Source organism: Pseudonocardia sp. D17, from assembly GCF_036984265.1.
Taxonomy (GTDB): domain Bacteria; phylum Actinomycetota; class Actinomycetes; order Mycobacteriales; family Pseudonocardiaceae; genus Pseudonocardia; species Pseudonocardia benzenivorans.
Map to the genome: position 1 here is coordinate 114,957 of NZ_BPRG01000136.1, position 52,827 is coordinate 167,783.

The following is a 52,827-nucleotide window of genomic DNA, read 5'->3' on the forward strand; positions in this document are numbered from 1 at the left end:
GGGCGAACTCCCGGCTGTGGAACGGGTTGAGCGGCGTGTCGCGGCCGGGGGAGAACGTGAGCCGGTTGGGCGTCGAGACGAGCAGCTCACCGCCGGGCCGCAGCACCCGGGCGCACTCGCGGACGAACCGCTCCTGCTCCCACAGGTGCTCGATCACCTGCAACGACACGACCACGTCGATCACGCCCGTCGCCACGGGCAGCGCGACGAGGTTGCCCCGCGCCGGTGCGACCCGCGGGTAGCGGCGGGCGACGTGCTGCACGGTCGGGACGTCGTGGTCGAGGGCGAGGACCCGATCGGCGTGTCCGGCGACCAGATCGGCGCCGTACCCTTCCCCGCAGCCTGCCTCCAGGACCATGCCCGTGCAGCGCGGCAGCAGAGCGAGGTAGACGGCCTCATGACGGCGGAACCAGTAATTCTCGGCGGCGACATCCGGCACGGTGCGCTCGCCGGTCAGTGGCAGGCCGGGCGCGGTCATCGATCGACCGTATCCCGCGCGCATCTCGGCGGCTGGGGCGCGGTCCGACCCGTGGTGTGGCACCGCGCGCAACCTCACTGCTGCTGCTGAACCCGGGAGCCGCCGGACGACCGTGGGGTTGCGCGCGATCGGCCGATCCACGCCGCTGCCGCAACGGTTGGCCGCACAGCAGGCTCGGCGAGCACGACCAACTCGGCGGGCTCGACGTTTCCGCGACATGTGCCGCCGTGTCGCGGCGAACACGTCATCCGTGACCAGTACCCGTCGACCGCCCGGAGAGCCGCACCCGACCGCGCGGCTCCGACGCGATCCCCGCCGTCCCGAGCGAGCTTCGCACTCGGCACCGGCCGACCCGAACCGGCCGACGGAACGACGCAACGCCGATACCGTCGGCCCCCGATGTCGCAGAAACGTCGATCCGTCGCAGCTGAGCCGCATCTCGTCGTCCGGTCGGCCGTCGGCGACCACCTCGACGGCCAGGAGATCGCCGAGCACCGCCACGACTGGCACCAGCTCGTGTACGTCCGCTCCGGGTTGATGACCGTCCGCACCCCGGCGGGAGCATGGTTCGCCCCGCCGACGTGGGCGGTGTGGGTGCCGGCACGGGCCCGGCACTCGATCCGGTTCGCCGGCCGCAGCGCTCTGCGCACCCTCTACCTGCGACCCGGCATCGGCGGCTATGGCGAGTGCCGCGCCCTCGCGGTCTCGCCGCTGCTGCGCGAGCTGATCGTCCGGGCCGCCGACATGGGGATGCTCGACGAACGTGTCCCCGTCGAGGCCGCGATGGCCGCGGTGATCCTCGCGGAGCTGCCGGTGGACACGCGCGGCGTCGACGTCCCGGGTGCCGAACCTGCCGACGCCCGCACCTCGGCGCAGGCCGCGCGTCACGGAGACGGCCCGTCGGCGTTCACCCTCCCGGAACCCGAGAGCCCGCTGATGGTGAAGGTAGCGGCGATGCTCGACGCCGGCGCGACCCTCGCGGCGATCGCGCGCCGCTTGGAGATCGGCGTCCGCACCCTCGAACGCCGTTTCCACGACGAGACCGGCATGACCCCCGGCCGCTGGCGCCGACAACGGATGTTGCTGCGCGGTCTGGAACGCATCGCCGAGGGGGCGACGGTCGCAGCGGCGTCGGAGATCGCAGGCTACGAGACCCCCAGCGCCTACGTCGCGGCCTTCCGCGCGACCTTCGGCACCACCCCGGGCACCTGTTTCCCGTGAACCCACAAGCTTGTGAACGCTGACCCGCGGCTATGCCTGCGGGACGAAGGAGCCGTGCAGCCGCAGGCGGGCCATGCCGCCGTCGGGGAAGACGTCCATCCGGACCTGGGTCACCGGGCCTGCGCCGGGGAGGACGAAGCGGTGCCGGGTGTCGGGCTCCAGGGGCGTGCGCGGCAGCAGCGGCTCCCAGGGTGAGGCGTCCGACAGGCGACCCTGCAGGGACGCCGACCCGGGGGCGTTGTGCAGGAACCAGCTCGTGTCCAGCTCGGCGACCCGCACGACGGCCGGCCCGGCGAGGGCCAGCTCGACCCAGTCGTTGCCGTCGTCGCGCCGCCGCGCGGTCTCCCAGCCCTCGCCCATGCTGCGTGCGGGTCCGGGGAGCAGCAGGTTCTGCGGCGAGCTGTAGAAGAGGTTCGAGCAGGCCGTCACGCGGCCGCCGTTCTCGATCGCGGCGAGGTCCACCGACCCGAGCGCCGCCAGTAGCGCAGGGTCGGGCTTCGCCACGCCGTGGACGCGCAGCCGCGCCACGCCGCCGTCGGGGAAGATCCGCAGGCGGACGTGGGTGATGCGGTCGTCGCACTGCACGTCGAAGGCGTTCTCGGTGTCGCCCTTGATCGGCGAGCGGGCGACGAGCGGGACCCAGGTGTCGCCGGCGAGCCCGTCGACGGCGGCCTCGGGCGGGTAGTTGCCGGTGAACCACGCGGTGTCGACGACGATCCCGCGCACGACGCCGGGCGCCCCGAGGCGGACGACGGCCTCGTCGTGGCCGGGCTCGCGACGGCGGCGGGTCTCCCAGCCGTCGTAGACCTTGCCCTTGGGTCCGAACGTCGACGGGTCGAAGACGGCGGGGCCGGGGGTGATCAGGTTCTCGCGGGTCGCGAAGGCCTCGTCGTTGGCGGAGACGACGGCGCCGCCGACGTCGCGGCGGGCCAGGTCGGGCAGGAGCCGGAAGTCAGACACGGGCGTCCTCTCTGCTCAGCAGCCGGCCGCGCGGAGCCTCACCGTCGGTGATCACGGTGCCGCGCAGCCAGGTCGCGCGGACGACGCCGTGCAGCGTGCGGCCCGCGTAGGGGGTGACGGGGTTGCGGTGGTGCAGTGCCCCGACGGCGAAGGTGGCGTCGGGGGCGAAGACCGTGAGGTCGGCGTCCGCGCCGGGCTCGATCCGGCCCTTGCTCGTCAGTCCGACGAGATCCGCGGGGCGCCGGGACATCCAGGTCACGACGTCGGCGAGGTCGATCCCGCGCGCCCGCGCCTCGGTCCACACGATGGGCAGCCCGATCTGCAGGGAGGCGATACCGCCCCAGGCAGCGCCGAAATCGCCGCACAAGGAGTCGACAGAGTCGAGGCGCTTCAGGTCCGGGGTGCAGGGGGAGTGGTCGGACACGACCATGTCGATCGTGCCGTCGACGAGCCCCTGCCACAGCGCGTCACGGTTGTCGGCCTCGCGCACCGGCGGGCAGCACTTGAAGCGGGTGTCGCCGTCGGGCACCTCCTCGGCGGTGAGCGCGAGGTAGTGCGGACAGGTCTCGACGGTGACGCGCACCCCGTCCGCGCGCGCCGCGGCGAGCAGCGGGAGCGCGTCGGCGGACGAGAGGTGCACGACGTGCACCCGGGCACCGGTCTCGCGGGCGGCGGCCAGCAGCCCGGCGATCGCGGAGTCCTCCGAGGCGCGGGGCCGCGAGGCGACGAAGTCGGCGTAGCGCCGCCCCCCGGCGGGTGTGATGAGCGCGCCGTCCTCGGCGTGGGCGATGAGCAGGCCGTCGAACTCGGCGAGTTCCCGGAGGGCGGGTCGTGGGTCGGGCAGGGGCGGGAACTCGGGTACCCCGGAGTCGACGAGGAACGCCTTGAACCCGACGACGCCGGCGTCGTGGAGCGGGCGCAGCTCGGACCCGTTGCCGGGGATCGCCCCGCCCCAGAAGGCGACGTCGACGAGACACTGCCCGGCCGCCGCGGCTCGCTTCGTCGCCAGGAAGGGAACGGACACCGTGGGCGGCAACGAGTTCAGCGGCATGTCGACGATCGTCGTCACCCCGCCCGCCGCGGCCGCCCGGGTCGCCGACGCGAAGCCCTCCCACTCGGTGCGGCCGGGCTCGTTGACGTGCACGTGGGTGTCGACGAGCCCGGGCAGCAGCACCTCGTCGTCGGCAAGCGTGATCTCCTGCGCGGCCACGGCGTCGGAGAACGGGAGGACCGCCGCGATCCGCGAACCGTCGACCACGACGGCGGCCGGACGCAGCGATCCCTCGACGAGCGCCCGGCGGGCCCGCAGCACGATCACGGCTGCTGCTCCCGGTACGCCCGCCAGCTCGCGAGGTCGGAGATGTCGGTCAGCGCGGGCCCGCCGTCCCACGGACGCCGCAGGATCATCGCGAGCGACCCGCTGCCGTCGGCCAGCTCGATGACACCGAGCTCCAGGCCGGCCGGCTCGCCGGGCAGGAGCACCTGGCGCAGCTGCTCGTAGGAGAGCTCGTAGACCTCGCCCTGTACGGCGGCGCCCTGGTCCGGGCCGACGTCCTCCAGCGCCGGGTACGCACCGTCGACGGCGTGGAACCGGTAGCGCTTCGCCGTCGTCGTCGCGGTCACGAGCGGGGCGCCGCCGACCAGGTGGTGATCGGCGCCGCCGGCCATCGCCGTGCCGTTCAGGAACATGCGGGGCACACGAGCCTCCAACGAGTAGGGGGGTCGTGAGTGGCGATGGTCGCGAGAGCGACCATCGCCACTCACAGGGTGATGTGCTCCGGGCGGACGGGGACGCGGCGCAGGGCCTTGCCCGTCGCGGCGCGGATCGCCGCCGCCACCGCCGGGCCCGACGAGATCGTCGGCGGCTCGCCGACGCCGCGGACGCCGTAGGGCGCGTGCGGGTCGGCGTACTCCAGGACCTTCACCTGCATCGGCGGCATGTCGAGGATGGTCGGGATCAGGTAGTCGGTGAACGACGGGTTGCGCACCTTGCCGTCGGTCACGACGATCTCCTCCATCAGCGCCAGCCCCATGCCCTGGGCGCTGCCGCCCTGGATCTGGCCGACGACGGCGTCGGGGTTGATCGCCCTGCCGACGTCCTGCGCGGTGTCCAGCGCGACGACCTTGACCAGGCCGAGCTCGACGTCGACGTCCACGACCGCCCGGTGCGCCGAGAACGCGTACTGCACGTGGGCGTCGCCCTGGCCGGTCTCCGGGTCGATCGGATACGTCGGCCGGTGGTGCCATTGGACGGTCTCCTCGACGGCCTCGTCGGCCAGTACCTCGGCCAGCACGGCGAGCACCTCGCCCGACGCGGAGACGATCTTGTCGCCGTCGAGACGGAGGCCGCTCACGCCGAGCCGCCGTGCGGACAGGGCGAGCACCGACTCCCGGACCGCCTCGCAGGCCGCCTTGACCGCGCCGCCGGTCACGTAGGTCTGGCGGGACGCGGACGTGGAGCCCCCGGAGCCGACCATCGTGTTCTTGGGGTGCACCACGACCCGGTCGACGCCCAGCTCGGTGCGGCAGATCTGCTGCTCGACGGTGATCAGGCCCTGCCCGACCTCGGCGGCGGCGGTGTGCACCGTCGCGACGGGCTCGCCGCCGACGATCTCCAGCCGGACCCGGGCGGTCGAGTAGTCGTCGAAGCCCTCGGAGAACCCGACGTTCTTGTACGTGACGGCGTACCCGATCCCGCGGACGACGCCCTCACCGTGCGTGGTGTTGGACGCGCCGCCGGGCAGGTCGCGGATGTCGGGCCGGTCGTCCGGAGGCGGGGGCAGCGGCAGGTCGCGCACGGTGCGGATCAGCTCCGCGACGGGGGCGGCCGAGTCGATGAGCTGGCCGGTGATGTTGCGGTCGCCCTCGCGCATGCCGTTGAGCGCCCGGATCTCCACGGGGTCGACGCCGACCCGGTCGGCGAGCTCGTCCATCAGCGCCTCATGGGCGAAGGCGGCCTGCACGCACCCGAAGCCGCGCATGGCCCCGCAGGGCGGGTTGTTCGTGTAGACGCCGCGCGCGTCGACGTGCACCGACGGGATGTCGTACGGGCCCAGGCCCAGCGTTCCGCCGTTGCCGACGACCGCCGTCGTCGACGAGGCATAGGCGCCGCCGTCGAACAGGATGTCGGCCTTGGCGTAGATCAGCCGGCCCTCCTCCGTGGCGCCGAACTCGTAGCGCAGCCACGCGGGGTGGCGGTGCACGTGACCGAAGAACGACTCCTCGCGCGAGTAGCTCATCTTCACGGGCTTGCCGGTGTGCATCGCGAGCAGGCAGGCGTGGACGTGCATCGACAGGTCCTCGCGACCGCCGAACGCGCCGCCGACGCCGGCCAGGTGCAGCCGCGCCCGGTCGGGCGGCAGGTCGAGCACCCGGCACACCTGCTGCTGGTCGACGTGCAGCCACTGCGTCGCGACGTAGAGGTCGAGGCCGCCCTCGCCGTCGGGCACCGCGAGCCCGGACTCCGGACCCAGGAAGGCCTGGTCCTGCATGCCGACCTCGAAGTCCAGTGCGACGACGACCGGTGCCGTCGGGGCGGGGTCGCCGCGGCGGATCGCCAGCTCGCGCACCAGGTTCCCGCCGGGCTGGACGAGCGGGGCGTCGTCGTCCAGCGCCCGGCGCGGGTCGGTCAGCGCGGGCAGCTCCTCGTAGTCGACGACGATCCGCTTGGCGGCGCGCCGGGCCGTCTCGGGATGGTCGGCGGCGACGAGGGCGACGGGTTCGCCCTGGTAGCGGACGACGTCCTCGGCGAGCGCGGGCTGGTCGAGGTGCTCGAGCCCGACGCGGTTCAGACCCGGGACGTCCGCATGGGTGAGCACCGCGTAGACGCCGGGGGTCGCCAGGGCGGCGCTGACGTCGATGGAGTGGATGCGGGCGTGCGGGTGCGGGCTGCGCAGCGTGACGCCCCAGCACATGTCGTCGTGCCACAGGTCGGACGAGTACGCGAACTCGCCGGTGACCTTGAGCGTGCCGTCGGGACGCAGCGGGGAGTCGCCGATCTTCCCGACGTCGCGGGTCTCGGTCGAGGTCATGACGCCTTCTCCAACAGGGTCTCGTGTACGGCGGCGCACTCGCGCGCGACGGCGGAGGTGTCGACGGTGACGACGCGGTCGCGCTCGACGACCGGCCGCCCGTCGACGAGCAGCAGCTCCAGCGGCGGCGGCGCACCGAGGACCAGCGCCGCGACGGGGTCGGCGACGTCGGCGTGGCCGAGGCCGTCGATGCGCCAGAGTGCGAGGTCGGCGAGCTTGCCGGGCTCGACGGAGCCGATCTCCCGCTGTCGGCCGAGCACGGAGGCGCCGCCGATCGTCGCCAGCTCCAGCGCGTCGCGGACCGTCAGTGCGGTCGGACCGCCCACCGCGCGGGCGAACAGCAGCGCGTGCCGGACCTCTTCCAGCAGGCTGCCGGCCTCGTTCGAGGCGGCGCCGTCGACCCCGAGGCCGACGCGGGCCCCGGCGTCGCGCAGGTCGCGGGTGCGGCAGATGCCGGCGCCGAGCCGGGCGTTGGACGAGGGGCAGTGCGCCACCCCGCTCCCGGTGGCGCCGACCTTCTTGACCTCGGCGTCGTCGAAGTGGATGCCGTGGGCGAACCAGACGTCCTCGCCGGTCCAGCCGAGGCTCTCCACGTACTCCAGCGGCGAGCAGCCGAACCGCTCGCGGCAGAACTCCTCCTCGTCGACGGTCTCGGCCAGGTGGGTGTGCAGCAGCACCCCGAGCCGCCGCGCCAGTTCCGCTGATTCGCGCATCAGCGAACCGGTCACCGAGAACGGCGAGCACGGCGCGAGCGCGATCCGCAGCATGGCGTCGGGCGACGGGTCGTGCCAACGGCGCACCGCCTCCTCCGAGGCGGCGAGGATCGCGTCGCGGTCCTCGACGACGTGGTCGGGTGGCAGGCCGCCGTCCTTGCGGCCCAGGTCCATCGAGCCACGGGTGGCGTGGAAGCGCAGCCCGACGTCGGCCGCGGCGCGGATCTCGGCGCCGAGCACGTCGCCGCCCTCGCGGGGGAAGACGTAGTGGTGGTCGGCAGCGGTCGTGCAGCCGGTCAGCGCGAGCTGCGACAGCGCGCCGGTGGCGCCGGTGTGCACGGCGTGCTCGTCGATGCCGGCCCACACCGGGTAGAGCGTGGTGAGCCACTCGAACAGCGTCGCGTCGACGGCCAGGCCGCGGGTGACCCACTGGTAGAGGTGGTTGTGGGTGTTGACGAACCCGGGGGTGAGCAGGCAGCCGCGGGCGTCGATCCGTTCTCCGGGAACCGGCGCCGGGCCGGGGCCGACGGCGGTGATCCGGTTGCCGTCGATCACGACGTGGCCGTCGGCGAACTCGGCACCGGTCACGGTGACGACATGAGCACCCTCAATGATCATGACTGCGCTCCCGCGGAAGCCGCCGCTCGCACCGCGTCCAGGATCTTCTCGTAGCCGGTGCAGCGGCAGAGGTTCCCCGCGAGCGCCTCCCGGATTTCGGGGTCGCTCGGGGAGGGGTTGCGCGCCAGCAGGTCGTGGGTGGAGACGAGGAAGCCCGGCGTGCAGAACCCGCACTGCACGGCGCCGCACTCGACGAACGCCTGCTGCACCGGGTCGAGCCCGTCGTCGCCGGCGAGCCCCTCGACCGTCGTGACCTCGCGGCCCTGCGCCTGCCCCGCCGCGACGAGGCACGAGCACACCGGTGCCCCGTCCATGTAGACGGTGCACGACCCGCATTCGCCCTGCTCGCAGGCGTTCTTGGACCCGGGCAGGCCCAGCCGCTCGCGCAGCGCGTACAGCAGGCTCTCGCCCTCCCACACGTCGTCGGCCTCGCGGCGCTCGCCGTTGACCGTCAGTTCGATCCGCATCAGGCGGCCCTCCGGTGCTCGTCCCAGGCCCAGGTGGCGGCGCGGCGCGCCATCACCGAGAGCGTGTGCAGGCGGTACGCGGCGGTGCCGCGCACGTCGTCGATCGGGGCGGCCGCGTCGCGCACCCTGCGGCCGAACTCGGCCGCCAGACCGTCGGGCAGCGCGGCGCGCGACTCCCACAGCCCGGCGGCCTCCAGCTCGCCGGCGAGGAACGCGGCGGCGGCGTCGGCCCGGCGCGGGGTCGGGGCGGCCGAGCCCACCCCGGTGCCGACCTCCTTGCGGTCCGGGTGCAGCGCGAACCCGAACGCGGACACCGCGATCACCATCGCGTTGCGGGTCCCGATCTTGCAGAACTGCTGCGGTCCCGCGGGCGGGGCGACGAGCACGGCGGCGATCAGCTCGTCGGGCGCGAGTGCGTTGCGCTTGACGCCGGTGAAGAACTCCGCGACCGGCACCTCCCGGGTGCCGCGCGCCGCCGAGGCGATCTCGACGACGGCGTCGGCGGCCAGCAGCGCCGGGTGCGAGTCACCGGCGGGGGACGCGGCGCCGAGGTTGCCGCCGACGGTGCCCCGGTTGCGGATCTGCGGCGAGCCGACGGTGCGGGCGGCCATCGCCAGCCCCGGCAGCCGGTCGCCCAGCTCGGCGATGACCCGCGCGTAGGTGACGCCCGCGCCGAGCCGGATGCGGCCGTCGTCCCACGCCCACTCGCGCAGCTCCGGTACCCGGGTCAGGTCCAGCAGCGCGTCCGGACGACGATGGTCGAAGTTCAGCTCCACCATGACGTCGGTGCCACCGGCGACCGGCAGCGCGTCGGGCCGCTCCGCCTTCGCCGCGAGCGCCTCTGCCCACGTGCTCGGTGCCAGGAAGTCCATGCCGACGAGTACACCGGCACGCGGCCGTGCGGATAAGTCGCCGCCGCCACGAATCGGTGGCCCGCGTCACGCCGAGGTCTTGTACGTTCCTCCAATGCTCCTGCGTGACCTGCTCGCGCACCCCGGGCTGCACCTGCGGCTGCTCCACGGGTCGGACGTGGACCTCGACCGCGGCGTCCGGTGGGTCTACACGACCGACCTCATCGATCCCGGCCGCTACCTGTCCGGGGGCGAGCTCGTCATCAGCGGGCTCGTGTGGCGCAACGACCCCGCCGACAGCGAGCGGTTCGTCGCCGCCGTCGCCGCGTCCGGGGCGGCCGCGCTCGCCGCCGGCGAGGCGGTCTTCCACACCGTCCCCGACGACCTCGTGCAGGCCTGCCGGCGCCACGGCGTGCCGCTGATCGCGGTGCCGGAGGAGACGTCGTTCGGGACGGTGACCGAGGTCGTCGTCGGCGCCGTCACCGCGGCCAGGGGCGACCGGCTCGCGCACACCCTGGGCCGCCAGCGCGAGCTGCTGAGCGCCGTCGCGAGCGGGGCGGGGCTCGACGAGCTGGTCGCGCAGGTCTCGGCGGCGACGGGCGTCGGCTGCCGGGTGCTCGCGGCGAGCGGACGGCGGATCGCCGGACCGCCCTTGTCCGACGACCTGCGCGACCGCCTGGTCGCCACCTTCCTGACCGCGCAGCGGCTGCCCGCCCGGGTCGGGGCGGGGTGCTCGGTCCTGCTGGTAGGGCCGGGGGCCGGGGCGCGGGTGACCTCGTGGTTCGTGGTCGCAGACGGGCGGTTCGACGAGTGGGAGTCCGAGGTCGCCGACGCCGTCGGTGAGCTGGTGGCGATCGCGGCGCTCGACCGGGCGCGGCGCGGGGAGGGACAGCGCGTCGCGTCGGCGATCGCCGACGACGCCGTCGCGCTGCTGGCGGGAGGCGCGCACGACCGGCCCGAGACGGCGGTCCGGCTGCGGCAGGCCGGGCTGCGGGCCACGGGCGCGCTGAGCGTCGTCGTCGCCGGGTTCGCCGGCCGGCCGGACCTGGCCGAGACCGCGCGGACGATCCTGCTCGACGTCGGGACCGCCGAGGCCGGCGACGCGCCCGTGGTCGGGGTGAGCGACGGGACCGCCGTCGCGCTGCTCCCCGGTCCGGTCGACGCCGTCGACGCCGCGCTGCAGCGGCTCGGTCCCGGGCTGCCCGGCACGCTGCTCGTCGGGACGAGCCGTCCCGCCGACCCCGGCACGCTGGCCGGCGCCCTGCGCGAGGCCCAGCACGCCCGCGAGCTCGCGCACGGCAGGCCGGGGACGCTGCACGTCGTCGCCGCGGCCGAGGTGACCTCGCACGTCGCGCTGCTCGCGGCCGTCCCGGACGAGGTGCGCCGGGCCTTCGCCGCGAGCGTCCTCGACCCGGTCCTGGCCTACGACGAGCGCACCGGTGCCGGGCTCGTCGGGACGCTCGAGGCGTTCCTGGAGTGCTCGGGATCGTGGAGCCGCACCGCCGAGCGGCTGCACCTGCACGTCAACACCGTGCGCTACCGCATCGGGCGGGTCGAGGAGCTGACGGCGCGCGACCTCTCGACCCTGGCCGACCGCGTCGACGTCTGGCTCGCGCTGCGCGCGCGCTGACCCGAGGGGCGCGGCGCCCGCGCGGTGTGCTGCCGGCGGGACGGACCCCGGGCCGCGGTCAGACGCCGCGGCGGCGGGCCGGGCGGATGCGGCCCGCCTCGTCGACGGTCGCGACGACCCGGTCGGCATGGTCGCGGAAGGTCGCCGAGGCGTCGTCGTAGACGCCCACCTGGTGCCCGGCCCGGTCCCGGACGGTGCCGTCGAGCTCGACGAGCGCCCGCGGGTGCCCGGCGGCGTCGCAGACCAGGCCCGTCGTCAGGTCGATGCGGCGGGAGTGGTCGAGCAGCGCGCCCAGCTGCGGAACGCGCCGGCGGGTGCGGGCGGCGCCGACCGACCGCCCCACGACGAGCCCGGCGACCGCCGCCGCCGCGAACGCCGCGGACACGACCCGGCCGGGTCTGCCGGTGGCAGGCGGACGTCCCCCCACGACCGATCCCCTTTCCGCCCACGGCGCGTCGTCGCGCCGGAGGGCTGATGTGGGGGTCGGCGCGCGATATGCGCACGTTACGGCGGACGGCGGCGTGTCGCGAACTCACCGCTCGTGGCCGAACGGTCCTGCTCCGTCCGTGGCGTCGGGCTCCGCCGGACAGGTGAGCACGGCGGCGTCCGGCCGGCTGGGTTCGGGCAGGGCGTCAGGAACGCGTGACCGTGGCCTCGATCAAGCCGTACGGCCGGTCGGCCGCGTAGAAGACCTCGTTGGGGTTGTCCAGGCCGAACGGCGACAGGTCCACGACGAAGTGGTGCTTGTTCGGTGCCGACAGCGAGATCTCGGCGACCTCGGGGTGGGCCTCCAGCGCGGCGCGGCCCATCTCCCACAACGTCTGCTGCAGCGCCTTGGAGTGCACGACGGCGAACTGCTCGAGAAGGATGCGCCGCACGTCCGACCACGTCTTGTCCCAGTCGAGCTCGGTCGTCGCGTAGCGCCACGTCGCGACGAGCGAGGTGGACATGATCCGGTCGTGGGTCTCGGCCAGCGTGGTGTACCCGTCGGTGAGGAAGCCGGCGAACTCCGAGCCGGTCGACTTGAGCAGCACCAGGTCCCGGAGCCCGGAGACGACCTGCTCGCCGCTCCCGTCGACGGTCACGACCGTCGTGCGCACCTCGGGGCCGCGCCGGACCCAGGTGTGGTCGTGGCCCTGGCCGCCGACCTCCACGCGGTCCCAGAACAGCTCGTCCACCGCCACCCTGGCCCCGGTCACCGGCTCGACGTCGGCGACGAAGTGCCGGGCCAGGTCGAGGCCGTAGGTCTCGATCTCGCGCAGGCCCTTCTCCTTGGCGTAGGCGTAGCAGGTGTTCTTCTGGGTGTCGGTCGGCAGCACCTGCGCCTGGTCGCCCTCGAGGTGGGCGGCGGTGAAGTCGCCGCGCAGCGCCGTCGACACCGTGACGTCACGGATCTCGTGCCGGGGGCTGTCGCGGTAGATGCGCACGACGCGGTTCTCGGCCTTGCCGTACTGGTTGGCGCCCAGCGTGATCGTCGACGTGGTGGTCATCGGGTTCAGCTCCCGCGGTAGGTGGAATAGGCGAAGGGGGACAACAGGAGCGGCACGTGCAGGTGTGCCGCGGGATCGGTCACCGTGAACGTCACGACCACCTCGGGGTGGAAGTGGGGCCGGTCGCCGAACCAGGCACCGGTGTCGAAGACCAGCCGCCAGGTGCCGGGGGCCGGCGGGTCGGCGAATCGGGCCCGGCCGTCGTCGTCGGTGACGGCGGAGCCCACGCCCTCCAGCGACACCCGCATCCCGGCGGCAGGCGAGCCGGTCGCGGCGTCGAGCACGTGCGTCGAGAGGCTCACGACGACCCCACCAGCCGGGCGATGCGCAGCCGGTTGATCCCGGTGAGCTCCTCGAGGGCGACCTTGCGCTCGGTCGCCGGGTCGTTGGCCAGCCGGGCCTGCAGCGTCGCCAGCAGGTCCTCGGCGCTGCGCCCGCTGGCGCAGACGAGGTAGACGTACCCGAAGCGGGCCTCGTAGGCGCGGTTGCCCCTGGCGAGGGCGTCGAGGACGTCCAGCGGCGCACCGGCCACCCCCGCCTGCTCGCGCGCCGAGGCGCCCTCGGCGACCCGGTCCCCGATGCGCGGGTGTCCCTCGAGCGCGTCGTCGAGGTCGCTGTCGCGCAACGCCTCCGCCGCGGCGGCCTGCAGGGCCTCGACCGAGGGGAAGGGCCGTCGGGCGGCGACGACCCGGGCCCACCGGGGGGCCGAGCAGCACGCCAGCAGCGCGCGCTCGGCCTCCGCGGCGGGAAGGGCGTTGAACTGCTGCAGTGTCATCGAGCGCTCTTCGTCCACGACGTCCGCGCGGTGTGGATCGGGTTGGCGTCGGCGACGAGGTCGGCGAAGCGGTGGTTGGCCACCTTCGCGATCTCGATGAGCGCCGCCGCGTGCTCCTGCGCGGGGGAGTTGGTGAGCCGCAGCGCGCCGTCGCGAAGGATGTGATCGCGGTTGTGCGCGTCGCGGACGCAGACGATGAGCGGGATGCCGAACCGCTCCCGGTAGGTCGCGGCGAGCGCCTCGAACTCCTGCTGGTCCTCGTCGGCGAGCCGGGTGAGACCCGCGGCGGACTGGTCGCGCTCGGAGTCCTCGCCGATGTCGAGCCCGCCCAGGTCCGGGTACTCCGCCATCAGCGCCCGCTGCTCGTCGCGCGGCGCGGCGAACAGCGCCTCCTGGAAGGCGGTGCGCAGCGCGTCCGTGTCGGCGAAGGGCCTGCGGTCGTAGGCGTGCCCGACGATGGCGGTCTCGCCCTGGAACAGTCGCCCGAACGTCGCGACGAACTCCTCCCGGCTCATCCCGTTGACCTGTTCCAACCGGACCGTGCCCTCGCCGGGCGAGCCCGCTACGGCCGGGCCGCGGCCGCGTCCGATGTGGTGGAACACGATGTTCAGCACGATCGCGGTGATGCTGCCGAGCGTGATGCCGGAGCCGAACACGACCTGTGCCCACTCGGGCAGCGCCTTGGCGACGTCGGGCTGGGCCGTCACGAACATCGCCAGGCCGACGCTGGAGGCGACGATGACGACGTTGCGGTGGTCGTGGAAGTCGACGCGCGAGAGCGTCTGGAAGCCGACGACGGCGACGGTGGCGAACATCGCGAGCGCGGCGCCGCCGAGCACCGGGTGCGGGATCCCTGCGACGATCGCGCCCGCCTTCGGCAGCAGCCCGATGACGATCATGATCGCTCCGGCGGTGGCGACCACGTAGCGGCTCTTCACCCTGGTCAGCCGGACGAGGCCGACGTTCTCGGCGAAGCAGGTGTAGGGGAACGAGTTGAAGATGCCGCCGATGGTGGTGGCGAGCCCGTCGGCACGCAGCGCACGGGCGATGTCGGACTTCCCGACGCGCTTGTCGACGATCTCGCCGGTCGCGAACACGTCGCCGGTGGTCTCGACGGCGGTGATGAGCATGACGACGATCATCGAGACGATGGCGGCGAGGCCGAACTTCGGGATTCCGAAGAAGAACGGCGTGGTGACGCCGAACCAGGCCGACTCGCCGACGGCGGAGAACGTCGCGAAGCCGGTGGCCCACGCGACGAGCGTGCCGGCGACCAGCCCGATCAGGACGGCGACGGTGGCCATGAACCCGCGGAAGACCCGCTGGATGACGACGATCAGCGCGAGCGTGCCCAGCGCGAACGCGAGGTTGTGCCAGTCCTCGGGGTGCGGGTTGTCGGCACCGCCGACGGCGTCGGCCGCGGCCACGGGCAGCAGCGCCAGCCCGATGATCGTGATGACCGACCCGGTGACCACCGGCGGGAAGAAGCGGATGAGCTTGCCGAACACGGGCGCGATCAGGAAGGTGAACAGCCCCGCGACGATCACCGAGCCGTAGATGACGAGCAGGCCGTCGGTGCCCCCGCCCGCGGCCATCCCGATGGCGATCATCGGCGACACGGCCGTGAACGTCACGCCCTGCAGCAGCGGTAGCCGCACACCGACCTTCCAGAACCCGACGGACTGGATGATCGAGGCGATGCCGCAGGTGAACAGGTCGGCGTTGATGAGGTGGATGAGTTCGCGCTCGTTCAGCCCGATGGCCCCGGCCAGCAGGATCGGCACGATGACCGCGCCGGCGTAGAAGGCGAGCACGTGCTGGAAGCCGTAGACGGCGAGCTTCGCCGGGGGGAGCACCTCGTCGACGGGATGGCGTCGGCGTGGTGTCGGAGTGGGGGGACGGGCGCGCACCTGGCACCTCGCAGGGGTCGTCGGCTGTGACGCGACCCACGATGACGGCCGCCCGACGGCAGCGACCACCCGTCGAAACGACGAAGCCGACGGGTCCCGGAGGACCCCGGTTCGGAGGATCCTCCAGGCCGCCGGGAGCGGTCAGCCGGTGGGCGCGCCCGCGACGGTCACGATCCCGCCGACGGTGTGGGTCAGCCAGCCGAGCAGCACCCCGTCGGTGAGGTCGAGCGGCACCTCGGGGCCCGTCCAGCTCAGCAGCGCCACGGGCCGGTTCGCGAGCGCGTCGCGCAGCATGGCCGCGAGCTCCGGCGTCGCCAGGACGGTGAGCCCGCCGCTGGTCACGGGCGTGCAGTCGGCGCCCTCGGCCGTGTCCGATCCCGTGCGCAGGACGTACCCGCAACCCGTGCGGTCGTCGTATCCGGTGACCAGCACCTCGGCACCCCCTGCCCGTCGCCGGAACGGCCCGGCGGCGGTGTCCGTTCTACCGCCGAGCGGTGCGGCGCGCCCGCGCGCAGCACCGAACGTGAGAACCGTCTAACCGCTGTGAAAGCTGAAATGTTGAACTGATTGGTGAGGGTTCTCACCCCGGCGATCGTTTGCCGCGCCCCGGACCCGCGACGACAATGGCCGCAGGGATCGACGGTTCGCGGCGGAACCATCCGGGACACACCGCGGACGTTCGCGACGAGGGTCCGCGGGCACCGCCGACACGCTCTCCGACCACGGCGGGCAGGGTGGCGACCGGGCGGGCGGACCGTCCGAGCAGCATTTCCGAGACATGGGTCGCGCACCGGACGGGCGCGGCTCCCGCACCGGCAGGAGGTCGAAGAGGTCCGATGAACATCGTCGTGCTGATCAAGCAGGTGCCCGACACCTACTCCGAACGCAAGCTCGACGGCTCGGACGGCACGCTGGACCGCGAGGCCACCGACTCCGTGCTGGACGAGATCAACGAGCGCGCCGTCGAGGCCGCCCTGCAGCTCAAGGAGGCCAACGACGGCACCGAGGTGACCGTCGTGACGATGGGCCCGGACGGGGCGACCGACGCGATCCGCAAGGCGCTGTCCATGGGCGCCGACAAGGCCGTGCACCTGTCCGACGCCGCGCTGCACGGCTCCTGCGCGGTCCAGACCTCCAAGGCGCTGGCCAAGCTGATCGGGACCGTCGACGGCGGCTTCGACCTGGTGCTGGCCGGCAACGAGGCCTCCGACGGCCGCGCCGGCGCCGTGCCCGCCATGGTCGCCGACATCCTGGGCGTCCCGGCGCTCACCCACGCGCGCGAGGTCACGGTCGAGGGCGGCAGCGTCAGCGTCACCCGCGAGACCGACGACGGCGTCACCAAGCTGACCGCCGAGCTGCCCGCACTGGTCTCGGTCAACGAGAAGATCAACGAGCCGCGGTACCCCTCCTTCAAGGGGATCATGGCCGCCAAGAAGAAGCCCGTCGCGACGCTGTCGCTGGCCGACGCCGGGATCGACGCGTCGGAGGTCGGGCTGGCCAACGCGCTGTCCACGGTCACGAGCTCGCAGCCCAAGCCGCCGAAGAGCGCGGGCGAGAAGATCGAGGACGAGGGCGACGGCGGCGCGAAGATCGCCGCCTACCTGGTCGCGCAGAAGCTGGTCTGACCCCACCGACGAGAAGGAGAATCCACCATGGCCGAGGTCCTGGTCCTCGTCGACCACGTCGAGGGTGAGAACAAGAAGAGCACCTACGAGCTGCTGACGGCGGCCCGCGCGCTCGGCGAGCCGTCGGCGGTCGTCGTCGGCCCGGCGGGCACCGCGGGCAAGCTGGCCGACGGGCTCAAGGCGCACGGCGCCGCGAAGATCTACGTCGCGGAGACCGACTCCACCGACTTCCTGACCCCGCAGGTGTCCGTGCTGGCCTCGCTCGTCGAGTCCGCGAACCCGGCCGCCGTGCTGATCTCGGTGAGCGCGGACGGCAAGGAGATCGCAGGGCGGCTCGCCGTCCGCACCGACTCCGCGCTGCTGGGCGACGCCGTCGCGGTCTCGCCCGAGGGCGTCACGCACTCGGTGTTCGGCGGTGCCTACATCGCCGAGGCGAAGGCCAACACCGCGCACCCGGTGATCACGCTGCGGCCCGGTTCGGTCGAGGTCGAGCAGGCCGACGGCGCCGGTGCCGAGGAGAGCGTCGAGGTCCCGGCCGCAGCGGGCCGGTCCGCGACGGTGACCGCGCGCGAGCCGCTGGCCGGTGGCGACCGTCCGGAGCTCACCGAGGCGAGCGTCGTCGTCTCCGGTGGGCGTGGTGTCGGGTCGGCGGAGAACTTCGAGATCGTCGAGAAGCTCGCCGACTCCCTCGGCGCCGCGGTCGGCGCCTCGCGCGCGGCCGTCGACTCCGGCTACTACCCGCACCAGTTCCAGGTCGGGCAGACGGGCAAGACGGTCTCGCCGCAGCTCTACATCGCGCTCGGCATCTCCGGCGCGATCCAGCACCGCGCCGGCATGCAGACGTCGAAGACGATCATCGCGGTCAACAAGGACGCCGAGGCGCCCATCTTCGAGATCGCCGACTTCGGGGTCGTGGGCGACCTGTTCAAGGTTGCGCCGCAGCTGCAGGAGGAGATCGTCAAGCGCAAGTCCTGACGTCTCCGACGACGCCCCCGGCCCTTGCGGACCGGGGGCGTCGTGCTGCTCGGGCCGCTGGCGGCTCTTTCGTGCAGGAACGGCACTTTCCCGCAACTGGGCGGCGGGAAAGTGCCGTTCCTGCAATCGGGCCGGGCCGGGGCGGGCTGGGGCGCGCAGCGCGGGGTCCGTCCGGGGGAGTTCACCCGGTCGCCACCCGACGGCCGCCGCGGCACGGATCGTCCGTTCGTCTGCGACCCGTACCAAATGGGGCGTGACCTCCTCGATCTCCTCTCGGGTGCTGGACACCACCCCCGAGACCCCGGCCGGCCGCTACTCGCTGCTGCTGACCACCGACGCCGACGAGGTGCGCGCGGCCCAGCGGCTGCGCCACGACGTGTTCGGCGACGAGCTGGGTGCCACCCTGCACAGCCGCGTGCCGGGCCTGGACGTCGACCGGTTCGACGAGTTCTGCGACCACCTCGTCGTCCGCGAGGACGCGACGGGCCGCGTCGTCGGCACCTACCGGATGCTGCCGCCCGCTCGCGCCCGCGAGGCCGGTGCGCTCTACGCCGACGGCGAGTTCGACCTCACCTCCCTCGACGGGCTGCGCCCCGAGCTGGTCGAGACGGGCCGCTCCTGTGTGCACCCCGACCACCGCAACGGTGCCGTGGTCAGCCTGGTGTGGGCCGGCCTGGCCCGCTACATGCTGCTGTCGGGCAACCGCTGGCTCGCCGGCTGCGCCAGCGTGCCCCTCGACGGCGAGGACGGTGCCGACGGCGCGCTCGCCGCGGGCGTCTGGGAGCGGGTCAAGGCCACGCACCTCGCGCCGGACCTCTACCGCGTCGCGCCGCACAACCCGTGGCGGCCGGGACCCGTCGTGCGGTCGGGCAGGCTCGCGATGCCGCCGCTGCTGCGCGGCTACCTTCGGTTGGGCACCTGGATCGGCGGCCCGCCCGCCCACGACCCCGACTTCCGCTGCGCCGACTTCTTCGTGCTGCTCGACGTGCAGCACCTCGACCAGCGCTACCTGCGCTACTTCCTCGGCGCCATCGCGTGAGCACGCCGGCCGTGTCGCCGACAGGGGCTCCTGCCGCCCCGGCCCGCGGTGGTGATCGTCGTCCGCGGGACATGGGCGTCGCCGCTGTCGCCCATGTCCCTGGTGCGCACGTCCCGCACGTCGTCCAGCACCCGACCCACCCCGGGGTGCCGCGCGCCACCGAGCGCGACGCCGGCCCCTGGCCTCCGTACTCGCCGTGCGGGCCGGACTGTCTGCCACCGCAGGCCCGGCCCGCACGGCTGCGCTCCGCCCGCCGCGCCGCCGCGCTGCTCACCGTCGTCGGCGCGGCGGTGCTCACGCTCCCGCTGGTCGCGCCGTTCGGTCGCCGCGCCACCGGCGTCGCGATGCGCCACGTCTTCCGCGCCGTGCTGGGTGCGGCCGGGATCCGGCTGCGGGTCACGGGCGGCTCCTCGTTCGCGGACGAGGGCGGTGTGCTCGTCGTGGCCAACCACCTGTCGTGGATCGACGTGCTCGCCCTCGGTGCGGTGCAGCCGGTCCGGATGGTCGCGAAGCGCGAGGTCGGCGACTGGCCCGTCGTCGGACGGGTCGCGGCGCGCAGCGGCGCGCTGTTCGTCGACCGGACGGGGCTGCGGGCGTTGCCCGGGGTCGTCGCCGAGACGGCCGCGGCCCTGCGCGCGGGTGCCGTCGTCGGCGTCTTCCCCGAGGGGACGACCTGGTGCGGCTCGGCCGCGGGTCCGTTCCGGCGCGCGGTGTTCCAGGCCGCGGTGGACTCCGGGGCACCGGTCCGGCCCGTCACGCTCGACCTGCGGGCGGCCGACGGCCGTCCGACGACCGCCGCGGCGTTCGTCGGCGACGAGACGCTCGCCGCCTCGTTGCGCCGCGTCCTCGCCCTCGACGGCCTGGTCTGCGAGCTCACGCTGCACCCGGTGCTGCGCCCGGGCCCGGGTGCGGACCGGCGCACGCTGGCGGCGCAGGCCCGGCAGGCGGTGACCGGCGCGCGCGTCCGCGCGCTGCGGGCCGTCCCCGCAGCCGGGGAGCGCGTCGAGGAGAGCGCCGGTGAGGAGAGCGCCGGTGAGGAGCGCGCCGGCGAGGGACGCGCCGACCGTGAGGGTGCCGACGGGGAGCGTGCCGGTGCGGCGCCGGGCCCGGCGGGGGACACCGCAGTCGCCGCGTGACCCGCCCGCGGACGGCCCGAGGGAGACGGCGATTACCCTGGACGTCCTGACGACGGACAGGGACGGGCAGGACCTCGTGAGCTCAGTGACCGACGCGACCGGGACCGGGTCGACCGGCTCCCACGGCGCCGTGGCGTACCTGGATCACGCGGCGACGACGCCGATGATCCCGGAGGCCGTCGCCGCCGTCGCTGAGGCGATGGGGACGACCGGCAACGCCTCCGCGCTGCACTCCTCCGGCAGGCGCGCACGCCGGCGGGTCGAGGAGGCGCGCGAGACGATCGCGGGCGCGGTCGGTGCCCGGCCGTCCGAGGTCGTCTTCACCACGGGTGGCACCGAGAGCGACAACCTCGCGGTCAAGGGCCTCTACTGGGCCCGGCACGACGCGGACGCCCGGCGCACCCGGGTCCTGGTCTCGGCCGTCGAGCACCACGCCGTCATCGACTCGGCCGACTGGCTCGCCGAGCACGAGGGCGCCGACGTCGAGCTGCTGCCGGTCGACGCCGAGGGCCGGGTGCGCCCCGAGGTGCTGCGCGCGGCGCTGGAACGCGACCCCGACAGCGCGGCGATGGTGTCGGTCATGTGGGCCAACAACGAGGTCGGCACCGTCAACCCGATCCGCGAGCTCGCCGCCGTCGCCCACGAGTTCGGCGTGCCGTTCCACACCGACGCGGTGCAGGCCGTGGGCATCCTGCCGGTCGACTTCGCCGCCTGCGGTGCCGACGCGCTCACCCTCACCGGCCACAAGCTCGGCGGGCCCTACGGCGCGGGTGTGCTCCTGCTGGGCCGCAGCGTGTCGCTGACGCCGCTGCTGCACGGCGGCGGCCAGGAGCGCGACGTCCGTTCCGGCACCCTCGACACCCCGTCGGTGATCGGGCTCGCCACCGCCGTCGAGCTCGCGGTGGCCGACGCGCCGCGGCGGGCGGCGACGATCGGCGCGCTGCGCGACGAGCTCGTCGAGCGGGTGCGGGCGGCGGTGCCCGACGCCGTCCTCAACGGCGACCCCGGCACCGACACGATCGACGGCGGCCCGTCGCGGCTGCCGGGCAACGCGCACCTGTCGTTCCCCGGCTGCGAGGGCGACAGCCTGATCATGCTGCTCGACGCCCAGGGCATCGAGTGTGCCACCGGCTCGGCGTGCACCGCGGGGGTCCCGCAGCCGAGCCACGTGCTGCTGGCGATGGGCGCCGACGAGGCCACGGCGCGCGGTTCGCTGCGCCTGTCGCTGGGCCACACGTCCACCGCGCGCGACGTCGACGCCCTCGCCGCGGCGATCGGGCCGGTCGTCGAGCGGGCCCGCCGGGCCGGGCAGAACGCGGCGGCGCACCGTCGCCCCGCGGCGGCGCAGCAGCCGGGCAGGGAGGCAACGTCACGGGCGGTCGCGCGATGAGGGTCCTCGCCGCGATGAGCGGCGGGGTCGACTCCGCCGTTGCCGCGGCCCGCGCGGTCGATGCGGGCCACGACGTGGTCGGCGTCCACCTCGCGCTGTCGGAGACACCCGATGCGTTGCGGTCGGGATCGCGGGGCTGCTGCTCGCGCGAGGACGCCGACGACGCGCGCCGTGCCGCCGACGTGCTCGACATCCCGTTCTACGTGTGGGACTTCGCCGCGCCGTTTTCCGCCGGGGTGGTCGACGACTTCGTCGCCGCCTACGCCGCGGGCCGCACGCCGAACCCCTGCGTGCGCTGCAACGAGCGGATCAAGTTCGCGGCGCTGCTCGACAAGGCGCTCGCGCTCGGCTTCGACGCCGTCTGCACCGGGCACTACGCCCGTCTTTCCGACGGTGTCCTGCGGCGTGCGGTCGACGACGGCAAGGACCAGTCCTACGTGCTCGCGGTACTCACACCGTTCCAGCTCGCGCACGCGCTGTTCCCCATCGGCGACACCCCGAAGGCGCAGGTCAGGGCCGAGGCCGCCGAGCGGGGCCTGCGGGTCGCCGACAAGCCCGACAGCCACGACATCTGCTTCATCCCCTCCGGCGACACCCGGGCGTTCCTGGCCGAGCGGCTCGGTGCGCGGCCGGGCCCGATCGTCGACGCGGTGAGCGGCGAGGTCATCGGCGACCACGCAGGCGTGCACGGCTTCACCGTCGGGCAGCGCAAGGGGATCGGGGTCGACCGGCCCGCCGCCGACGGCCGTCCCCGCTACGTGCTGGGCATCGAGCCGGTGAGCGCGACGGTGACGGTCGGCCCGGCCGAGGCGCTCGACGTCCGCGAGATCGACACCGAGACCCCGGTGTGGGGCTGCGGCACCGCGCCCGACGGACCGGTGAGCTGCGTCGTGCAGGTCCGCGCGCACGGCGGTCTGGCCCCGGCCACGGCATGGCCGACCGCCCGCGACGGTCTCCACGTCGAGCTGGGCGAGCCGCTGCGCGGGGTCGCGCCCGGGCAGTCGGCGGCGTTCTACCGGCCCGATCCCGGCGGTGACGTCGTCCTCGGCAGTGCCGTCATCAGCGCCGCCCGCTGACCGCCACCCGGACGAGTGGCGCGAACCGCTCGAAAGGGTCATGCTGCGCTCCGGCCGACCGGAGGTGGCGTGTGCCCGACGACGTCCTGTACCGCCCGTCCGACGACCCGGACACCGTCGCGACGGACACGCACCCGGCTGACGCCGCTGGCCCCGACACCGCTGGCCCCGACACCGGTGCGGCCGACACCGCCGAGGACGTCGCGACGTCGAAGCCGGTCCGTGTCCTCGGCCGCATCGGGCTCGTCGCCTACGGGGCGGTGAACCTCGTCATCGCGTCGCTGGCCGTCCAGGTCGCGTTCGGCGACCGGGAGCGCGCCGACAAGACCGGCGCGCTCGCGACCGTCGCCGAGACCGGGGTGGGCCGGGTCGCCCTGTGGCTGGCGGTCGCGGGGCTGGCCGCGCTGACCCTCTGGACGCTCGCCGAGGTGGTGTTCGGCCACCGCGGGCCGTCCGTCGGGCGCCGGGTGCTGCGCGGCGCGATCGACCTGGCGGAGGCCGGCATCTTCGCGACGCTCGCCGTCTCGGCCGCGAAGATCGCCGCGGGCGGGTCGTCGCAGGGCTCGGTGCTGAGCACGGTGCTGCGCTGGCCCGGCGGCCAGTGGCTGGTCGGGGCGGCAGGTGTCGGGGTGGCGGTGCTCGCCGGGTTCGCGGTGTGGCGCGGGCTGCGGGGCGGGTTCCGTCGCGACCTGGACCTGTCGCGCTGCGGACCGCGCCTGGGCCGGCTCGGGGTGCTCGCCGGGCACGTCGGCTGGGTGGCGCTGGGGCTGGCCTACCTGACCGCCGGCGTCCTCACGGTGCGTACGGCGGTGCGCTACGACCCCGCGCAGCCCGTCGGGCTCGACGCCGGCGTGCAGACGCTCGGCGCCCAGCCCTACGGCCCGGCACTGCTGCTCGCGCTGGCCGCCGGGCTGGCCGTGTTCGGGCTCTACTGCCTGTTCGACGCCCGCTGCCGCAAGCGGTGAGCGCTACGCGGCGCCCTCGACGATCCGGAAGTCCCGTTCGGCGACGCCGTCGAGGATGCGGACGGCGTCCTGGTAGGCCTGGCTCTCGTAGGTCGCGACGGCCACGTCGTAGTCGGCGAACTCGACGACGACGGTGCGCTCCGCGAGCCCGTGCTCCCGTGCGGTGACCTTCCCGCCCCGGGTCACGAAGCGACCCCCGGCCTCGAGCACGACCGGCGCCGCCTGTGCGCCGTACCTCGCGAGTGCGTCGGTGTCGGTCACCCACCGGTAGGTCACGACCCAGTACCCCTTCGCCACGCTCGCCGCCTTTCGTCAGGTGTTCGTCAGGGCATCGTATGCGGGCCGATAGGGGGCCTCCGGCGGACCACTCGCCGCGGTCCCGCGCCCGGGCGGCCCGTTCCTGCGTCGGTGCCGAACCCGAACACGCCCGGATGCCGACCCGGCTCCGCCTTCCCGCGAACCACCCGGATCACCAGGCCTGGCGACGGCGATCCCCGGACAACCCCTATGAATGAGCAGAAATTCTGCTGATGCCTTGAACTTCTGGGCGAGCGGGGCCATGCTCGCAGGGTCCGACACCGGCGTCGGCGAGGAGGTCCGCCGTGTACGTGGCCGACATGATGCGGCAGTCCGTCGCGTTCCACCGCGACCGCACCGCGCTGATCGACGAGCACCGCTCGCTCACCTACGGCGAGGCCTGGGACCGTGGCGTCCGGCTCGCCAACGCCCTGATCGCGCTCGGCGTCCGGCCGGGCGACCGGGTCGCGGGCCTGGAGGACAACAACCTCGGCGCGGCCGATCTCTTCATCGGCGCCGCGATCGCCGGGGCCGTGCGGGTGCCGCTCTACGCGCGCAACTCGGCCGAGGCGCACGCGCACATGATCGGCCAGACCGGTGCCGTCGTGCTGCTCACCGACGCCGCGTACGCCGACGGCGTCAAGGGGCTCGACGCGACCGTGGACTGCCTGCGCCACATCGTCGTGCGCGACGCCGGGTACGAGGACTGGCTCGCGTCGCAGCCGGCCGAGGACCCGCACGTCGTCGTGGGCGACGACGACTGGTATGTCATCCGGCACTCCGCGGGAACGACGGGCAGGCCCAAGGGCGTCGGCTACACCCAGCACGACTGGCTCGTGAACTGCCGCAACTGGTACTGCCGGCTCCCGCTGCTGCAGCTCGACAGCGTCGTCGGGCACGCGGGACCGATCTCGCACGCCTCGGGCTACCTGTTCCTGCCCGCGTGGCTGCACGGCAGCGCGAACCTGCTCTTCGGCGGGTTCGACGCGGTGAAGGTGCTCGACATGATGGAGCGCCACGCCGTCACGCACATGTTCGCGCCGCCGTCGATGGTGCAGATGCTCAGTGCGGAACCCTCCGCGGCGGGCCGGGACTGGTCGGCGCTGCAGTGCGTGCTCGTCGGCGGGGCCCCGATCACCGACGCCACGGCTCAGGCGGGCCGACGCGTGTTCGGCGAGGTCATGCACCAGGTGTTCGGGCAGACCGAGGCCGTGCCGCTCACCGAGATGACGCCCGCGGAGTGGTTCTCCGACGTGCCCGGCTCGACGCCGATGCGCGCCGCCGGCCGGGTGCTGCCGTTCGTGCGCATCGAGATCCGCGACGCCGACGGGGAGACCGTCCTGCCCCTCGGCGAGGAGGGCGAGATCTACGCGCAGTGCGAGGGCCAGATGCGCGAGTTCTGGGACGACCCCGGCCACGTCCACACCCGGACCCGGCTGATCGACGGCTGGGTCCGCACCGGTGACATCGGCCGCCTCGACGTCAACGGTTACCTGTACGTGCTCGACCGGGCCGACGACATGATCGTCTCCGGTGGGTTCAACATCTGGCCCGCCGAGCTGGAGAGCGCGATCAACGACCATCCCGAGGTCGTCGAGGTCGCCGTGTTCGGTGTGCCGCACGAGAAGTGGGGCGAGACGCCGATGGCGGTCTGCGTCGTCGCCCCCGGGTCGACGCTGCAGGCCGAGGAGGTCGTGTCACTCGTGCGCGACCGGCTCGGTTCCTACAAGAAGCCCGGCCGCGTCGAGATCACGACCGAACCGCTGCCCAAGAGCGTCGTCGGCAAGGTGCAGCGCAAGGTGCTTCGTGAACCGCACTGGGCGGGCCACGACCGGCGGGTGCACGGCGCATGACCGACGTGTTCGTCCAGGGATCGGGCATGACCCGGTTCGGGCGCCACCTCGACCGCAGCCCGCGCGACCTCGTCGAGGAGGCCGTCGCCGCCGCGCTCGCCGACGCCGGGCTCGGACCCGCCGACGTCGACGCGGTCGTCGTCGGCAACGCGGTCGACGGGCTGATGACCGGCCAGGAGTCGGTGCGCGGGCAGGTCGTGCTGCGCGGCACCGGGATCCGGGGTGTGCCCGTCGTCAACATCGAGAACGCGTGTGCCTCCGGGGCGGTGGCCGCATACCTCGGGTGGCAGTCGGTCGTCGCGGGGCTGCACCGGCGGGTGCTCGTCGTCGGCTACGAGAAGCTCGTGCACCCCGACCGGGAGAAGGCCTTCCGCGCCTTCGACGCGTCGATGGACCTCGAGGAGATGCGCGCGCTGCATCCCGAACCCCCCACCGACCGCACGATCTTCATGGACCACTACGCCGGCCGCGACGACCTCGACGAGTCCCTGCTCGCCGAGATCGCGGCCAAGAACCACACCCACGGCTCGCTGAACCCGCTGGCGCAGTACCGGACCCCGCTCGACGCGGCCGAGGTGCTGGCGTCGCGCGCGATCGTCGGGCCGCTGCGGCTGCGGATGTGCGCGCCGATGGGGGACGGGGCGGCCGCGGTCGTCCTCTCCGCTTCGCCCGGGCCGGTCCGCGTCCTGGCGTCGGCCATGACCAGCGGCCGCGGGGACGACGCGTCGATGCCGACGGCCGTCTCGCGTGCGGCATCCCTTGCGTACGAGCGCGCCGGGCTCGGACCCGACGACCTCGATCTCGTCGAGCTGCACGACGCCACCGCCGTCGGCGAGCTGGAGCTGTACGCGCAGCTGCAGCTGTGTGCGTCCGGCTCGGAAGAGGCCCTGGTCAAGGGCGGGACCACCCGGCTCGGCGGGGCCCGACCCGTCAACACCAGCGGCGGGCTGCTGGCACGCGGGCACCCGATCGGCGCGACGGGCGTCGCCCAGCTGGTCGAGCTGCACACCCAGCTCACCGGCCGCGGCGGCGCCCGGCAGGTCGACGGCGCCCGGATCGCGATGGCGCAGAACCTCGGCGGGATCGTCGGGACGGACGTGGCGTGTGCCGTCGTCCATGTACTGGGGGGAACTTCATGACGGACGAGCTTCGGACCGGCGCGATCTACGACGTGCCCTGGGCGTTCGACGACGAGCACCGCGAGTGGCAGAAGACGGTCCGGCGGTTCTGTGCCGACGTCGTTTCCCCCGGCGCCTCCCAGCGCCACGTGGAAGCCCGCTTCTCGCCCGAACTGGTGGAGGCCGCGGGGGAGCTCGGCGCGTTCGGGCTGCTCGCGCCCGAGGAGTACGGCGGCGCCGGTGCCGACCTGCGCTCCGCCTGCCTCGCCGCCGAGGAGATCGCCACCGTCGACTCCTCCCTCGCCGTCACCGTCCACGTCCAGGCGATCAGCGTCGCGCTGCTCGTGCACCTCGCGGCCGACCGCACCGACCTGCTCAAGGAGATCGTCCCCGGCGCCGCCGCCGGCAGCACCTTCGTCTCCTTCGGGCTCACCGAACCCTCCGGCGGGTCCGACGCCGGCAACATCGGGACCCGCGCCCGCCGCGTCGGCGACGACTGGGTGATCAACGGCGCCAAGCAGTTCATCACCAACTCCGGCACGCCGTTCTCGCGCTACGTGATCCTCTTCGCCGCCACCGACGACGACCCCGGCACCGGGCGCCCACCCGTCTCGGCGTTCCTCGTCCCGCTCGACGCGCCCGGCGTCACCGTCGGGCCCGCGTACGCCAAGCAGGGCTGGCGCTCGTCGGACACCCATCCGCTGTACTTCGACGACGTCCGCCTGCCCGCCGACGCCCTGCTCGGCGAACAGGGCCGCGGCTACCGCGAGGCGCTGCGCTTCCTGACGTGGGCGCGGCTGCCGATCGCCGCGATGAGCATCGGCGTCGCGCGGGGCTGTCTCGTCGACAGCGTGCGGTTCGTGGGGGAGCGCGCCTCGATGGGCAGGCCGCTGGGCGGGCACCAGGGCGTCGCGTTCCAGGTCGCCGACATTGCCGCCGCCGTCGCCACGGCCACCGTGCTCACCTACGACGGCGCCTGGAAGTACGACCGCGGGCTGCGGATCGAGCGCGAGGCCGCGATCGCGAAGCTCGTCGCCTCCGAGCTCGCCAACTCCGCGGGCTACACCGCGACCCAGCTCGCGGGCGGGTACGGCTTCATGGAGGAGACCGCGTCGACGCGGCACCATCAGGACGCGAGAATCCTCACCGTGGGCGAGGGGACGTCAGAGGTGCAGCGGATGCTGATCGCGCGCGGCCTGGGGTTGCCGGTGTGACCTCCGTGGGATCGGTCGGCGCGCCCGTGTCACGGGTGGCCCGGAAACGGGCCGAGCGGCAGCGGCTCATGGAGCGCGTCGCCGCCGAGGTGTTCGCCGAGCGCGGCTACGAGCGGGCGAGCCTGGAGGAGATCGCCGCGCGCCTCGACATGCGCGGCGCCAGCCTCTACCACTACTACCCGTCCAAGGAGGACCTGTTCCTCGCCGCGGTGCAGAACGCGACCGCCGAGGTCGTCGCCCGGCTCCGCGAGGTCGCGTCCTCGGGCGGGCCGGCGGTCGACCGGCTGCGGCGGCTCTTCGTGTCGCAGGCGCTCGTCGAGCTGCGGGACTACCCGTCGTTCGCGCCGCTGTTCCTCATGCACCTGCCCGACCCGGTGCTCGACGCCCGCGTCCGCGAGCTGTCCCGTGAGCACGCCGCGGTCTTCCGCGAGGTGGCGGCGGAGGTGGCCGGTGACAGGGGGGACGCCCTGATCGGGACGTACCTCGCGCTCGGCTCGCTCGCCTACCTGCGGCGTTGGTACGACCCGGCAGGCGCCCTCTCCCCGGAGGAGCTGGCCGAGCACGTCGCGGCGTCGCTGGTCAACCTCCTGTGAGTGAGGCCTGAGGCGGGCCCATCTGATAGACCGTCGGCCATGACTTCCGAGAGCGACCCCGCCGCCGACGCGCTCGCCGAGGCGCTGGCGAAGGCCGGGCTCGGCGGCGTCGCGCCGCCCGCCCCCGCCGACCCGCTCTCCGCGGCCCTGGCCGCCGCCGGCCTGGCCGACGCCGTGCCGGGCGCCCCCGCTCCGCCTCAGGTCGGGGGCGGCATCGTCGTCACGACGCCCGAGGCGGACGAGGAGCCCGAGGACCTGCCGCGCTGGCCCGCGGGCATCGCGACGGGCGTCGGCTCGATGCCCGGCACCGACGTGCGCGAGGCGGCCGCGATCGTGGCGGGCGAGGTGGGCGCGATGCCGTTCGTCCCGGAGCTGCCCGGCCGCGGCGTCGGCGCGGACCTCACCGGCCGCACCGCGGGCCTGCTCGTCGACATCGCGGTCGAGGTCGTGCCGACCGGCTACCGGGTCACCCAGCGCCCCGGGCGCGACCATCGCCGCGCCGTCGACCTGATGCGCGGCGACCTCGACGCGTTCGACGAGGCCTGCGACGCGATCCGGCCCGGCTGGGTGAAGGTGCAGGCCGCGGGCCCGTGGACGCTCGCCGCGACCGTCGAGACGCACGCCGGGCACCGGGTCCTCTCCGACCGCGGCGCCGTCCGCGACTTCGCGGCCAGCCTGCTGGAGGGGCTCCGCGGACATGTCGCCGAGGTCGCGGCGCGGACCGGGGCCCGGGTCGTCGTCCAGCTCGACGAACCGGCCCTGCCCGCCGTCCTGCGTGGCTCGCTGCCGACGGCGTCGGGCTACGGGACCGTCCGCGCGGTCGAGGAGAACGACGCCGCCGACCTGCTGCGCGACGCCGTCGACGCCTTCGCCGCCGTCGGGTCCCCGGTCGTCCTGCACTGCTGCGCGGACGACCCGCCCATGAAGCTCCTCGCCGGGGTCGGCGCCGCGGCCATCGGGATCGACGGAACCCGTCGCGCGATCTCCGGAGACACCGCCCTGCCCGCCGCGCTCGACGCGGTCGGGGAGGTCTGGGACGCCGGGACGCCGATCATGCTGGGGCTCGTCCGCACGACGGCGCCCGCCCGCACGCCGGAGGTGGCGGTGCTCGCCCAGCGCGCCTTCGACCTCGCCGACCGGCTCGGGTTCGCCCGGCACCGCCTCGCCGAACTGGCCGTCCCGACGCCCACCTGCGGCCTCGCCGGTGCTACCCCCGACTGGGCCCGCACCGCCCTGGGCCTGTGCCGGCAGCTGGGCGAGGCGTTCCTGGACCCCACGGGGGACAAGGACGTCGACGAGCGCTGAGGTCCTGCAGAGCCGCTCCCCGACTTGCAGGAACGGCACCTTCCCGCAGCCCAGTTGCGGGAAAGTGCCGTTCCTGCAGAACGGGTGGCCTCCTCACGGGGCCAGGACCTCGACGTTCCCGCCGCGGCCGCGCAGCCACGCCAGCAGGGTCGGGTCGTCGAGGGTGAGCTCCACGTCGTGGTCACCCAGTGGGACGCGCTCGTAGAGGCGGATCGCGGTGCGCAGGTCGAACGCGATCTCGCGGCTCGCGGAGACGGTCGTGCCGAGGTGGGTGACGGTGCGGCAGTCGGCCGGCGCACCCTCGAGAGCTTCTGCCTCGACGCCCAACGGGAGCGCCTCGACCAGCCGCTCGTGGTGCTCGCCGGTGAGGACGATCCCGTCGTCGCAGGCCACCAGCATCGTCACCCCTCGCTGCGGGCCCGGGCGTCCCGCGCTCCGGTCGTTCGGTCGTGCGGGGGTGGAGAGTACCGTCGCCGGTATGCACGAAGATCGGTTGCTGCTCGGCCCGGGCCCCTCCGAGCCGTACCCGGAGGCCATGGAGGCCCTCGCCCGCCCCGTGCTCGGCCACCTCGACCCGGAGTACCTCGCGGTGATCCGCGAGATCCGCGAGCAGCTGCAGCAGGTGTTCCGCACCGGGAACGAGCTGACGCTGCCGGTCAGCGGCACCGGCTCGTCCGGCATGGAGGCCTGCCTCGCGTCGCTGCTCGAGGTCGGCGACACCATCATCGTCGGGGTCAACGGGTACTTCGGCGAGCGGCTGTGCGAGGTCGCGCGCCGCGGTGGCGCGGAGGTCGTGCGCGTCGAGGCGCCGTGGGGCACCCCGATCGACCCGGCCGACCTCGTCGCCGCCCAGCAGGCCAACCCGCAGGCCGCGGTGCTGGCGGTGGTCGCGGCCGAGACGTCGACGGGTGTGCGCAACGACGTCGCCCCGATCGGTCCCGCCCTCGCGCAGACCGACACGCTGCTGCTGGTCGACGCGGTGACCGCCCTCGGTGGCACGCAGCTCGAGGTCGACGCCTGGCAGATCGACGCGTCGTACTCCGCGTCGCAGAAGTGCCTCGGCGCCCCGCCCGGCCTCGCGCCGGTGACGCTGGGCCCGCGCGCGGTGGCCCGGATGAAGGCCAGGAAGACGCCGGTCCGGTCGTTCTACCTCGACCTCGGGCTGCTGCACGAGTACTTCCTCGCGAGCCCGCCCACCTACCACCACACGGCGTCCTCGACGCTGGCGTACTCGCTGCACGCGGGCCTGGGCCGGCTGCTCGAGGAGGGCGTCGAGCAGGTCTGGGCGCGCCACGACCGGATCGGCCGGCTGCTGCAGTCGGCGCTGCCGGAGCTGGGCTTCGGGCTCATCGCGCCCGAGTCGCACCGGCTTCCGCAGCTGACGGCCACGACGCTGCCCAACGGCCTCGACGAGGGCTCGCTGCGCAAGCGCCTGCTGGCCGAGTACGGCATCGAGGTCGGCGGCGGGCTCGGCGACTTCGCCGGCCGCGCGTGGCGGATCGGTCTGATGGGCCACGCCGCCACCGAGCGCTCGGTCGTGACCCTGCTCGGTGCGGTCCGGGAGCTGCTGGCCTGACCTCCGTTCACGTGGGCCTCCTGGCGGCCGTCACCGCCGCCAGGGCCTCGTGGACGAACGCCTCGGTGGCGGCGTGCTCGACCCCGAAACCGGCGAGCACCGTCGCGGCGCCGTCGCCCGGGTCGGCCAGGATGCCGAGCAGCAGGTGCTCGGTGCCGATGTAGTTGTGCCCCAGACGCAGCGCCTCACGCCGGGTCAGGTCGAGTATCTTGCGGGCGCCGCTGCTGAACGGCGGGTTGGGCGGCGGATCCTCGACGGCCGGCCCGGCACCGGCCTCGGCGGTCTCCCTGATGCGGTCGAGGTCGCCGCCACCGAGCCGGCGCAGCGCCTCGCCCGCGATCGCCTGCGGCTCGGTCAGCAGCCCGAGAAGCAGGTGCCGGCTGGTCACCTCCGCCGCCTGCAGTCGCAGCGCGGCCTGCTGGGCCGCGAGCACCGTGTTCTGGGCGCGCGGGGTGAAGCGCGCGTAGAGGCCGCCGGCGAGGTCCTCCTCCCCGGCCCGTGGGACGAAGCGCTTCTGCGCCGCCTGCTTGGTGACGCCCATCGCCCGCCCGATCTCGGTCCAGGACGCACCCGTCCGGCGGGCCTGGTCGACGAAGTGGCCGACGAGGTGGTCGGCGGCCTCCCCGAGGTCGTCGGCGACGAGGACGGCCTGTCCCAGCCGGTCGAGCGGGTCGGGGGTGGGGCTGCGGTGGTGCACGGTGTCGATGAGGTCGTCGAGCCGGACGGCGGGACGGCCGGCGGAGGTGTCGTCCATACGTCAACTGTGGGTTGACGCGAAACAGATGTCAACCCCAGGTTGACGCAGTCCGCTCCAGGGTCGGGCCTCGACAGGACTTGCCGCGAGCCCACGGGGGTGAGCCGGAAAGCGGTGACGGGACGCGGCGGGGCGCGCTGGCGTCGTCGACGACTCCGACAGGTGGTTCCGCGAGAACGATGCCGCAGAGGGACGCCGGCGTGATCCTCGCCAGGAGCGGGCGGTCCTGGATCCGCCTGCCCGAAGGAGCTCCTCCCGATGACGATCGGAATCGGTCTGCCCGTCGACGACCCGGCCGTCCTGCACGACTGGGCCGCCCGCGCCGACGCCGGCCCGCTCGCCACGCTCGGCCTGCTCGACCGCCTGGTCTGGCACAACCCCGAGCCGCTCGTCACCCTCGCCGTCCTTGCCGGGGCGACGACCCGGATCCGGCTGCAGACCGAGGTCCTGCTCGCGCCGTTGCGCGCCACCGCGTTGCTGGGCAGCCAGGTTGCGACGCTCGACCGGCTCTGCGGCGGCCGCTTCACCCTGGGGCTGGGGATCGGAGGTCGCGACGACGACTTCGCCGCCGCCGACGTCGACCCCCGTGGTCGTGGTGCACGCCTGGACGCCCAGCTGCGCGACGTGCGTTCCCAGTGGGCGGGGACGACCGGCGTCGGACCGGCCCCGCTGCGCCCCCGCGGACCCGAGATCCTGCTGGGCGCCTTCCGGCCCGCCGCGTCGGCCCGTGTCGCCCGCCACGGCGACGGGCTGCTCTGCGCCGCGGCGCCGTCGTGGGCGGAGGCACTGCTGGCGACGGTCGCCCGTGAGTGGGTCGCCGCGGGCCGGGAAGGCATGCCGCGCAACGTCGCACAGGTCGACGTCGCGCTCGGGCCGCCGTCGGTCGCCGACGCCGCGCGTGCCTCGATGCGGGCGTACTACGCGTTCACCGGCGACGCGGACCGGATGGCGGCGGGCCTGCTGACCGCGCCCGCCGCCGTCGTCGCCGCAGCGCGGGACTTCGCGGACCTGGGCGTCGACGAGCTGGTCTGCTACCACTGGGCGCCGGACCCCGACCAGCTCGACCGGCTCGCCGACCTGGGGCTCTCCTGAGGCACTCTGTCGGTGCCCGCCACTAACCTCTCCCGCGTGAGCACCGAGACGTCCACCGGTCCCGCGCCCGAGCCCGCGCCCGACGCGGACCGGGAGCGGCACGCCGCGCTCGCCACCGAGGTCGCCGACCACCAGTTCCGGTACTACGTGCTCGACGCGCCGGTGGTGTCCGACGGCCAGTTCGACGAGCTGTGGCGGGAGCTCGTGGCGCTCGAGGAGCGCTACCCCGATCTCGTGTCGCCGGACTCGCCGACGCAGAAGGTCGGCAGCAGGTTCGCCACCGAGTTCGCGGCGCACGACCATCTGGAACGGATGCTCAGCCTCGACAACGCGTTCAGCGCCGACGAGCTGCGCACCTGGGCCGAGCGCGTCGGCCGCGAGATCGGCACCGACGTGCACTACCTGTGCGAGCTGAAGATCGACGGACTCGCGGTGAACCTGTTGTACGAGAACGGGAAGCTGGTCCGGGCACTCACCCGGGGCGACGGGCGCACCGGCGAGGACGTCACGCTCAACATGCGCACCCTCGCCGAGGTGCCCGAGCAGCTCACCGGCACCGCCGAGTTCCCCGTGCCCGCGCTGCTCGAGGTCCGCGGCGAGGTCTACTTCCGCCTCGAGGACTTCCAGGCGCTCAACGCCTCGCTGGTCGAGGCCGGCAAGCCGCCGTTCGCCAACCCGCGCAACACCGCCGCGGGCTCGTTGCGGCAGAAGGACCCGCGGGTCACCGCGTCGCGCAACCTGCGGCTGATCTGCCACGGCCTCGGCAAGCGCGAGGGTTTCAACCCGGAGCGGCTGTCCCAGGCCTACGACGCCCTGCGCGCCTGGGGTCTGCCCGTGTCGGGGCGCACGAAGATCGTGCAGGGGATCGACCAGGTCGTCGCGCACGTCGAGTACTGGGGCGAGCACCGCCACGACATCGAGCACGAGATCGACGGGATCGTCGTCAAGGTCGACGAGGTGGCGCTGCAGCGCAGGCTCGGCGCGACGTCGCGGGCCCCGCGCTGGGCGATCGCGTTCAAGTACCCGCCCGAGGAGGCCACCACGAGGCTCCTCGACATCAGGGTCAACGTCGGTCGTACCGGGCGGGTCACCCCGTTCGCGTTCATGGAGCCGGTCACGGTCGCGGGCTCGACGGTCTCGCTCGCCACGCTGCACAACGCCGACGAGGTGCGCCGCAAGGGCGTGCTGATCGGCGACCGGGTCGTCATCCGCAAGGCGGGCGACGTCATTCCCGAGGTGCTCGGGCCGATCATCGACGTGCGCGACGGTTCCGAGCGCGAGTTCGTGATGCCGACGCACTGCCCCGAGTGCGGTACCGAGCTCGCGCACCAGAAGGCGGGCGACGTCGACATCCGGTGCCCCAACGCCCGGTCCTGTCCCGCGCAGCTGCGGGAGCGGCTGTTCCACGTCGCAGGCAGGGGCGCCTTCGACATCGAGGGCCTGGGCTACGAGGCCGCCACCGCGCTGCTCAACGCAGGTGTGGTGGCCGACGAGGGCGACGTCTTCGCGCTGACGGAGGAGGACCTGCTGCGGGTCGACCTCTTCCGCACCAAGGCCGGCGTGCTCAGCGCCAACGGCCGCAAGCTGCTCGACAACCTGGAGAAGGCCAAGGACCGGCCGCTGTGGCGGGTGCTCGTCGGCCTGTCGATCCGGCATGTCGGGCCGACGGCGGCCCAGGCGCTGGCCCGCGAGTTCGGGTCGCTGGAGGCGATCGAGAACGCGGCGGCCCGGGCCGCCGAGGAGACGGCGAAGGCAGGGGTGGAGATCACCTCCGACGGGTCCGCGGCCGACGCCGACGACCCGGGGGAGGGCGAGATCCCGGGCTCCGGGGGTGGCGGTCCCGTCGAGGCGGGGGCGGCGGGGGGCGACGGCGCCGCTACCGAGGACGGCGCCGCTACCGAGGACGGCGCCGCTACAGAGGACGGCACCGCCGCCGAGACTGCCGCGGCCGCCGAGGACGCCGCCGTCGCCGCGGCCAGGGCCGCGCGGGAGGCGGCGCGGGCGAAGGCGAAGGCCCTCGCCGCGGCGATCGCCCCGATCGCGGGCGTCGAGGGCGTCGGCCCGACGATCGCGACCGCCGTGCGCGACTGGTTCACCGTCGACTGGCACCGCGACGTCGTGGCCAAGTGGCGGGCCGCGGGGGTGCGGATGGTCGACGAGGTCGACACGTCGGTCCCGCGCACGCTGGAGGGCATGTCCATCGTGGTCACGGGGTCGATGGCGGGGTACTCGCGCGACGAGGCCAAGGAGGCGATCGCCGCCCGGGGCGGTCGCGCGGCGGGCTCGGTGTCGAAGAAGACCTCGTTCGTCGTCGCGGGTGACGCGCCGGGTTCGAAGTACGACAAGGCGCTCGAGCTGCGGGTGCCCATCCTCGACGAGGCCGGCTTCGGCGTCCTGCTCGCGGACGGCCCGGAGGCGGCGCGGAAGGTCGCGACGATCGGCGACGCCTGACCGGCTCTGCTCGGCTCTCGACGGCGCACCGCGCCCCCGGCCGCCGACACCCCGGTGAGTGCCGATGGTCGCCACTCACGCCCCCCGGGCCGTCGCGGATGACCCCGGCCCGCGCGGCCGACCGTTCACGACCGCGACCCCGTCCGGTGTCCGAAGGGGACGGACAGCCGACGTCGGGTGACGCCCGGACCCGAACGGGCGCAATGACTGAACCGGTTCGGTGACGTCGCCGACCGACCCGGCGCGGCCACACGACGAACGGCCCCGGATGTGATCGACTGTGCGGGCGCGGCTCGACCACGTCGCGGCCGGGCCGCAGTCGCTAGGCTCGCGCAGACGAAGGAGGGCCACGGGGTGTTGCAGGCGGTTCTGAACGGGTCGCGTCCGGCCGACGCGCACCCCGCGCTGCCCATCCAGGCCCGCCATCTCGCCCGCGACGCGCGCGCCGTCGCCCGGCTCGGCCTCACGTCGGTGCACGTGCACCCCCGCGGGCCGGAGGGCGAGGAGACCCTGGACCCCGTGCACGTGGGGGACGCGGTCGCACTGATCCGCAGCGAGGTCCCCAACATGGAGATCGGCGTGACGACGGGGCGCTGGATCCAGCCCGATCCGCGCAAGCGGATGGAGGCAGTCACGGCGTGGGCCCGGCTCGGCGCCGGCAAGCCCGACGTGTGCTCGGTCAACGTCCACGAGAAGGGCTGGGTCGACGTCTGCAAGGCGGCGGCGAACGCCGGGATCGGCGTCGAACTGGGCGTGTGGACCAGCGGGGACGCGGTCACGCTCCGGCAGAACGGGGTCCCGCCGTCGACGGTGCGGGTGCTCGCGGAGTCGACGGTGTCCGATCCCGAGACCGCCGTCGCCGAGGCGGTGCGCATCCTGCGCGCGCTGGGCTCGCTCCCCGTCCCCGTGATGTTGCACGGCGAGGAGGACGGGGCCTGGCCGGTCCTCGAGTACGCGATGCGCATGGGCAAGGACACCCGGATCGGCTTCGAGGACGTCCTCGTGCGTCCCGACGGCTGGCTCGCGACCGGTAACGACGACCTCGTCCGGTCCGCCCTCGCCTTCCGTCCCTGAGTCGTTTGCGCAGGTCAGCGGCATAACGCCAGAGTTCCGGGCGAGCTCGTCGACCGCCGGTGACGGGGCTTGTGGCTCCTGCAACAGAACCCGTTATCTCCCCGTTGCCGACGGCGTGGCCGCGGTGCGGGGCCGCTGCATACCGTTGATCACATGGCTCCCCTCGGACGTCGTGTCCTCGCCGCGGCGCGCGCGTTGACGACGCCGCTGCTGCCGGAGGACTTCCTGTCCGTCTGGCGGCCGCTGCGGTCCGGCCGCGCGCCGGGAGCCCGCGTCGTCGAGGTGCGGCCGGAGACCGCGGACGCGACGACGTTGTTCCTGCGCCCCGGCACCCCGCTGCCCGCGCACCGGCCGGGCCAGTTCGTCGGGCTGGGCGTACCGGTCGACGGCGTCTGGACGTGGCGCAGCTACTCGGTCACGTCGCGACCGGGAGAGTCCCTGCTCGCCGTCACGGTGACGGCCGTGCCCGACGGCGCGGTCTCGACCCTGCTGGCGCGGCGGCTGCGCCCGGGCGCCCTGGTTCGGATCACCCCGCCGTCGGGGGAGTTCGTACTGCCCGCGCCGACGCCGGAGAAGCTGCTGTTCGTCACGGCCGGCAGCGGCATCACGCCGGTCATGAGCATGGTCCGCACGCTCGCCGCGACGCGCCCGTCGGTCCTCGACGGCGCGGTCCACGTGCACAGCGACCGGACCGCCGCCGACGTCGTCTTCGGCCCGGAGCTGCGCGCGCTCGCGGCGCGGACCGGGATGCGCCTGGTCGAGCGCCACACCGCGACCGAGGGACGGCTCGACCCCGCCGGGCTCTCCTGCGTCGTCCCGGACTGGGGCGCCCGCGAGACCTGGGCGTGCGGGCCCGCCGACATGCTCGACGACCTCGTCGACCACTGGGACCGCGCGGGCGACCCGGCGGCGCTGCACGTCGAACGCTTCCGCCCGCCCACCTACGACGCCGCCGCCGGCACCGGCGGGCGCGTCACGTTCGGGCGCAGCGGCGTCGTCGCCGACGCCGCCCCCGGCACCCCGGTGCTCGCCGCCGGGGAGGCCGCGGGCGTCCTGCTGCCCAACGGCTGCCGCATGGGCATCTGTCACACGTGCGTCGGCCCGCTGCGTTCCGGCGCGGTCCGCGACCTGCGCACCGGCGAGCTCCACGACACCCCCGGACAGTCCGTCCGCACCTGCGTCTCGGCCCCGACCGGCGACGTCACCATCGACCTCTAGGACGCCGCATGCCTCCCGTGATCGACGCCCACCTGACCGACGAGCAGATCGACGCCCTCGGCGCCGAGCTCGACGCCATCCGAGCGGAGGTCGTCGACAGCCTCGGCGAGGCCGACGCCCGCTACATCCGGTCCGTCGTGCGCGCCCAGCGTGGCCTCGAGGCGGGCGGCCGGGCGTTGCTGCTGTTCTCGCGCGTCCCCGCGGCGTGGGTGGCCGGGACGGCGGCGCTGTCCGTCGCCAAGATCCTGGAGAACATGGAGCTCGGGCACAACATCCTGCACGGGCAGTGGGACTGGATGCGCGACCCCGAGATCCACTCGACGACGTGGGAGTGGGACCACGTCTCGCCCGCGGAGATGTGGAAGCGCTCGCACAACTACGAGCACCACACGTTCACCAACGTCCGCGGCAAGGACCGCGACCTGGGCTACGCGATCATGCGGGTCACCCCGGAGCAGCCCTGGCACCCGGCGTACCTGCTGCAGCCGATCTACAACCTCGGGCTGTCGGCGTTCTTCGAGTGGGCGATCGCGATCTACGACATCGAGCTCGACCGCGTCCAGGAGGGAACGAAGCCCTGGCCGGAGGCCAAGGCGCAGATGGCGACGATCTGGCGCAAGGCACGTCGGCAGCTCGCGAAGGACTACCTGCTGTACCCGCTGCTGTCGGGCCCCGGCGCGCTGAGCACGCTGACGGCCAACGCCACCGCGAACGTGGTGCGCAACGTGTGGTCGCACGCCGTGATCTTCTGCGGGCACTTCCCCGACGGCGTCGAGACCTTCGACGAGTCACGGCTCGAGGGCGAGACCCGCGGGCAGTGGTACGTGCGCCAGCTGCTGGGCTCGGCCAACCTCGAGGGCGGCCCGCTGTTCCACCTGATGACGGGCAACCTCAGCCACCAGATCGAGCACCATCTCTTCCCCGACGTCCCCAGCAACCGCTACGCCGAGATCGCGCCGAAGGTGCGCGACGTGTGCCGGCGCTACGGGCTGCCCTACACGTCGGGCTCGTTGCCGCGGCAGTACGGCACGGTGTTGCGACGGCTCGCGCGGCTCGCGTTCCCGGGTGGGCACAAGCGCTACGGCGGCTCTCCGGCCACGGTGCGCCGGCTGCGCCCGCGCGCGGCGGCCCGCCTCGCCGCGGCCGCCTGACCCCGCGGCACCGGCATCTCGCGCACCGGCATCTCGCGCACCGGCATCTCGCGCCCGGCACGTCCGCGCCGAGGGCCGACCCCGGCGCCTCGCGCCCGGCACCACCGCGCGCCCAGGCCGACTCCGACGCGGCGCCGGATGCCCTCACTCACGGGGCGTGCCGCCGATGCTCTGCGCACGCAGCGCCAGGATGATCTCCAGGCGGCGCGTCGGGTCGTCGAGGGCGTCGCCGAACGCGTCGCGCAGGCCCGCGAGCCGGTAGCGGACCGTCTGCGGGTGCACGTGCAGGGCGGCAGCGGTGGCGCTGACGTCGCCGTGCGCGTCGAGCCAGGCGCGCAGGGTCTCCTCGGCGCGGATCCCGGCGCCGGCGGGCAGCCCCTGCAGCGGCGCGAGTGCCCGGGCACACAGATCGGCGGTCAGGCCGGTGTCGGTGGCGAGCAGGAGCGTCACGAGATGGTCGTCGGCACGCACGACGGCGCCCTCGCCGAGCTGGCCCGCGATGTGCAGCGGCCATGCGGTGCGGGCGCGGGCGACCGAACGGGCCACGTCGGCGGGCGCGACGCTCGGGCCCAGCACCGCACGCCGGCCGCGGACGGCGTGGCGCAGCGCGCCCGCGAGGCCGTCGCGGGCCGGGACGAGGACGACCCCGGCGGGTTCGAAGCGGGCGCCGACGGCGTCGGGCAACCGGCTCGCGATCTCGACCGCGTCCTCGACGACGATCGTGGCCACCAGCGTCGGCAGCGCCCAGTTCGCCGCTGCGGCGGCGCGCTCGACGTCGGCCGCGGACGCCTGCGGTGACCGGACCAGCAGCTCGACGAGCTCCTGACGGCGCGCCCGCAGCGACCCGGCCAGCGTGGCCTCGGCGTGCGCCCAGCCGCTGACCGACGCCGCCGAGAGCTGCTCGAGGTAGCCGAACAGGGCCTCGGCCAGCGCGAAGATGACGTCCGGCTCGAGGCGGCGCCCCGCCTCACCGGTGGCGATGTGCTGCCAGAGCGTGCGGGTCCCGACCTGGTAGGCCGCCTGCAGCGCCGCGAGCGTCCGGCCCTCGCGGTGCTCGACCTGGCCGAGGTCGTGGTAGGTGCGGGTGTCGGGCAGGTCGGCGGCCGAGCCGAGCAGCCCGACGAACTGCTGGAGCGCGACCGTCACCCCGCGCGTGATGCGCTCCCCGAACCTGCCCTCCAGCGGCCGGGCGTACTCCGGGACCTGGGCGCGCACCGCGGCGATGATCGCGTCCGCCGCGCCCAGCAGCTCCGGGGCGAGTGCCGGGCCCACCCACCCGGGCACGTGGGCCCAGGGGCGGTCCACTCAGGCTCCCAGGACCGTCGTGACGATCCCCGCGAGATGGCTGAGCCGGGCCAGCTCCGAGGGCCGGAACGCCGGCCCGCCCGGGCGCCCCACGACGAGCACCTGCATGACCGACGCCGGGCCCAGCGGCGCGGCGGCCAGCTCGGTGTCCAGCGCGCGCCACGGCTCGGGCACCCAGTGCTCGTCGGGGTCGATGACGATGGCCTTGGCCAGCGGCAGCCACGGCAGGTCGCCCGCGCGCGTCTCGGGGGCGGCCGACGACTCGGCGAGCCGCCACGACCGTTGTCCCTCGCGCACCGCGACGAGCGCCCAGCCGGCCCGGAACAGCCGCGGGACCTCCTCGGCGAGCAGCTGCAGCCCGTGCGCGGGCTCGCCGGCGATGCGGTCGAGCAGCTCCAGCTCGCGGTGGGTGTCCAGGCGCCCGGAGTAGGGCCGGACCGACTCGACCTGCACCCCGCGGACCGACTCGGCGGCGGTGATCAGCACGTCAGGGGGGCGGCCGGAGGGCAGCTCGACGGTCAGGTCGTCGACGGCGCTCCCGTCGGCCCGTTCGACGACGTCGACACCGAGGATGTCGGCGCCCGCCTCACCCAGCGCGGAGGCGACCGCTCCGAGACTGCCCGGACGGTCCGGCAGCACCACACGGAGCAAGAACGTCACCCGGTCACGCCTCCTCGGTCACCCAGTACGACCCGGTCGCGCGGGCGCCCGCGAGTGGAGCCCCGCGGGTGGCCGACGCGGCACCGCCGCGATACTGCCAGGCCGGACCACGGCACACAGCACCCACCGGGACACCCACCGGGACCGACCGGCCACACCGGGTGCGGGCAGGTGCCCTGACCGGGGGTCCTAGACTTCGGTCAGGCCCGTGTGGTGACGCGGCGCGCCGGTGGCCGTCCGGCCGCCGCCCGTGCGCGAACGTACGCAGCGCAGCCGCGGCGCGCGGGCACCGTCCACTGTTGCACCCAGGAGGGACATGTCTCCCGAATCCTCGTCGGCAGGCGGGGCCATCACCCGTGACGAGGTCGCGCACCTCGCCCGGCTCTCGCGGCTCGCCGTCACCGACGCCGAGCTCGACGTCTTCGCCGGCCAGCTCGACGTCATCCTCGGCGCGGTCGCCCGGGTGGGCGAGGTCGCGGCCGAGGACATCCCGCCGACGTCGCACGCCGTCCCGCTGGAGAACGTCTTCCGGCCCGACGAGCTGCGCCCGGGGCTGACCCAGGAGCAGGCGCTCTCGGGTGCCCCCGCCGCCGAGGACGGCCGCTTCCGCGTGCCGCAGATCCTGGGGGAGGAGCAGTGAGCGAGCTGACGAGGCTCACGGCCGCCGAGCTCGCGCAGAAGATCCACTCGCGGGAGGTCTCGGCCGTCGAGGCGGCGCAGGCCCATCTCGACCGGATCGCGGCCGTCGACGAGCGGGTGCACGCGTTCCTGCACGTCGGTGCCGAGGCCGCGCTGGCGTCGGCCGCGCTGGTCGACGAGTCGCTCGACGCGGACACGCCGCCGGCGTCGCCGCTGGCGGGCGTCCCGCTGGCGCTCAAGGACGTCCTCACGACGACCGACATGCCGACCACCGTGGGCTCCCGGATCCTCGAGGGCTGGCGGCCGCCGTACGACGCGACGGTCACCGCGAAGCTGCGCGCCGCGGGCGTCACGATCCTGGGCAAGACCAACATGGACGAGTTCGCCATGGGTTCGTCGACGGAGTACTCGGCATATGGGCCGACGCACAACCCGTGGAACCTCGACCGCATCCCGGGCGGTTCGGGCGGCGGGTCGGCGGCGGCACTCGCGGCGTTCGAGGCCCCGCTCGCGATCGGGACCGACACCGGCGGCTCGATCCGCCAGCCCGCCGCGATGACCGGCACCGTCGGCGTCAAGCCCACCTACGGCGGCGTCTCGCGCTACGGGCTGGTGGCGTGCGCGTCGTCGCTCGACCAGGCCGGACCCTGCGCGCGGACGGTGCTCGACGCGGCGCTGCTGCACGAGGTCATCGCCGGGCACGACCCGCTGGACTCCACGTCGATCGACGCCCCGGTCCCGGCCGTCGTCGAGGCCGCGCGCCGCGGTGCCGAGGGCGACCTGCACGGCCTGCGCGTCGGTGTCGTCCGCGAGCTCACCGGCGAGGGCTACCAGGCCGGTGTCCAGGAGAACTTCGACGCCGCCCTGCGCGAGCTCGAGAAGCTGGGCGCCGAGGTCGTCGAGGTCAGCGCCCCGCACTTCCAGTACGGCCTGGCCGCGTACTACCTGATCCTGCCCAGCGAGGTGTCGTCGAACCTCGCGCGGTTCGACGCGATGCGCTACGGCCTGCGGGTCGACAAGGGCGCGAGCGCCGAGGAGGTCATGGCCGCGACCCGCGAGGCCGGCTTCGGCCCGGAGGTCAAGCGCCGCATCATCCTGGGCACGTACGCGCTCTCGTCGGGCTACTACGACGCCTACTACGGGCAGGCCCAGAAGGTGCGGACGCTGATCAGCCGCGACTTCGCCGCCGCCTTCGAGCAGGCCGACGTCCTGGTCAGCCCGACCGCACCGACGACGGCGTTCCCCATCGGGGACAAGGTCGACGACCCGCTGGCCATGTACCTCAACGACCTCGCGACGATCCCGACCAACCTCGCGGGCACCACCGCGATGTCGGTGCCGAGCGGCGTCGCGGCCGAGGACGGCCTGCCGACGGGCCTGCAGATCATGGCCCCGGCCCTCGGCGAGGCCGTCATGTACCGGGTCGGCGCGGCCTACGAGGCGGCCCGCGACGCCGCCGACGGCAGTCCGTTCGCCACCCGCATCCCGGAGGTGAAGCGATGAGCGCGCCGACGCTGGTCGACTTCGACGACGTCGTCGACCGCTACGACCCGGTGCTCGGGCTCGAGGTGCACGTCGAGCTGTCGACGAACACGAAGATGTTCTGCGGCTGCCCGACGACGTTCGGTGCCGAGCCCAACACCCAGGTCTGCCCGACGTGCCTGGGCCTGCCCGGCTCGCTGCCCGTGGTCAACCGCGCCGCGGTCGAGGCCGCGATCCGCATCGGCCTGGCGCTGAACTGCGACATCGCGCCGTGGGGCCGGTTCGCGCGGAAGAACTACTTCTACCCGGACATGCCCAAGAACTTCCAGACGTCGCAGTACGACGAGCCCATCGCCGTGAACGGGCACCTCGACGTCACGCTGGAGGACGGCACCGTCGTACGCGTCGGCATCGAGCGGGCGCACATGGAGGAGGACACCGGCAAGTCGCTGCACGTCGGCGGCGCCACCGGCCGGATCCACGGCGCCGAGTACTCGCTGCTCGACTACAACCGCGCCGGCGTCCCGCTGATCGAGATCGTCACGAAGATGATCCCCGACACCGGCGCCCGCGCGCCCGAGGTCGCCCGCGCCTACGTCACCGCGCTGCGCGACCTGATCCGGTCCCTGGGCGTCTCCGACGTCCGCATGGACCAGGGCTCGATGCGCTGCGACGTGAACCTGTCGCTGTCCCCGAAGGGGTCGGGCATCCTCGGCACCCGCAGCGAGACGAAGAACGTCAACTCGCTGCGCTCGGTCGAGCGGGCGGTCCGCTACGAGATGACCCGCCACGCCGGCGTGCTCGACGCGGGGGAGAAGGTCGTCCAGGAGACGCGGCACTTCCAGGAGGACACGGCCACGACCCGGTCGGGCCGCATCAAGGAGACCTCGGAGGACTACCGGTACTTCCCGGAGCCCGACCTGGTCCCCATCGCGCCGTCGCCCGAGTGGGTCGAGGAGCTGCGCGGCACCCTGCCCGAGCTGCCCTGGGAGCGGCGCGCCCGCATCCAGCAGGAGTGGCAGCTCTCCGACGCCGAGCTGCGCGACCTGGTCAACGCCGGTGCGCTCGACCTGGTCGCCGCGACCGTCGAGGCCGGGGCGCCGTCGGGAGAGGCCCGCTCCTGGTGGGTGTCCTACCTGGCGCAGCAGGCCAACACCCGCGGGGTCGCGCTCGACGAGCTGCCGATCACCCCGGCGCAGGTGGCCCGGGTTATCGAGCTGGTCTCGTCGGGGGAGCTGAACAACAAGCTCGCCCGGCAGGTCGTCGACGGGGTGCTCGCGGGCGAGGGCGAGCCCGACGAGGTCGTCGCCGGGCGGGGTCTCGCGGTCGTGTCCGACGACGGCGCGCTCATCGCCGCCGTCGACGAGGCGCTGGCCGCACAGCCCGACGTCGCCGAGAAGATCCGCGGCGGCAAGGTGGCGGCGGCCGGCGCGATCGTCGGCGCGGTCATGAAGGCCACCCGAGGTCAGGCCGACGCCAAGCGCGTCCGCGAGCTGATCATCGAGCGCTGCGGCGGCTGAGCCTCAACTCACCGTTCCGGTGCTGGTCCAGCCGTGGCGTGTGGGTGGAGGGTGCTCCTGAGCTGGGCGATTGCGGTTCTCACACCAGCAGTCGGTCCGGATTGAAGGGGCACCCTCTCGGTGTCGGCATCGCATGTACTCGAGCGGTTGTCGGTGACCGTGGGCGACGCGTCGCTGATCGCTGGGGCGGGGCGGGTGCTGCCGCCAACGCTGGGGCAGCGGCTGGCCTGCCCGACCTGCTGGACACGCAGGTCACCGCGGGTCCGCATGCGGCCCAACGACGCCACCGGGAGTGTCGCCGCCGTGGGGTGGGGTACTCCATCGGCGCCCGCCTGCTCGGCCGGATGCGTGCGGCGATCCGCGTGGTCCCCGAGCACCGCTGGACCCCGCTGCCCGCTTCGAACCCGGTGCCGCGGTCATCGGGCTGGACCGGGTCGTGTTCGGCCACCGCCGACCCACTCCATCCTCGCCGTGGCGGGGCAACGGGCTGCGGATGCGGCTGATCGTGCACCGCCCCCGACCCCGCCGGCATCCGCGAACGCCGGGCCGGTCGGGCTGATCCCGCCCGACCGGAGTTGCTCCGGACCTTCGAGTACCACCGTTCATCACCGACCAGCCCGGCGAGCCCGGGGACGTCGACCATCGAGACGGGCGCCACGCACATCCGGTCGAGGACTTCGGTGGTCTGACGAACCGGGTCGGCGGACTGGATGCCGACTGCGCATCTGCACGAACAGGCCGGTCAGTTGTTGATCGCGCTCAAGAACCTCATTGTGCGCGCCTGGTCCTCGGCCGTGCCGAAGAGCACAGCAATCAGCTCACTGGCGCCTGCCTCCTCGTAGCGGCGGAGGTCGGCCGCTATCTGCTCCTCGGTCCCGACCAGGATCACGTCGACGGCACTGGCGACCCCTTCGATCTCGAGCATCGCTCCGTAACTGGGCAGCTGGCCCGCGCCGGCGAACCGCTCGGCCGCCAGTGCACGTGCAGAGTCGGGGTCGTCGGTGACACAGACGAGGGAACCGACGATCACGCGAGGCTGCGGACGGCCGGCGGTCTCGGCTGCCGCTGTGATCCGAGGGGTGATGTGCTCGGAGATCGTTCGCACTCCGGTCCACAGAGTCACGGTTCCCTCGGTGAGTTCACCCGCCAGTCGCAGCATCTGGGGTCCGAGGGCCGCAAGGACGACCGGGGGAGCGGTCACCCCGGGGAACGTCAGCTGCCCGTTCGCGATGAGGGCCTCGCCCTTGTGCTCCACGGGTTCGCCCGCCAGTGCCGGGAGGAGCACCTCGAGATACTCACGGAGGTACCGGACCGGTCTCTCGAAGGGGTAACCGAAGGTCGGCTCGATGACCGGTGCCTGGCTCACGCCGATGCCGAGTGTCAGGCGGTTGCCGACGGCCGATTGCACGGTGAGCGCCTGTCCCGCGAGAGTGAGGGGATGGCGGGTCTGGGCGACGACCACAGAGGTGCCGAGGCCGATCCCGGGCACGGCGGCACCTGCCACCGCGGCCACCGTGAGGGCGTCCCAGCCGGCGATCCCGGCCCACGGCGGCATCTGCGGCAGCCATGCGGCGGCGAGGCCGTTGTCCGCGGCGCCGGCGACTTCTTCAACTGCGTGGGGGACGGTCTGGGGGCCTCCCATGCCGACCGCAGCGTTCAGGCTGATGCGCATGGATCTGATCTCCCGTCGAATTTCGACCGGGTGTCTCGGTCGATTCACACACTAAACGGGGTGGTACCCCATTTGCAATCGGGGTCGCGTCCTCCGCCGGTGGCGTTCGCTACCACGAGTTCCACGATCCACTGCTGAACACCGTCGGGCAGCTCGTGGCCAAGACCCGGCACAGGAACGAAGCGCGCCCCCGGGATCGCCGCAGCCGTGGCGCGTCCGCACTCGATCGGAAGCAGAGGATCCTCGGTTCCGTGCACGACGACGGTGGGGCCCCGGACGCGGCCCAGGGCGGCGGTCCGGTTGCTCGCGGTCCGGACGGCGGCGACATGCCGGAGCCTGCCCTCGGGGCGGTCCGCCCGGTCCAGCGCCTCAGCGGCCCGGCGGCGGACGCTCTCGGCGTCGAAGGGGAACCTGGAACCCGCATAAACCCGCGCAGCATCCACAGTGGCCTCGATCGACTCGGCGCGAGTCCGTGCCGCGCGCGCCCGGACGGCCGCAGCGGCGGCTTCGGCGGAGGCCGCGGGCAAGCCGGGATCACCGGTGGTCGACATCACCGACGCAAGCGACAGCGTCCGCCCCGGATGGTCGATGGCCAACGCCTGCGCGATCATGCCGCCCATCGACGCCCCCAGCACATGCGCGGCACGAACGTCGAGCGCGTCCAACAGCCCGGCAGCGTCGGCGGCCATGTCGAACAGTGTGTAGGGGACACTGGAGTGATCCCCGCGATTACAGGCCTCCAGGTCCGGGACGCCTACGACCCCCGAGGACAAGCCGACGTCGCGGTGGTCGTAGCGGATCACGAAGAAGCCTCGGCGCACGAAGGCGTCCACGAAGGATTCGTCCCACGCGGTGAGCTGGGCGCCGAAGCCCATGATCAGCAGGAGAGCGGGATCGGCGCGGGAGCCGCGAGTCTGGAAGCAGAGCTCCAGAGCACCGACCGCGGCGCGTCCGTCGACGACGTCGATGTCGGGGCTCACCATGCCGGAACCACCACCCGCATCGTGTCGATGGTGGCCGTGCACGTGCGGTTCATCAAGGCGTCCGGTCCCCCGTGAAGGTTGAGGATGAACAACGTGCGGCCGTCCTGGCCGCCGAGGCAGGGCACGATCGGCATGCGGCCCTCGACAGTGATCATGTCGGTGATCTCGCCGCCTTCGCGCACCCGTCGGATCTGCCCGGTCATCGGTTCACAGGTCCAGATCGCGTTCTCGCGGTCGACGGTGATGCCGTCGGCCCCGCCGGGTTTGAGGTCCGCCCATGTTCGCCGGTTGTGTAGCGACCCGTCGGGCCGTTTGTCGAAACCCAGAAGCTGCCCGGCGAACAGCAGCGAGACGATGTACCGGGTGTCGTCACACGTCAGGACCGGGCCGTTCGGCGCGTCGACCTCACCGGCGACGATTCGCGCGGAGCGGTCCGCCTCGACCAGGATGACAGAGCCCGAGCCCTTCGGGGGGCGGACCTCGAAGTCGAGCCGTCGGTACCGCTCGACCCCACGTACGCCCGGCCGTGCCGGTCGACGGCGAGGTCGTTGAGCGGGCCGACGGCGAGAGAGGTCAGGTCCGCGTACTCGGTGACGGCGCCGTCGACAGTGCGTCTCAGGATCACCGGGCGCTCCAGATTGACGACGAGCAACGATCCGTCCGGGAGGAAGCCCAGGCCCGCGGGTGTGACGCCGCGGGCGAACTGGACGACGGTCTCGGCATGGCCGTGCTCGTCGACGGTCATGATCCGCCGCGCGTGCATGTCGCAGAACCACAGCCTGTCGTCGTGCCAACGGGGGCACTCGGCGAAGCGGAGCCCGTCGAGAAGGGGTGTCGGTTCCATCGGTCCGCCTCCGTATGTAGACCGAGCGTGGAGTGTGGAACTCAGTCGACGTGCGCAGCGCTCACGTACATCGACTTGTACTCGAGGTAGTTCGCCAGGCCCTCGGGGCCGAGCTCGCGGCCGATCCCGGAGTCCTTCATCCCTCCGAAGGGCGCGCCGAGATCGATGCTGTACCGGTTGACGCCGATCGTCCCGGTGCGGATACGCCGGGCCAGGTCGAGCCCACGTGCCTCGTCTCGCGTCCACACCGATCCGGCGAGGCCGTAGTCGGAGTCGTTGGCGATGCGGACCGCCTCGTCGTCGCCGTCGTAAGGGATGACGGCGATGACGGGCCCGAAGACCTCCTCGCGGGCGAGCCGGTCGGCGTTGTCGACGTCGGCGAAGACCGTGGGCTCGACGAACCAGCCGCGGTCCAGCCCCGCTGGGCGTCCACCGCCCGTCACCAACCGCGCGTCCGAGTTCCGCGCGATGTCGATGTACGCCAGGACCCGGTGGAGGTGTGCCTCGCTGGCCATCGGCCCCAGTGAGGTGGCCGGATCGAGTGGATCACCGACGACCCGGTCGCGGCAGTACTGGGCGAGGACCTCCACGACCTCGTCGTAGCGGGAACGCGGGGCGAGGACACGCGACTGGGTGGTGCAGGTCTGGCTGTTGTTCTGGAACGACGCGGTGCTCAGGCCTGCCCGGAGCACGTCGAGGTCGGCGTCTTCGAGCACGATCGCCGCGGACTTGCCGCCCAGCTCCAGGGTGCAGCGCCGGATGAGCCGGCCGCACTCGGCGCCGATGACCCTCCCGGCCTCGGTGGAGCCGGTGAACGCGATCTTGTCCACGAGCGGGTGCGACACCAACGCGCGTCCGGCCTCTCGCCCGCCCAGCACGATGTTGAGCACACCCGCCGGTAGCCCGGCCTCGATCGCGGCGTCGCCGAGGACGTAGGCGTCCAACGGGGTCTCCGGAGACGGCTTGAGCACGACGGTGCAGCCCGCGGCGAGCGCCGGGGCGATCTTGAACATCGCCAGGGCCTGAGGGTAGTTCCAGGGCACGATTGCGCCGACGACGCCGACCGGCTCGCGGCGCACGATCGTCGCCCCGGCTGCGCCGGGGCGGGTCTCCTCCAGCGGGAAGCGCTCGACGAGGTCGGCGTAGGTACGCAGCAGCGCCGGCGGGACGACGCCGTTGGAACCCTTCGACAGCCGGATGGGCATGCCGTTCTCCCGGGTGACCAGCCGGGCGGTGTCCTCGGCGCGGGCTGCAAGGGCGTCTGCGAACCGGAGCATCATCGCCGCCCGCTCGCCCGGGGTCGTCCGCCCCCAGGGGCCCTCGTCGATCGCCGCGCGGGCCGCACGAACCGCGGAGTCGATATCCGCCTCGTCGCCGAGGGCCGCGGTTCCCAGTGGCTCACCGGTCGCCGCTTCGACGGCCCGGTGCATCTCGGTTCCACGGGGAGCGACCCACGCGCCGCCTACGAAGAAGCGGGGGCGGTCCGCCGTGGTCGCTTCACCGACGATGCTCGTCACACGGACCTCCAGGTGTGGGCCGTGCATGGTGGCCGGCCAGGTGGGTTGGCTCGGACGACCATGTCAGGCAGGGCTGACGGCGAGATCGTCGCTGTCGGTCAGGTCGAGCGTGGCCTCGAGGTCGTGCAGCCGTGGCAGGACAGTCGCGGCGAAGAGCCGCTTGGACCGTTCCGCGGTCTCCGCGGGCATGTTGCCGAACTTGAAGGTCAGTACGAACTCGCCGGCCCCCGTCATCTTCTGGATGCGCCGGAGTCGCTCGAAGACCTGCTCGGGAGTTCCCCAGGCCTGCGGTCGCGCGGTGGTCTCGGTCTGCTCCTCGTCGGTCAGTGTGCTCGTACCGAACGAGGCGTACTGCTCGTACCCCTTCGTCTTGGCGAAACGGGCGACGTCGTCGAGCTGGTAGTGGTTGAGACTGCTGTGCTGGGACTCCAGGTTGTGCCGGGACATCACGTCCCAGGCCTCGGCCTCGTCCTCGAAGCAGGCGGCCCGGACACACACCGTGGGTTGTACCGGATCCCAGCCGTGCTCGGCGCGGAGACGGTTGAACTCGATCACGTCTTCGCGATAGCCGGCCCAGCTCTTCTGGTTCGTCAGCAGCATCCCCAGGCCTGCGTTCGCCGCCAACGGCAGGCTCTGCGGGCTGGCCCAGCCGGACTTCATCGAGCCGAGGATGCGTTCGGGGTTGCGGAACTTGGGACGGACCGAGGTTCTCGGGATCGTGAAGTGTTCGCCCTGGTACTCGAACCACTCCTGCGACAGCGCCAGGCGGAGGATGTCAAGGGTTTCGTTGTACCGGATTCGCGCATCGTCCATGGCGACCCGAAACCCGTCGAACTCCCGCACGGCCGCGCCGCGGCCGACCCCGAGTGTCAGGCCCCGGCCCTTCAGGACGTTGTCCAGCACGCTGATCTGGTGCGCGAGCTGCACGGGCTCATACCATGGCAGCACCGTCACCATGGTCCCGAGGTCGATCCGTGAGGTGCGTCCGGCCACATAGGTGAGATGTTGCAGCACACCGCCGGTCATTCCGTACGGGGTGATGTAGTGATCGATCGCCCAGTAGGAGTCGAAGCCCAGCGGCTCGATGAGATCGACGAGGGCGAGCTGCTCGTCGAGGACCTGCTGATCAGTGACCTTCTGGGGGCCGTCGCTCTGGGCCTTGTACCGATCCCAGTCGCTGTCGTTCCCGAACGGATAGTTGACGCCGACCTTCATCGTGACCTCACTCGGTTGGATGCGTGTGTGCTCGGGTGCGGTTCCGTACTGCTCGTGATTGCTCAGGCAGTGGACCCGGACCGGGGTGAGCAGTGGCGAACACCGTGCGACCGGATGCGGTGAGGGTGCCGACGGCCGACTGGCCGACCGGGCCGCAGTTGCTCGCGCATCGGGATGCCGCTGATGTGCTGGTAACGTTACCACTCCTCTGACGTGCGGTGAAGCCCTCGTCGCCGATCCGTTCTCGGCCCCTGGTCGCGCATCGTCGGGGCTAGCATGGCCGGGTGACGAATCGGAAGCGGCGCCCCGGGCCGCGGGTGTCGGGGCCGACTCTGCAGAGCGTTGCGGATCTCGCGGGCCTGTCTCTCATGAGCGCCTCCAGGGCGCTGAGCGGCGGCCAGGTGTCTCCGGAGAACGCAGCCCGGGTCAAGGCGGCGGCCGAGGCGCTGGGGTACGTCCCCAACGTCGCGGCCCGTCGGATGCGAGGCGGCCGAACGAACACGGTGGGCGTCCTGATCAACGCGGACCTCGACCCGCACATGGAGATCATGTCCATCCTGGACTGTCTCATCCGGGAGATGGAGGAGGCAGGCAAGCAGGTGCTGCTGTCCGTCGCGCGGGGTGGTTCGGATCAGATCGACATGCATCTGGAGGGCTTCCTGGCCCGCGGCGTCGACGGCGTCTTCTTCCAGAACGCCCAGCCGTCGCGTCTGCTGGAGCGCTACAGGCAGGCCGAGGTCCCGGTCGTGGCCATCAGTCACCGTGACGACGGCTGTCCTGAGTTGCCCTTCGTGACCCACGACGCCGAAGCTGTTTTCGCCCAGATGTACCAGCGCTTGACCGATCTCGGGCACCGAGTCGCAGTCGAGTTCACGCGCGGTGGTACTCCTCCGATGCACGAGAAGTTCAGGTCGTTCGGTGAGCTGCGGTGGCGCCGGTGTGATCTGGGTTCCGACCGCACCGTCATGCTGGCCCACGTCCGCACCGAACTCGCCACACCGGACCCGCCCACCCTGTTCATGGCCGACTACCCGGGAGCGGTACAACTGCTGAGCGTGTGTGAGGAGCTCCGTGTCCCGGTCCCGGAGAAGCTGTCCGTGGTTTCCACTGTGGACGGCCTGAGCGCTCCCATGCTGCGCACTCCGTTGTCGAGTCTCCGTGCGGACTACGAGCTCTTCGGCCGTGCTGCGGCTCGGTCGATGCTCGCCGCGCTGGAGGGCGAGGAGATCGAGGACGTCCTGGTGCCGGGCGGCATGGAGTGGATCGAGCGCTCCTCGACCGGACCTGTCCCGGAGCCGGACGGCGTGTCCGCTCGATGACGGCCGGCAGGCGACCCGCGCAGGGCCGGTGCGTGCGGCGTCCTGGTGCTCGGCCCGGCGGGCCCGTCGTGCCTGGTCGGTGCACGCGAAGATCGGGATGGCACCGGCTGCCGGGCGGGGACTGTCGTGTCCCCACGCGGGCGCGCCGGTGCCGTCCCGGGAACCACTCAGGCCGGCGCGGACACCGGGTCGGTGTCGCGACCCGTAGACGCGGCCGCGCGCTTGGTCTTCAGGGTGAAGCTCAGCCCGATGGCGGCGAGTCCGAGGGCCAGGAGCAGGACGACGTTTCCGAGGAATCCACCCCAGGTCGGTGCGCCTCCGGCGACCATGCCCACGGCGAGGATTCCTGCCGCGATCTGTCCGCCGGTCACACCACCGACGGACTGCAGCACGTACGTCGTTCCGCTGGTGCTGGCGACCCGGTCGTTGGGGACCACCTGGACGATCGTGTTGAGCCCCTGGGTGAGGCTCATCGCGATACCGGCTCCCAGGATCGCCGCCGTCAGGTAGGGCGTCCAGGGCGCGCTGCCGATGAACAGCAGCGGGACCGCGCCGAGGGTCATGAGGACACCGCTGAGGACCATGACCCCCCGCCGTCCCAGGACTGGCTCCAGCCGGGACGCGG

49 protein-coding genes and 3 pseudogenes (1 of these 52 cut by a window edge) are annotated in these 52,827 nt (G+C 73.4%); 26 read left to right on the forward strand and 26 right to left on the reverse strand.

What is annotated here, in order from left to right:
• On the reverse strand, positions 1–478 hold the 5' portion of the coding sequence (locus tag PSD17_RS21085; RefSeq protein WP_013673921.1) for a class I SAM-dependent methyltransferase. It extends 260 nt beyond the left edge of the window; the window shows 478 of its 738 coding nt (coding positions 1–478); its start codon is at positions 476–478; the stop codon falls past the left edge of the window.
• Between the two features lie 399 nt (positions 479–877).
• Here PSD17_RS21085 and PSD17_RS21090 point away from each other — a divergent pair, with 399 nt between their 5' ends.
• A complete protein-coding gene (locus PSD17_RS21090) occupies positions 878–1,699 on the forward strand; it encodes an AraC family transcriptional regulator (RefSeq protein ID WP_339124229.1) in 822 nt (273 codons plus the stop codon).
• 30 nt (positions 1,700–1,729) lie between these two features.
• Here PSD17_RS21090 and alc read toward each other — a convergent pair whose 3' ends face one another.
• The 7 genes from alc to PSD17_RS21125 all read right to left on the reverse strand — a co-directional run bounded on the left by alc (position 1,730) and on the right by PSD17_RS21125 (position 9,360).
• Positions 1,730–2,659 (reverse strand): allantoicase, encoded by a 930-nt coding sequence (gene alc / locus PSD17_RS21095; RefSeq protein ID WP_013673923.1) that lies wholly within the window; start codon positions 2,657–2,659, stop codon positions 1,730–1,732.
• Positions 2,652–3,977: an allantoinase AllB gene (gene allB / locus PSD17_RS21100; RefSeq protein WP_339124232.1), complete on the reverse strand. Its 1,326-nt coding sequence runs from the start codon at positions 3,975–3,977 to the stop codon at positions 2,652–2,654. The genes alc and allB overlap by 8 nt, the downstream gene beginning before the upstream one ends.
• Positions 3,974–4,348, reverse strand: coding sequence for an allophanate hydrolase-related protein (locus PSD17_RS21105; RefSeq protein ID WP_325051304.1), 375 nt, complete (start codon positions 4,346–4,348; stop codon positions 3,974–3,976). The genes allB and PSD17_RS21105 overlap by 4 nt, the downstream gene beginning before the upstream one ends.
• A gap of 71 nt (positions 4,349–4,419) precedes the next feature.
• Complete coding sequence (gene pucD / locus PSD17_RS21110; protein WP_339124233.1) at positions 4,420–6,690, reverse strand: xanthine dehydrogenase subunit D; 2,271 nt, start codon at positions 6,688–6,690, stop codon at positions 4,420–4,422.
• The gene (locus PSD17_RS21115) at positions 6,687–8,021 is read right to left on the reverse strand and encodes an 8-oxoguanine deaminase (protein WP_013673927.1); all 1,335 of its coding nucleotides are present in this window, start codon (positions 8,019–8,021) and stop codon (positions 6,687–6,689) included. The genes pucD and PSD17_RS21115 overlap by 4 nt, the downstream gene beginning before the upstream one ends.
• Complete coding sequence (locus PSD17_RS21120) at positions 8,018–8,488, reverse strand: (2Fe-2S)-binding protein (RefSeq protein ID WP_339124234.1); 471 nt, start codon at positions 8,486–8,488, stop codon at positions 8,018–8,020. Before PSD17_RS21120 ends, PSD17_RS21115 begins: the two co-directional genes overlap by 4 nt.
• Entirely contained in the window at positions 8,488–9,360 is an 873-nt protein-coding gene (locus PSD17_RS21125) for an FAD binding domain-containing protein (protein WP_013673929.1), read from the reverse strand. Before PSD17_RS21125 ends, PSD17_RS21120 begins: the two co-directional genes overlap by 1 nt.
• A 94-nt stretch (positions 9,361–9,454) precedes the next feature.
• Between PSD17_RS21125 and PSD17_RS21130 the strand changes: the two genes are divergently transcribed.
• A complete protein-coding gene (locus PSD17_RS21130; protein WP_339124236.1) occupies positions 9,455–10,969 on the forward strand; it encodes a PucR family transcriptional regulator in 1,515 nt (504 codons plus the stop codon).
• 58 nt (positions 10,970–11,027) lie between these two features.
• On the opposite strand, the gene PSD17_RS21135 is transcribed toward PSD17_RS21130, so the two are convergent.
• The 6 genes from PSD17_RS21135 to PSD17_RS21160 form a co-directional block, all read right to left on the reverse strand.
• Entirely contained in the window at positions 11,028–11,396 is a 369-nt protein-coding gene (locus PSD17_RS21135) for a hypothetical protein (protein ID WP_132975328.1), read from the reverse strand.
• 205 nt (positions 11,397–11,601) lie between these two features.
• A complete protein-coding gene (pucL, locus tag PSD17_RS21140; RefSeq protein WP_339124237.1) occupies positions 11,602–12,459 on the reverse strand; it encodes a factor-independent urate hydroxylase in 858 nt (285 codons plus the stop codon).
• 5 nt (positions 12,460–12,464) lie between these two features.
• Positions 12,465–12,761 (reverse strand): hydroxyisourate hydrolase, encoded by a 297-nt coding sequence (uraH, locus tag PSD17_RS21145; RefSeq protein ID WP_339124239.1) that lies wholly within the window; start codon positions 12,759–12,761, stop codon positions 12,465–12,467.
• The gene (gene uraD / locus PSD17_RS21150; RefSeq protein WP_339124240.1) at positions 12,758–13,234 is read right to left on the reverse strand and encodes a 2-oxo-4-hydroxy-4-carboxy-5-ureidoimidazoline decarboxylase; all 477 of its coding nucleotides are present in this window, start codon (positions 13,232–13,234) and stop codon (positions 12,758–12,760) included. Before uraD (PSD17_RS21150) ends, uraH begins: the two co-directional genes overlap by 4 nt.
• Positions 13,231–15,090 carry a 2-oxo-4-hydroxy-4-carboxy-5-ureidoimidazoline decarboxylase gene (uraD, locus tag PSD17_RS21155; protein ID WP_339124241.1) on the reverse strand — a complete coding sequence of 620 codons (1,860 nt, stop codon included), beginning with the start codon at positions 15,088–15,090 and terminating at the stop codon, positions 13,231–13,233. Before uraD (PSD17_RS21155) ends, uraD (PSD17_RS21150) begins: the two co-directional genes overlap by 4 nt.
• A 195-nt stretch (positions 15,091–15,285) precedes the next feature.
• Positions 15,286–15,576 carry a hypothetical protein gene (locus tag PSD17_RS21160; protein WP_013673936.1) on the reverse strand — a complete coding sequence of 97 codons (291 nt, stop codon included), beginning with the start codon at positions 15,574–15,576 and terminating at the stop codon, positions 15,286–15,288.
• Between the two features lie 404 nt (positions 15,577–15,980).
• Here PSD17_RS21160 and PSD17_RS21165 point away from each other — a divergent pair, with 404 nt between their 5' ends.
• The 7 genes from PSD17_RS21165 (at position 15,981) to PSD17_RS21195 (ending at position 23,350) form a co-directional block, all read left to right on the forward strand.
• On the forward strand, positions 15,981–16,769 hold the full coding sequence (locus PSD17_RS21165) for an electron transfer flavoprotein subunit beta/FixA family protein (RefSeq protein WP_013673937.1): 789 nt from the start codon (positions 15,981–15,983) through the stop codon (positions 16,767–16,769).
• Positions 16,770–16,796: 27 nt separating this feature from the next.
• Positions 16,797–17,744 carry an electron transfer flavoprotein subunit alpha/FixB family protein gene (locus PSD17_RS21170; protein ID WP_103384455.1) on the forward strand — a complete coding sequence of 316 codons (948 nt, stop codon included), beginning with the start codon at positions 16,797–16,799 and terminating at the stop codon, positions 17,742–17,744.
• A gap of 253 nt (positions 17,745–17,997) precedes the next feature.
• A complete protein-coding gene (locus tag PSD17_RS21175; protein WP_339124242.1) occupies positions 17,998–18,783 on the forward strand; it encodes a GNAT family N-acetyltransferase in 786 nt (261 codons plus the stop codon).
• A 71-nt stretch (positions 18,784–18,854) separates the two neighbouring features.
• A complete protein-coding gene (locus PSD17_RS21180) occupies positions 18,855–19,919 on the forward strand; it encodes a lysophospholipid acyltransferase family protein (RefSeq protein ID WP_339124243.1) in 1,065 nt (354 codons plus the stop codon).
• Between the two features lie 130 nt (positions 19,920–20,049).
• Entirely contained in the window at positions 20,050–21,309 is a 1,260-nt protein-coding gene (locus tag PSD17_RS21185) for a cysteine desulfurase family protein (protein WP_103383860.1), read from the forward strand.
• Positions 21,306–22,385: a tRNA 2-thiouridine(34) synthase MnmA gene (gene mnmA / locus PSD17_RS21190; protein ID WP_339124244.1), complete on the forward strand. Its 1,080-nt coding sequence runs from the start codon at positions 21,306–21,308 to the stop codon at positions 22,383–22,385. The genes PSD17_RS21185 and mnmA overlap by 4 nt, the downstream gene beginning before the upstream one ends.
• 71 nt (positions 22,386–22,456) lie before the next feature.
• The gene (locus tag PSD17_RS21195) at positions 22,457–23,350 is read left to right on the forward strand and encodes a DUF1206 domain-containing protein (RefSeq protein ID WP_339124245.1); all 894 of its coding nucleotides are present in this window, start codon (positions 22,457–22,459) and stop codon (positions 23,348–23,350) included.
• Positions 23,351–23,353: 3 nt separating this feature from the next.
• Here the strand turns inward: PSD17_RS21195 and PSD17_RS21200 are convergent, their stop codons facing one another.
• On the reverse strand, positions 23,354–23,647 hold the full coding sequence (locus tag PSD17_RS21200) for a DUF1330 domain-containing protein (RefSeq protein WP_013673944.1): 294 nt from the start codon (positions 23,645–23,647) through the stop codon (positions 23,354–23,356).
• Positions 23,648–23,952: 305 nt separating this feature from the next.
• Between PSD17_RS21200 and PSD17_RS21205 the strand changes: the two genes are divergently transcribed.
• The 5 genes from PSD17_RS21205 to PSD17_RS21225 are packed head-to-tail and all read left to right on the forward strand — an operon-like array spanning position 23,953 to position 29,730.
• Positions 23,953–25,500: a class I adenylate-forming enzyme family protein gene (locus PSD17_RS21205; RefSeq protein ID WP_013673945.1), complete on the forward strand. Its 1,548-nt coding sequence runs from the start codon at positions 23,953–23,955 to the stop codon at positions 25,498–25,500.
• Positions 25,497–26,639: a thiolase family protein gene (locus PSD17_RS21210; protein ID WP_339124247.1), complete on the forward strand. Its 1,143-nt coding sequence runs from the start codon at positions 25,497–25,499 to the stop codon at positions 26,637–26,639. The genes PSD17_RS21205 and PSD17_RS21210 overlap by 4 nt, the downstream gene beginning before the upstream one ends.
• Positions 26,636–27,832 (forward strand): acyl-CoA dehydrogenase family protein, encoded by a 1,197-nt coding sequence (locus tag PSD17_RS21215; protein ID WP_339124248.1) that lies wholly within the window; start codon positions 26,636–26,638, stop codon positions 27,830–27,832. Before PSD17_RS21210 ends, PSD17_RS21215 begins: the two co-directional genes overlap by 4 nt.
• Before the next feature lie 35 nt (positions 27,833–27,867).
• Positions 27,868–28,425, forward strand: a complete 558-nt coding sequence (locus tag PSD17_RS21220; RefSeq protein WP_158703346.1) for a TetR/AcrR family transcriptional regulator — start codon at positions 27,868–27,870, stop codon at positions 28,423–28,425.
• 39 nt (positions 28,426–28,464) lie between these two features.
• The gene (locus tag PSD17_RS21225; RefSeq protein WP_339124249.1) at positions 28,465–29,730 is read left to right on the forward strand and encodes a methionine synthase; all 1,266 of its coding nucleotides are present in this window, start codon (positions 28,465–28,467) and stop codon (positions 29,728–29,730) included.
• Between the two features lie 93 nt (positions 29,731–29,823).
• Here PSD17_RS21225 and PSD17_RS21230 read toward each other — a convergent pair whose 3' ends face one another.
• Positions 29,824–30,129 carry a hypothetical protein gene (locus tag PSD17_RS21230; RefSeq protein ID WP_339124250.1) on the reverse strand — a complete coding sequence of 102 codons (306 nt, stop codon included), beginning with the start codon at positions 30,127–30,129 and terminating at the stop codon, positions 29,824–29,826.
• A gap of 79 nt (positions 30,130–30,208) precedes the next feature.
• Here PSD17_RS21230 and PSD17_RS21235 point away from each other — a divergent pair, with 79 nt between their 5' ends.
• The gene (locus PSD17_RS21235; protein ID WP_041759441.1) at positions 30,209–31,306 is read left to right on the forward strand and encodes a pyridoxal-phosphate-dependent aminotransferase family protein; all 1,098 of its coding nucleotides are present in this window, start codon (positions 30,209–30,211) and stop codon (positions 31,304–31,306) included.
• A gap of 7 nt (positions 31,307–31,313) precedes the next feature.
• Here the strand turns inward: PSD17_RS21235 and PSD17_RS21240 are convergent, their stop codons facing one another.
• A complete protein-coding gene (locus PSD17_RS21240) occupies positions 31,314–32,060 on the reverse strand; it encodes a Clp protease N-terminal domain-containing protein (protein ID WP_339124252.1) in 747 nt (248 codons plus the stop codon).
• A gap of 258 nt (positions 32,061–32,318) precedes the next feature.
• Here PSD17_RS21240 and PSD17_RS21245 point away from each other — a divergent pair, with 258 nt between their 5' ends.
• The 5 genes from PSD17_RS21245 (at position 32,319) to PSD17_RS21265 (ending at position 39,046) form a co-directional block, all read left to right on the forward strand.
• Complete coding sequence (locus tag PSD17_RS21245; protein ID WP_339124253.1) at positions 32,319–33,152, forward strand: LLM class flavin-dependent oxidoreductase; 834 nt, start codon at positions 32,319–32,321, stop codon at positions 33,150–33,152.
• Between the two features lie 12 nt (positions 33,153–33,164).
• A complete protein-coding gene (gene ligA, locus PSD17_RS21250; RefSeq protein ID WP_445261030.1) occupies positions 33,165–35,603 on the forward strand; it encodes an NAD-dependent DNA ligase LigA in 2,439 nt (812 codons plus the stop codon).
• A gap of 354 nt (positions 35,604–35,957) precedes the next feature.
• Complete coding sequence (locus PSD17_RS21255; protein ID WP_013673955.1) at positions 35,958–36,677, forward strand: 3-keto-5-aminohexanoate cleavage protein; 720 nt, start codon at positions 35,958–35,960, stop codon at positions 36,675–36,677.
• Positions 36,678–36,830: 153 nt separating this feature from the next.
• On the forward strand, positions 36,831–37,895 hold the full coding sequence (locus PSD17_RS21260; protein ID WP_339124255.1) for a ferredoxin reductase: 1,065 nt from the start codon (positions 36,831–36,833) through the stop codon (positions 37,893–37,895).
• A gap of 8 nt (positions 37,896–37,903) precedes the next feature.
• Positions 37,904–39,046: a fatty acid desaturase family protein gene (locus tag PSD17_RS21265; protein ID WP_103384622.1), complete on the forward strand. Its 1,143-nt coding sequence runs from the start codon at positions 37,904–37,906 to the stop codon at positions 39,044–39,046.
• Positions 39,047–39,190: 144 nt separating this feature from the next.
• On the opposite strand, the gene PSD17_RS21270 is transcribed toward PSD17_RS21265, so the two are convergent.
• Positions 39,191–40,351 carry a PucR family transcriptional regulator gene (locus tag PSD17_RS21270; protein ID WP_339124256.1) on the reverse strand — a complete coding sequence of 387 codons (1,161 nt, stop codon included), beginning with the start codon at positions 40,349–40,351 and terminating at the stop codon, positions 39,191–39,193.
• On the reverse strand, positions 40,352–41,011 hold the full coding sequence (locus PSD17_RS21275) for an ACT domain-containing protein (protein WP_013673959.1): 660 nt from the start codon (positions 41,009–41,011) through the stop codon (positions 40,352–40,354).
• Positions 41,012–41,327: 316 nt separating this feature from the next.
• On the opposite strand from PSD17_RS21275, the gene gatC reads away from it, so the two are divergent.
• The 4 genes and pseudogenes from gatC to PSD17_RS35410 all read left to right on the forward strand — a co-directional run.
• Positions 41,328–41,651 carry an Asp-tRNA(Asn)/Glu-tRNA(Gln) amidotransferase subunit GatC gene (gene gatC, locus PSD17_RS21280; protein WP_013673960.1) on the forward strand — a complete coding sequence of 108 codons (324 nt, stop codon included), beginning with the start codon at positions 41,328–41,330 and terminating at the stop codon, positions 41,649–41,651.
• Positions 41,648–43,153 carry an Asp-tRNA(Asn)/Glu-tRNA(Gln) amidotransferase subunit GatA gene (gene gatA, locus PSD17_RS21285; RefSeq protein ID WP_013673961.1) on the forward strand — a complete coding sequence of 502 codons (1,506 nt, stop codon included), beginning with the start codon at positions 41,648–41,650 and terminating at the stop codon, positions 43,151–43,153. Before gatC ends, gatA begins: the two co-directional genes overlap by 4 nt.
• Complete coding sequence (gene gatB / locus PSD17_RS21290) at positions 43,150–44,652, forward strand: Asp-tRNA(Asn)/Glu-tRNA(Gln) amidotransferase subunit GatB (RefSeq protein WP_339124258.1); 1,503 nt, start codon at positions 43,150–43,152, stop codon at positions 44,650–44,652. The genes gatA and gatB overlap by 4 nt, the downstream gene beginning before the upstream one ends.
• Before the next feature lie 293 nt (positions 44,653–44,945).
• A pseudogene (locus PSD17_RS35410) lies at positions 44,946–45,313 on the forward strand (IS1380 family transposase); the annotation flags it as partial.
• 81 nt (positions 45,314–45,394) lie between these two features.
• Here PSD17_RS35410 and PSD17_RS21295 read toward each other — a convergent pair.
• Genes PSD17_RS21295 through PSD17_RS21320 form a run of 6 tightly spaced genes read right to left on the reverse strand, consistent with a single transcriptional unit; the run spans position 45,395 to position 50,883 of the window.
• The gene (locus tag PSD17_RS21295) at positions 45,395–46,324 is read right to left on the reverse strand and encodes a TIGR03564 family F420-dependent LLM class oxidoreductase (RefSeq protein WP_339124259.1); all 930 of its coding nucleotides are present in this window, start codon (positions 46,322–46,324) and stop codon (positions 45,395–45,397) included.
• A gap of 44 nt (positions 46,325–46,368) precedes the next feature.
• On the reverse strand, positions 46,369–47,307 hold the full coding sequence (locus tag PSD17_RS21300) for an alpha/beta fold hydrolase (protein ID WP_339124261.1): 939 nt from the start codon (positions 47,305–47,307) through the stop codon (positions 46,369–46,371).
• Positions 47,301–47,756: an SMP-30/gluconolactonase/LRE family protein gene (locus PSD17_RS21305; RefSeq protein WP_339124270.1), complete on the reverse strand. Its 456-nt coding sequence runs from the start codon at positions 47,754–47,756 to the stop codon at positions 47,301–47,303. The genes PSD17_RS21300 and PSD17_RS21305 overlap by 7 nt, the downstream gene beginning before the upstream one ends.
• Entirely contained in the window at positions 47,684–48,151 is a 468-nt protein-coding gene (locus PSD17_RS21310; RefSeq protein WP_339124262.1) for an SMP-30/gluconolactonase/LRE family protein, read from the reverse strand. Before PSD17_RS21310 ends, PSD17_RS21305 begins: the two co-directional genes overlap by 73 nt.
• A gap of 41 nt (positions 48,152–48,192) precedes the next feature.
• Entirely contained in the window at positions 48,193–49,695 is a 1,503-nt protein-coding gene (locus PSD17_RS21315) for an aldehyde dehydrogenase (RefSeq protein ID WP_103383913.1), read from the reverse strand.
• A 36-nt stretch (positions 49,696–49,731) separates the two neighbouring features.
• Positions 49,732–50,883, reverse strand: a complete 1,152-nt coding sequence (locus PSD17_RS21320) for an LLM class flavin-dependent oxidoreductase (protein ID WP_013673966.1) — start codon at positions 50,881–50,883, stop codon at positions 49,732–49,734.
• Positions 50,884–51,200: 317 nt separating this feature from the next.
• Between PSD17_RS21320 and PSD17_RS35415 the strand changes: the two are divergent.
• Positions 51,201–51,335, forward strand: a pseudogene (locus PSD17_RS35415) (LacI family DNA-binding transcriptional regulator); the annotation flags it as partial.
• 51 nt (positions 51,336–51,386) lie between these two features.
• On the forward strand, positions 51,387–52,202 hold the full coding sequence (locus tag PSD17_RS21325; protein WP_339124264.1) for a substrate-binding domain-containing protein: 816 nt from the start codon (positions 51,387–51,389) through the stop codon (positions 52,200–52,202).
• A gap of 167 nt (positions 52,203–52,369) precedes the next feature.
• Here the strand turns inward: PSD17_RS21325 and PSD17_RS21330 are convergent.
• Positions 52,370–52,827 (reverse strand): annotated as a pseudogene (locus PSD17_RS21330) (MFS transporter); the annotation flags it as partial.

Excerpts from the sequence above, each read along its gene's own strand:
- PSD17_RS21090 (WP_339124229.1), top strand. The coding sequence starts at position 878 with ATGTCGCAGAAACGTCGATCCGTCGCAGCTGAGCCGCATCTCGTCGTC.
- PSD17_RS21105 (WP_325051304.1), bottom strand. The coding sequence starts at position 4,348 with ATGTTCCTGAACGGCACGGCGATGGCCGGCGGCGCCGATCACCACCTG.
- pucD (WP_339124233.1), bottom strand. The coding sequence starts at position 6,690 with ATGACCTCGACCGAGACCCGCGACGTCGGGAAGATCGGCGACTCCCCG.
- PSD17_RS21115 (WP_013673927.1), bottom strand. The coding sequence starts at position 8,021 with ATGATCATTGAGGGTGCTCATGTCGTCACCGTGACCGGTGCCGAGTTC.
- PSD17_RS21120 (WP_339124234.1), bottom strand. The coding sequence starts at position 8,488 with ATGCGGATCGAACTGACGGTCAACGGCGAGCGCCGCGAGGCCGACGAC.
- PSD17_RS21125 (WP_013673929.1), bottom strand. The coding sequence starts at position 9,360 with ATGGACTTCCTGGCACCGAGCACGTGGGCAGAGGCGCTCGCGGCGAAG.
- PSD17_RS21130 (WP_339124236.1), top strand. The coding sequence starts at position 9,455 with ATGCTCCTGCGTGACCTGCTCGCGCACCCCGGGCTGCACCTGCGGCTG.
- pucL (WP_339124237.1), bottom strand. The coding sequence starts at position 12,459 with ATGACCACCACGTCGACGATCACGCTGGGCGCCAACCAGTACGGCAAG.
- uraD (WP_339124240.1), bottom strand. The coding sequence starts at position 13,234 with ATGACACTGCAGCAGTTCAACGCCCTTCCCGCCGCGGAGGCCGAGCGC.
- PSD17_RS21165 (WP_013673937.1), top strand. The coding sequence starts at position 15,981 with ATGAACATCGTCGTGCTGATCAAGCAGGTGCCCGACACCTACTCCGAA.
- PSD17_RS21170 (WP_103384455.1), top strand. The coding sequence starts at position 16,797 with ATGGCCGAGGTCCTGGTCCTCGTCGACCACGTCGAGGGTGAGAACAAG.
- PSD17_RS21180 (WP_339124243.1), top strand. The coding sequence starts at position 18,855 with ATGGGCGTCGCCGCTGTCGCCCATGTCCCTGGTGCGCACGTCCCGCAC.
- mnmA (WP_339124244.1), top strand. The coding sequence starts at position 21,306 with ATGAGGGTCCTCGCCGCGATGAGCGGCGGGGTCGACTCCGCCGTTGCC.
- PSD17_RS21210 (WP_339124247.1), top strand. The coding sequence starts at position 25,497 with ATGACCGACGTGTTCGTCCAGGGATCGGGCATGACCCGGTTCGGGCGC.
- PSD17_RS21215 (WP_339124248.1), top strand. The coding sequence starts at position 26,636 with ATGACGGACGAGCTTCGGACCGGCGCGATCTACGACGTGCCCTGGGCG.
- PSD17_RS21225 (WP_339124249.1), top strand. The coding sequence starts at position 28,465 with ATGACTTCCGAGAGCGACCCCGCCGCCGACGCGCTCGCCGAGGCGCTG.
- PSD17_RS21230 (WP_339124250.1), bottom strand. The coding sequence starts at position 30,129 with ATGCTGGTGGCCTGCGACGACGGGATCGTCCTCACCGGCGAGCACCAC.
- PSD17_RS21235 (WP_041759441.1), top strand. The coding sequence starts at position 30,209 with ATGCACGAAGATCGGTTGCTGCTCGGCCCGGGCCCCTCCGAGCCGTAC.
- PSD17_RS21240 (WP_339124252.1), bottom strand. The coding sequence starts at position 32,060 with ATGGACGACACCTCCGCCGGCCGTCCCGCCGTCCGGCTCGACGACCTC.
- PSD17_RS21245 (WP_339124253.1), top strand. The coding sequence starts at position 32,319 with ATGACGATCGGAATCGGTCTGCCCGTCGACGACCCGGCCGTCCTGCAC.
- PSD17_RS21260 (WP_339124255.1), top strand. The coding sequence starts at position 36,831 with ATGGCTCCCCTCGGACGTCGTGTCCTCGCCGCGGCGCGCGCGTTGACG.
- PSD17_RS21265 (WP_103384622.1), top strand. The coding sequence starts at position 37,904 with ATGCCTCCCGTGATCGACGCCCACCTGACCGACGAGCAGATCGACGCC.
- gatC (WP_013673960.1), top strand. The coding sequence starts at position 41,328 with ATGTCTCCCGAATCCTCGTCGGCAGGCGGGGCCATCACCCGTGACGAG.
- gatB (WP_339124258.1), top strand. The coding sequence starts at position 43,150 with ATGAGCGCGCCGACGCTGGTCGACTTCGACGACGTCGTCGACCGCTAC.
- PSD17_RS21295 (WP_339124259.1), bottom strand. The coding sequence starts at position 46,324 with ATGCGCATCAGCCTGAACGCTGCGGTCGGCATGGGAGGCCCCCAGACC.
- PSD17_RS21300 (WP_339124261.1), bottom strand. The coding sequence starts at position 47,307 with ATGGTGAGCCCCGACATCGACGTCGTCGACGGACGCGCCGCGGTCGGT.
- PSD17_RS21310 (WP_339124262.1), bottom strand. The coding sequence starts at position 48,151 with ATGGAACCGACACCCCTTCTCGACGGGCTCCGCTTCGCCGAGTGCCCC.
- PSD17_RS21315 (WP_103383913.1), bottom strand. The coding sequence starts at position 49,695 with ATGCACGGCCCACACCTGGAGGTCCGTGTGACGAGCATCGTCGGTGAA.
- PSD17_RS21320 (WP_013673966.1), bottom strand. The coding sequence starts at position 50,883 with ATGAAGGTCGGCGTCAACTATCCGTTCGGGAACGACAGCGACTGGGAT.